53 protein-coding genes, 6 tRNA genes, 4 pseudogenes and 1 riboswitch (2 of these 64 only partly in view) are annotated in these 56110 nt (G+C 65.8%); of the genes and pseudogenes, 24 read left to right on the plus strand and 39 right to left on the minus strand.

Annotated elements, in window-relative coordinates:
* On the plus strand, positions 1-421 hold the 3' portion of the coding sequence (locus QFZ40_RS11570; RefSeq protein ID WP_306906902.1) for a TIGR03085 family metal-binding protein. The gene continues 224 nt to the left of window position 1, outside the view; only the last 421 of its 645 coding nucleotides appear in the window; its start codon lies off the left edge, out of view; it ends in the stop codon at positions 419-421.
* Between the two features lie 70 nt (positions 422-491).
* Here QFZ40_RS11570 and hisF read toward each other — a convergent pair whose 3' ends face one another.
* From hisF to QFZ40_RS11640, 14 genes are all read right to left on the minus strand, one after another.
* On the minus strand, positions 492-1268 hold the full coding sequence (gene hisF / locus QFZ40_RS11575; RefSeq protein ID WP_306904512.1) for an imidazole glycerol phosphate synthase subunit HisF: 777 nt from the start codon (positions 1266-1268) through the stop codon (positions 492-494).
* A 50-nt stretch (positions 1269-1318) separates the two neighbouring features.
* Positions 1319-2179: an ATP phosphoribosyltransferase gene (gene hisG, locus QFZ40_RS11580; RefSeq protein ID WP_306904513.1), complete on the minus strand. Its 861-nt coding sequence runs from the start codon at positions 2177-2179 to the stop codon at positions 1319-1321.
* A 94-nt stretch (positions 2180-2273) separates the two neighbouring features.
* A complete protein-coding gene (locus QFZ40_RS11585; protein WP_028270786.1) occupies positions 2274-2537 on the minus strand; it encodes a phosphoribosyl-ATP diphosphatase in 264 nt (87 codons plus the stop codon).
* A 105-nt stretch (positions 2538-2642) separates the two neighbouring features.
* The gene (gene ribH, locus QFZ40_RS11590) at positions 2643-3131 is read right to left on the minus strand and encodes a 6,7-dimethyl-8-ribityllumazine synthase (protein ID WP_306904515.1); all 489 of its coding nucleotides are present in this window, start codon (positions 3129-3131) and stop codon (positions 2643-2645) included.
* Positions 3132-3149: 18 nt separating this feature from the next.
* On the minus strand, positions 3150-3962 hold the full coding sequence (gene ribA, locus QFZ40_RS11595) for a GTP cyclohydrolase II (protein ID WP_306904516.1): 813 nt from the start codon (positions 3960-3962) through the stop codon (positions 3150-3152).
* Positions 3959-4690, minus strand: a complete 732-nt coding sequence (gene ribB, locus QFZ40_RS11600) for a 3,4-dihydroxy-2-butanone-4-phosphate synthase (RefSeq protein WP_306904517.1) — start codon at positions 4688-4690, stop codon at positions 3959-3961. The genes ribA and ribB overlap by 4 nt, the downstream gene beginning before the upstream one ends.
* Positions 4687-5346 carry a riboflavin synthase gene (locus QFZ40_RS11605; protein ID WP_306904518.1) on the minus strand — a complete coding sequence of 220 codons (660 nt, stop codon included), beginning with the start codon at positions 5344-5346 and terminating at the stop codon, positions 4687-4689. Before QFZ40_RS11605 ends, ribB begins: the two co-directional genes overlap by 4 nt.
* Positions 5346-6458 (minus strand): bifunctional diaminohydroxyphosphoribosylaminopyrimidine deaminase/5-amino-6-(5-phosphoribosylamino)uracil reductase RibD, encoded by a 1113-nt coding sequence (gene ribD / locus QFZ40_RS11610; RefSeq protein ID WP_306904519.1) that lies wholly within the window; start codon positions 6456-6458, stop codon positions 5346-5348. Before ribD ends, QFZ40_RS11605 begins: the two co-directional genes overlap by 1 nt.
* A 175-nt stretch (positions 6459-6633) precedes the next feature.
* A riboswitch (FMN riboswitch) is annotated at positions 6634-6790 on the minus strand.
* A gap of 40 nt (positions 6791-6830) precedes the next feature.
* Positions 6831-7511 carry a ribulose-phosphate 3-epimerase gene (gene rpe / locus QFZ40_RS11615; RefSeq protein WP_306904520.1) on the minus strand — a complete coding sequence of 227 codons (681 nt, stop codon included), beginning with the start codon at positions 7509-7511 and terminating at the stop codon, positions 6831-6833.
* An 84-nt stretch (positions 7512-7595) separates the two neighbouring features.
* The gene (locus tag QFZ40_RS11620; protein ID WP_306904521.1) at positions 7596-9182 is read right to left on the minus strand and encodes an RsmB/NOP family class I SAM-dependent RNA methyltransferase; all 1587 of its coding nucleotides are present in this window, start codon (positions 9180-9182) and stop codon (positions 7596-7598) included.
* A complete protein-coding gene (gene fmt / locus QFZ40_RS11625) occupies positions 9179-10099 on the minus strand; it encodes a methionyl-tRNA formyltransferase (RefSeq protein WP_306904522.1) in 921 nt (306 codons plus the stop codon). Before fmt ends, QFZ40_RS11620 begins: the two co-directional genes overlap by 4 nt.
* On the minus strand, positions 10096-10680 hold the full coding sequence (def, locus tag QFZ40_RS11630) for a peptide deformylase (RefSeq protein WP_306904523.1): 585 nt from the start codon (positions 10678-10680) through the stop codon (positions 10096-10098). Before def ends, fmt begins: the two co-directional genes overlap by 4 nt.
* Before the next feature lie 78 nt (positions 10681-10758).
* Positions 10759-11619, minus strand: coding sequence for a cytochrome (locus QFZ40_RS11635; RefSeq protein WP_306904524.1), 861 nt, complete (start codon positions 11617-11619; stop codon positions 10759-10761).
* Between the two features lie 94 nt (positions 11620-11713).
* Positions 11714-11785 (minus strand) — tRNA-Val (locus QFZ40_RS11640).
* Positions 11786-12011: 226 nt separating this feature from the next.
* Here QFZ40_RS11640 and QFZ40_RS11645 point away from each other — a divergent pair.
* The 7 genes and pseudogenes from QFZ40_RS11645 to QFZ40_RS11675 form a co-directional block, all read left to right on the plus strand.
* Positions 12012-12084 (plus strand) — tRNA-Gly (locus QFZ40_RS11645).
* A 47-nt stretch (positions 12085-12131) separates the two neighbouring features.
* Positions 12132-12202 (plus strand) — tRNA-Cys (locus QFZ40_RS11650).
* Between the two features lie 39 nt (positions 12203-12241).
* Positions 12242-12316: transfer RNA gene (locus tag QFZ40_RS11655), tRNA-Val, on the plus strand.
* A gap of 56 nt (positions 12317-12372) precedes the next feature.
* Positions 12373-12445: transfer RNA gene (locus tag QFZ40_RS11660), tRNA-Gly, on the plus strand.
* A 36-nt stretch (positions 12446-12481) separates the two neighbouring features.
* A tRNA-Val gene (locus tag QFZ40_RS11665) sits at positions 12482-12553 on the plus strand.
* Between the two features lie 186 nt (positions 12554-12739).
* Positions 12740-12997: an antitoxin gene (locus QFZ40_RS11670; RefSeq protein WP_306904525.1), complete on the plus strand. Its 258-nt coding sequence runs from the start codon at positions 12740-12742 to the stop codon at positions 12995-12997.
* A gap of 110 nt (positions 12998-13107) precedes the next feature.
* Positions 13108-13410: pseudogene (locus tag QFZ40_RS11675) on the plus strand (benzoate/H(+) symporter BenE family transporter); the annotation flags it as partial.
* Between the two features lie 111 nt (positions 13411-13521).
* On the opposite strand, the gene zapE reads toward QFZ40_RS11675, so the two are convergent.
* Complete coding sequence (gene zapE, locus QFZ40_RS11680) at positions 13522-14559, minus strand: cell division protein ZapE (RefSeq protein WP_306904526.1); 1038 nt, start codon at positions 14557-14559, stop codon at positions 13522-13524.
* Positions 14560-14780: 221 nt separating this feature from the next.
* Here zapE and QFZ40_RS11685 point away from each other — a divergent pair, with 221 nt between their 5' ends.
* From QFZ40_RS11685 to ybaK, 3 genes are read left to right on the plus strand one after another with little or no spacing between them, the layout of a single operon-like run.
* Positions 14781-15698: a sulfurtransferase gene (locus tag QFZ40_RS11685; RefSeq protein ID WP_306904527.1), complete on the plus strand. Its 918-nt coding sequence runs from the start codon at positions 14781-14783 to the stop codon at positions 15696-15698.
* A 51-nt stretch (positions 15699-15749) separates the two neighbouring features.
* Positions 15750-16226, plus strand: coding sequence for a SufE family protein (locus QFZ40_RS11690; protein ID WP_306904528.1), 477 nt, complete (start codon positions 15750-15752; stop codon positions 16224-16226).
* A 10-nt stretch (positions 16227-16236) separates the two neighbouring features.
* Entirely contained in the window at positions 16237-16731 is a 495-nt protein-coding gene (gene ybaK / locus QFZ40_RS11695) for a Cys-tRNA(Pro) deacylase (protein WP_306904529.1), read from the plus strand.
* Here ybaK and QFZ40_RS11700 read toward each other — a convergent pair.
* Positions 16724-18007: an alpha/beta hydrolase family protein gene (locus QFZ40_RS11700; protein ID WP_306904531.1), complete on the minus strand. Its 1284-nt coding sequence runs from the start codon at positions 18005-18007 to the stop codon at positions 16724-16726. The genes ybaK and QFZ40_RS11700 overlap by 8 nt on opposite strands.
* Positions 18008-18110: 103 nt before the next feature.
* Between QFZ40_RS11700 and QFZ40_RS11705 the strand changes: the two genes are divergently transcribed.
* The 9 genes from QFZ40_RS11705 (at position 18111) to QFZ40_RS11745 (ending at position 28218) form a co-directional block, all read left to right on the plus strand.
* The gene (locus QFZ40_RS11705; protein WP_306904533.1) at positions 18111-18602 is read left to right on the plus strand and encodes a hypothetical protein; all 492 of its coding nucleotides are present in this window, start codon (positions 18111-18113) and stop codon (positions 18600-18602) included.
* 13 nt (positions 18603-18615) lie between these two features.
* Entirely contained in the window at positions 18616-19122 is a 507-nt protein-coding gene (gene msrB / locus QFZ40_RS11710) for a peptide-methionine (R)-S-oxide reductase MsrB (RefSeq protein WP_306904534.1), read from the plus strand.
* Between the two features lie 150 nt (positions 19123-19272).
* Positions 19273-20640, plus strand: coding sequence for a DUF6421 family protein (locus tag QFZ40_RS11715; RefSeq protein WP_306904535.1), 1368 nt, complete (start codon positions 19273-19275; stop codon positions 20638-20640).
* Positions 20641-20668: 28 nt separating this feature from the next.
* Positions 20669-21373, plus strand: a complete 705-nt coding sequence (locus QFZ40_RS11720) for an SDR family NAD(P)-dependent oxidoreductase (protein ID WP_306906903.1) — start codon at positions 20669-20671, stop codon at positions 21371-21373.
* A gap of 30 nt (positions 21374-21403) precedes the next feature.
* Positions 21404-22522, plus strand: coding sequence for a threonine aldolase family protein (locus tag QFZ40_RS11725; protein WP_306906904.1), 1119 nt, complete (start codon positions 21404-21406; stop codon positions 22520-22522).
* A 61-nt stretch (positions 22523-22583) separates the two neighbouring features.
* A complete protein-coding gene (locus QFZ40_RS11730; RefSeq protein WP_306904536.1) occupies positions 22584-23231 on the plus strand; it encodes a DUF3000 domain-containing protein in 648 nt (215 codons plus the stop codon).
* Between the two features lie 40 nt (positions 23232-23271).
* Entirely contained in the window at positions 23272-24615 is a 1344-nt protein-coding gene (locus tag QFZ40_RS11735; protein ID WP_306904538.1) for an HRDC domain-containing protein, read from the plus strand.
* A gap of 160 nt (positions 24616-24775) precedes the next feature.
* The gene (locus QFZ40_RS11740) at positions 24776-26065 is read left to right on the plus strand and encodes a thiolase family protein (protein WP_306904539.1); all 1290 of its coding nucleotides are present in this window, start codon (positions 24776-24778) and stop codon (positions 26063-26065) included.
* On the plus strand, positions 26062-28218 hold the full coding sequence (locus QFZ40_RS11745) for a 3-hydroxyacyl-CoA dehydrogenase NAD-binding domain-containing protein (RefSeq protein ID WP_306904541.1): 2157 nt from the start codon (positions 26062-26064) through the stop codon (positions 28216-28218). The genes QFZ40_RS11740 and QFZ40_RS11745 overlap by 4 nt, the downstream gene beginning before the upstream one ends.
* Positions 28219-28245: 27 nt before the next feature.
* On the opposite strand, the gene QFZ40_RS11750 is transcribed toward QFZ40_RS11745, so the two are convergent.
* From QFZ40_RS11750 to QFZ40_RS11825, 16 genes and pseudogenes are all read right to left on the minus strand, one after another.
* Positions 28246-28815 carry a hypothetical protein gene (locus tag QFZ40_RS11750; protein WP_306904542.1) on the minus strand — a complete coding sequence of 190 codons (570 nt, stop codon included), beginning with the start codon at positions 28813-28815 and terminating at the stop codon, positions 28246-28248.
* Positions 28816-28825: 10 nt separating this feature from the next.
* The gene (locus QFZ40_RS11755; protein WP_306904543.1) at positions 28826-30070 is read right to left on the minus strand and encodes an ABC transporter permease; all 1245 of its coding nucleotides are present in this window, start codon (positions 30068-30070) and stop codon (positions 28826-28828) included.
* Positions 30067-30786, minus strand: a complete 720-nt coding sequence (locus QFZ40_RS11760) for an ABC transporter ATP-binding protein (RefSeq protein ID WP_306904544.1) — start codon at positions 30784-30786, stop codon at positions 30067-30069. The genes QFZ40_RS11755 and QFZ40_RS11760 overlap by 4 nt, the downstream gene beginning before the upstream one ends.
* Before the next feature lie 3 nt (positions 30787-30789).
* A complete protein-coding gene (locus tag QFZ40_RS11765; protein WP_306904545.1) occupies positions 30790-32322 on the minus strand; it encodes an efflux RND transporter periplasmic adaptor subunit in 1533 nt (510 codons plus the stop codon).
* Between the two features lie 141 nt (positions 32323-32463).
* Positions 32464-33180, minus strand: coding sequence for an SOS response-associated peptidase (locus QFZ40_RS11770; protein ID WP_306904548.1), 717 nt, complete (start codon positions 33178-33180; stop codon positions 32464-32466).
* A 178-nt stretch (positions 33181-33358) separates the two neighbouring features.
* Positions 33359-34873, minus strand: a complete 1515-nt coding sequence (locus tag QFZ40_RS11775; RefSeq protein ID WP_306904551.1) for an ABC transporter ATP-binding protein — start codon at positions 34871-34873, stop codon at positions 33359-33361.
* Positions 34870-35625 carry an energy-coupling factor transporter transmembrane component T gene (locus QFZ40_RS11780; protein WP_306904553.1) on the minus strand — a complete coding sequence of 252 codons (756 nt, stop codon included), beginning with the start codon at positions 35623-35625 and terminating at the stop codon, positions 34870-34872. Before QFZ40_RS11780 ends, QFZ40_RS11775 begins: the two co-directional genes overlap by 4 nt.
* 9 nt (positions 35626-35634) lie before the next feature.
* Positions 35635-36456, minus strand: coding sequence for an ECF transporter S component (locus QFZ40_RS11785; protein ID WP_306904554.1), 822 nt, complete (start codon positions 36454-36456; stop codon positions 35635-35637).
* Positions 36457-36578: 122 nt separating this feature from the next.
* A pseudogene (locus QFZ40_RS11790) lies at positions 36579-37635 on the minus strand (nucleoside hydrolase).
* Positions 37636-37647: 12 nt separating this feature from the next.
* A complete protein-coding gene (locus tag QFZ40_RS11795) occupies positions 37648-38625 on the minus strand; it encodes an aldo/keto reductase (protein WP_306904555.1) in 978 nt (325 codons plus the stop codon).
* A gap of 9 nt (positions 38626-38634) precedes the next feature.
* Positions 38635-39195 carry a hypothetical protein gene (locus QFZ40_RS11800; protein ID WP_306904557.1) on the minus strand — a complete coding sequence of 187 codons (561 nt, stop codon included), beginning with the start codon at positions 39193-39195 and terminating at the stop codon, positions 38635-38637.
* Positions 39192-39767 (minus strand): DUF402 domain-containing protein, encoded by a 576-nt coding sequence (locus QFZ40_RS11805; RefSeq protein WP_373427473.1) that lies wholly within the window; start codon positions 39765-39767, stop codon positions 39192-39194. The genes QFZ40_RS11800 and QFZ40_RS11805 overlap by 4 nt, the downstream gene beginning before the upstream one ends.
* A 32-nt stretch (positions 39768-39799) precedes the next feature.
* Positions 39800-41773 (minus strand): 1-deoxy-D-xylulose-5-phosphate synthase, encoded by a 1974-nt coding sequence (dxs, locus tag QFZ40_RS11810; RefSeq protein WP_306904559.1) that lies wholly within the window; start codon positions 41771-41773, stop codon positions 39800-39802.
* 141 nt (positions 41774-41914) lie between these two features.
* Positions 41915-44740 carry an aconitate hydratase gene (locus QFZ40_RS11815; RefSeq protein WP_306904560.1) on the minus strand — a complete coding sequence of 942 codons (2826 nt, stop codon included), beginning with the start codon at positions 44738-44740 and terminating at the stop codon, positions 41915-41917.
* 163 nt (positions 44741-44903) lie between these two features.
* Positions 44904-46331, minus strand: coding sequence for a class I SAM-dependent RNA methyltransferase (locus QFZ40_RS11820; RefSeq protein ID WP_306904561.1), 1428 nt, complete (start codon positions 46329-46331; stop codon positions 44904-44906).
* On the minus strand, positions 46328-48304 hold the full coding sequence (locus QFZ40_RS11825; RefSeq protein ID WP_306904562.1) for an APC family permease: 1977 nt from the start codon (positions 48302-48304) through the stop codon (positions 46328-46330). Before QFZ40_RS11825 ends, QFZ40_RS11820 begins: the two co-directional genes overlap by 4 nt.
* A gap of 129 nt (positions 48305-48433) precedes the next feature.
* Between QFZ40_RS11825 and QFZ40_RS11830 the strand changes: the two are divergent.
* Positions 48434-49120 (plus strand): annotated as a pseudogene (locus QFZ40_RS11830) (potassium channel family protein); the annotation flags it as partial.
* Positions 49117-49864 (plus strand): annotated as a pseudogene (locus QFZ40_RS11835) (potassium channel family protein). The pseudogenes QFZ40_RS11830 and QFZ40_RS11835, both read left to right, overlap by 4 nt.
* Here the strand turns inward: QFZ40_RS11835 and QFZ40_RS11840 are convergent.
* From QFZ40_RS11840 to dut, 4 genes are all read right to left on the minus strand, one after another.
* Positions 49831-50586 carry a DUF3159 domain-containing protein gene (locus tag QFZ40_RS11840; protein WP_306904563.1) on the minus strand — a complete coding sequence of 252 codons (756 nt, stop codon included), beginning with the start codon at positions 50584-50586 and terminating at the stop codon, positions 49831-49833. The pseudogene QFZ40_RS11835 and the gene QFZ40_RS11840 overlap by 34 nt on opposite strands.
* A complete protein-coding gene (locus QFZ40_RS11845; protein WP_306904564.1) occupies positions 50583-50942 on the minus strand; it encodes a hypothetical protein in 360 nt (119 codons plus the stop codon). The genes QFZ40_RS11840 and QFZ40_RS11845 overlap by 4 nt, the downstream gene beginning before the upstream one ends.
* Positions 50935-51657 carry a DUF3710 domain-containing protein gene (locus tag QFZ40_RS11850; RefSeq protein WP_306904565.1) on the minus strand — a complete coding sequence of 241 codons (723 nt, stop codon included), beginning with the start codon at positions 51655-51657 and terminating at the stop codon, positions 50935-50937. The genes QFZ40_RS11845 and QFZ40_RS11850 overlap by 8 nt, the downstream gene beginning before the upstream one ends.
* A 99-nt stretch (positions 51658-51756) precedes the next feature.
* Entirely contained in the window at positions 51757-52299 is a 543-nt protein-coding gene (gene dut, locus QFZ40_RS11855; RefSeq protein ID WP_373427428.1) for a dUTP diphosphatase, read from the minus strand.
* Positions 52300-52394: 95 nt separating this feature from the next.
* On the opposite strand from dut, the gene QFZ40_RS11860 reads away from it, so the two are divergent.
* Positions 52395-52889, plus strand: coding sequence for a DUF3093 domain-containing protein (locus QFZ40_RS11860; protein ID WP_306904566.1), 495 nt, complete (start codon positions 52395-52397; stop codon positions 52887-52889).
* Here the strand turns inward: QFZ40_RS11860 and QFZ40_RS11865 are convergent, their stop codons facing one another.
* Complete coding sequence (locus tag QFZ40_RS11865) at positions 52890-53189, minus strand: DUF4193 domain-containing protein (protein WP_306904567.1); 300 nt, start codon at positions 53187-53189, stop codon at positions 52890-52892. It lies immediately after the preceding gene.
* Between the two features lie 284 nt (positions 53190-53473).
* Here QFZ40_RS11865 and sepH point away from each other — a divergent pair, with 284 nt between their 5' ends.
* A complete protein-coding gene (sepH, locus tag QFZ40_RS11870) occupies positions 53474-54922 on the plus strand; it encodes a septation protein SepH (protein ID WP_306904568.1) in 1449 nt (482 codons plus the stop codon).
* A gap of 2 nt (positions 54923-54924) precedes the next feature.
* On the opposite strand, the gene QFZ40_RS11875 is transcribed toward sepH, so the two are convergent.
* A complete protein-coding gene (locus QFZ40_RS11875; protein WP_306904569.1) occupies positions 54925-55644 on the minus strand; it encodes a thymidine kinase in 720 nt (239 codons plus the stop codon).
* A protein-coding gene (locus QFZ40_RS11880) for an alkaline phosphatase family protein (protein ID WP_306904570.1) crosses the window boundary here: on the minus strand, positions 55637-56110 show its final stretch. 759 nt of this gene lie beyond the right edge of the window; only the last 474 of its 1233 coding nucleotides appear in the window; its start codon lies beyond the right edge, outside the window; it ends in the stop codon at positions 55637-55639. Before QFZ40_RS11880 ends, QFZ40_RS11875 begins: the two co-directional genes overlap by 8 nt.

The raw sequence follows: 56110 nt of genomic DNA on the forward strand, positions 1-56110 counted from the left end.
TGACTACGCCAGGCTGGTCAATACTTTCCGCGCCGGCCCGCCTGCCCTGTCGCCCATGAACATCAAAGCCCTGGACGAGAGCTCCAACCTGACCGAATACTTCGTCCACACGGAGGACGTCCGGAGGGCTGTTGACCGCTGGGCGCCGCGCGCGCTGGACGAGGCCTACTCGGAAGCCCTCTGGGACGAGCTGATCAAGCGTGCGGCCATCCTCTACCGCGGAGTGGACCTGGGCATCGTGCTGGTGCGTCCTTCGGGGCCCCGGCACGTGGCGAAGCGCGCCCCTGTATCCGTGGCGATTGTCGGCGAGCCGGGCGAACTGCTGATGCACGCCCACGGACGGACCCGCCATGCGTTGGTCACCTTCGAAGGCCAGCCCGACGCCGTCGCGCTTCTCCAGTCAGCAGAAGTCGGCCTCTAACACAGCAACGCGGGGTCACTTTAGGCCCATAATCCCTCTGGGGATGGGCCTTAAGTGACCCCGCGTTGCTTCAGCGGACTTCGAAACCTGCGTCCCGGATGGCCCGCTTAACCTGGGACATCATGTCATCAGGGCCCCAGTGGAAGATGGACGCCGCGAGCACGGCGTCAGCTCCGGCGGCAACGGCCGGCGGGAAGTGGGCCGGCTCCCCTGCTCCGCCGGACGCGATGATCGGGACTTTCACGGCGGCCCTGACCAGCCGGATCAGCTCCAGGTCAAAGCCGTCCTTCGTGCCGTCGGCGTCGATGGAATTCAGGAGGATCTCACCCACGCCGCGGTCTGCGGCTTCCCTGGCCCACTCGATGGCGTCTATCCCCGTGCCGGTCCGCCCGCCGTGGGTGGTGACTTCAAAGCCCGACGGCGTGGGTTCGGATCCGGGGCGGGTGCGGCGTGCATCTACGGACAGGACCAGCACCTGCGAGCCGAAGTGCCGGGTGATCTCGTCGATGACATCCGGGCGCGCTACGGCAGCCGTGTTGATGGAGGCCTTGTCCGCTCCGAAGCGCAGAAGCTTGTCCACCTCTGCCACGCCGCGGACGCCGCCGCCCACCGTCAGGGGGATGAAGACTTCCTCGGCCGTCCGGCGGACGACGTCGAAGGTGGTTTCGCGGTTGCCGGAGGACGCCGTGACGTCAAGGAAGGTCAGTTCGTCGGCGCCGGCGTTGTCGTAGCGGTGTGCCAGTTCCACGGGATCCCCGGCGTCCCGCAGTCCCTCGAAATTGACACCCTTCACGACCCGGCCCGCGTCGACGTCGAGGCACGGAATGACACGTACAGCTACAGCCATGGGTACTCCTGAATTCTGTGTGGAAACGGCGGCGCGAGCTGAACGTCTGCTCAGATGCGGCAGGCGTGGATGCTGCTGACCAGGATGGCGCGGGCGCCCAGGTCGTAAAGCTCATCCATGATCCGGTTGGTTTCCTTCTTGGGAACCATGGACCGGACGGCCACCCAATCGGAATCGCGCAACGGCGAGACGGTGGGCGATTCCAGGCCCGGGGTCAGGCCGGCGGCCTGCTCCACGAGCTCCTTGCGGATGTCATAGTCCATCAGGACATACTGGCGTGCAACCAGCACACCCTGCAGCCGGCGGATGAGCACTTCAATCTCTTTGACCGTGCCGTTCGCGGCACCGCCCTCCCCCGTGCGGCGGATCAGGACCGCCTCGGACTTCAGGATGGGGTCGCCGAAGATTTCCATGCCTGCGGCTTTGAGCGTGCTGCCGGTCTCCACCACATCGGCGATGGCGTCCGCGACGCCGAGCCGTACAGATGATTCAACGGCGCCGTCGAGGCGGACAACCTTGGCGTTGATCCCCCGCTCGGCCAGGTAGCCGCGAAGGAGGCCGTCATAGCTGGTGGCCAGCCGTTTGCCTTCAAGTTCCTCCACCTTGGCAAAGTCGCCTACCGGTCCGGCGAAGCGGAACGTTGACGCGGCGAACCCGAGCGGAAGCAGTTCTTCCGCTTCCACCTCGGCGTCCAGCAGCAGGTCACGGCCGGTGATGCCGACGTCGAGCGTTCCCTGCCCGACGTAGACGGCGATGTCGCGCGGACGGAGGAAGAAGAACTCAATATCGTTGTCCGGGTCCACCATGACCAGCTCGCGGGTGTCGCGGCGCTGGCGGTAGCCGGCTTCGGACAGCATTTCGGAGGCGGCTTCGGACAGGGAGCCCTTGTTGGGTACGGCTACTCGGAGCATGAGGGTCTTTCTTGGTTGGGAGGTCTTTTGATCAGGCAAACGGGCCACACGGGGCACCGGCAGAGTTGTCTGTCCGCCCGGGGTGCCGCAGTGGCTACAGATGCTTGTAGACGTCTTCCAGGGTCAGCCCTTTGGCGAGCATCAGGACCTGCAGGTGGTAGAGCAACTGGGAGATCTCCTCGGCCGCGGCCTCGTCCGATTCATACTCGGCGGCCATCCATACTTCGGCTGCTTCCTCCACGACTTTCTTGCCGATGCCGTGGACTCCGGACTCCAATTCAGCGACGGTGCGGGAGCCTGCCGGACGGGTGGCTGCCTTCTCACTCAGCTCAGCGAACAGCGTCTCGAAATTCTTCACGCCCTCCAGCCTACTTGCTGCGGGCCCGGGGGCGCCTGTTCGCCCGTTTCCATGACGGGCGCGGTGTGAGGCAACACACACCGCGCCCCGGCAGCTTGCCGCAACCTACCTGCCGTACTGCTTCAGCACCACGGCGGTGGCGAGTGCGGCCGTGACAGCCTCGTGGCCCTTGTCTTCGCTGGACCCCGGCAGACCGGCCCGGTCCAGGCCCTGCTGTTCGGTATCGCACGTGAGGACTCCGAAGCCAACCGGGACCCCGGTGGAGACGCTGACGTCGGTCAGGCCCGACGTCGCTGCCTGGCAGACGTACTCGAAGTGCGGCGTTCCGCCGCGGATGACGACGCCGAGGGCCACTACCGCGTCAAAGTGCGGCGCAAGCCGCGCGGCGGCGACAGGAAGCTCGAAGCTTCCGGGCACCCGAAGGACTGTGGGTTCGCTGATTCCGGCATCCTTCGCGGCGCGCAGGGCGCCGTCCAGGAGGCCGTCCATGATCTGGGTGTGCCAGCTGGCGGCAACAATGGCCAGCCTGAGCTGCGACGTTTCAGCCGGGTTGAGGGTGGTGAGGTCGATATCTGGTGCGCCGTGTCCGCTCATGCGTAAATCGTGATCCGTTCAGTCTTGTTCGTGGTCGAAATTGTCGGCAGCGGCACCGGCCACTGTGACGATGTGGGTGTCCAGCGTCAGCCGGTGCTCCATGCGGTCCTTCTTGGTCTGCAGGTAGCGGATGTTCTGGTCGCGGGAGGGCACCTCGGTGGGAACCATCTCCACAACCTTCACGCCGGCCTTGGCCAGCCTGTTCTGCTTGTCGGGGTTGTTGCTCAGCAGCCGCACCTCATGCAGCCCCATCTCGGCGAGGATCTGGGCGGCAGCCTTGTAGCAGCGGGCATCTACCGGGAGTCCCAACTGCTCGTTCGCTTCAACGGTGTCGAAGCCTGCCTCCTGGAGGGCGTATGCCTTGATCTTGTTGGCCAGCCCGATCCCCCGGCCCTCCTGCCCGCGCAGGTACAGCAGGGTTCCCCCGTACTCTTCGATCATCTCCAGGGCGAAGGCCAGCTGTTCGCCGCAGTCGCAGCGGTACGAACCGAAGACATCGCCGGTGAGGCATTCGGAGTGCAACCGGACCAGCGGGGCCTTTCCGTCCCTGGGCGGGTTGGGTGAACTCACGGCGAGGTGCTCGGCGCCGGTCTCCAGATCGGTCCAGGCCTGCGCCACGAAGTCACCGAATGCTGTGGGCAGCTGCACAATGGGACCGCCGCTGACGGGATGCGGGACCTTGCCGTTGGCCGACTGCCCGGGCCGGTGGCCGTTGCCGGAATGCCCATGGTCCTGGCCGTTGCCGGAATGTCCGGGCCGATGGCCGTTGCCGGACTGCCGGTGGTCATGGCCGTTCTGGTGACTGTCGCCGGGTCCTCCGGTTGCCGTCATCGTTTCTCCTCTTCTCCGCCCGGGCGTAGTGCCTGGGTTCCACTCTCCGCGGTAGCCGCAGGCCCTGCTTCAAGGTAGGCCACCAGATCTTCGATCGAGATCAGTGGGCACCCGTGTTCGGCAGCAAAAGTCCGCAGCCCGTCCAGGCGCATCATTTCACCGTCGTCGTACACAACCTCCGCGATCACGCCCACGGGCTCAAGGCCGGCGAGCCGGCAGAGGTCCACTGCGGCCTCGGTATGGCCGGGGCGTTCCCGCACTCCCCCCTTAACGGCCCGCAGCGGGAAAATATGCCCGGGCCGGGTTACGGACGCCGGCCCGGCCCCGGGATCTGCAAGGACGCGGGCGGTCAGCGCCCGGTCCGTGGCTGAGATGCCGGTGCTCACGCCGACGGCGGCGTCGCAGGAAACGGTATAGGCGGTGCCCTTGGCGTCCTGGTTGACGGCCACCATGGGGGGCAGCGCCAGGGCGTCCGCACGGTCAGCGGACAGCGGGACGCAGATGACGCCGGAGCTGTATCGGATGGTCCAACCCATCAGGGCCGGAGTGGCGTGCTGCGCCGCGAAGATGATGTCGCCTTCGTTTTCGCGGTCCTCGTTGTCCACCACCAGCACCGGCCTTCCCTGCGCCATGGCTCGTACCGCCTCCTCGACGGGATCAAGCCGCAGCACAGGATCAAGCTTCAACTCGGCCCCGGGGGCCGGTTCGAGCCTGGTTACGCCGCTCATTGGATGCCTCCGGCAGCGGCGGCACCTGCATCCACGCTGCCCCGAAGGGTGCTGAACGAGAGAAGGCGCTCGGTGTATTTGGCAAGGACATCGACTTCGAGGTTGACCCGGGCGCCGGTGGATTTCGCGCCCAGGCCTGTTTCGGCCAGCGTGGTGGGAATGAGGCCCACTTCGAACCACGGCTCCGCTTCCGCGGCCGGGCTGACTGCCGTCACGGTCAGCGAGACGCCGTCGATCGCGATTGACCCTTTCTCCGCGACGTAGCGGGCCAGGTTGTTCGGCAAGCCGAAGCGGAGCCGTTCCCAGTTGCCTGAGGCCTCACGTTCCAGGAGCCGGCCCACGCCGTCGACGTGTCCCTGGACAACGTGCCCATCCAGCCGTCCGCCGGCCGGGACGCACCGCTCAAGGTTGACGGAGTCGCCGGCGGCGAGTTCGCCGATGGTGCTGCGGACCAGGGTTTCACCCATCACGTCCACGCTGAAGTCCTTACCGTCGATTTCAGTGGCAGTCAGGCACACGCCGTTCACCGCGATCGATCCGCCCAGGGCCAGGCCCTCGCTGGTGCCTGGCGCGTGCAGCCTGACGGTGGCGCTGATATCGCCATCCCGTTCAACAGACAGCACCTGTCCCTGTTCGGCAATAATTCCGGTAAACATCAGTAGCCTCCCATGGCTGTTTCCGCGCCGGAGCGGGAAGGTTGTGGTTCCAAAGGTTGAGTTGTCTGGGGGCGCAGGTGGAGTTTCAGGTCCCGGCCCAGGGTCCTGACCGAACCGCCGTCGGACTGGTCCCACTCCCACTGCTGGGCGTCCGCCAAGGTGGTGATCCCCAGTCCGTCAAGGGCGGGGGTACCGGAACCCAGCAGGGTGGGAGCCAGGTACACGATGAGTTCATCCACAAGCCGCGCGGCGAGGAAGGCGCTGAGGATGCGCGATCCGCCTTCCACCATGAGGTGGCGGACGCCTGCCGCGTACAGCAGCGTGAGCGCTTCGCGCGGGTCACGGGTGGGCAGATGAAGCACCCGCCCGTCCTCGCCCCGGACTGCTGCGTCCGGCGGAATGTCCCGCAGCCCCATGACTGCCCGCAGCGGCTGCCTGCCTGCCGTGGCCCCGGATGCGTCGCGGGCGGTGAGCCGCGGGTTGTCTACCAGGACTGTCTGGGTGCCCACGAGGATGGCATCGATCCGTGCCCTGAGCCCGTGGTTATCCGCGAGGGATTCCGGGCTGGAAATCCATTGGCTGGTCCCGTCGTCCGCGGCGATCCGGCTGTCCAGGGTTTGCGCTATGTGCAATGTCACGAACGGCCGTTTCGCCGCTACTGCCAGGAACCAGTCACGGTTCAGCTCCAGGGCTTCGCCGGCCGCAAGTCCGCTGCGGACCTTCACGCCGGCTTCCCGAAGGGTCGCTGCGCCGCCGGCGGCAGGGTCGTGTGGATCGTCCACGGCATAGATGACGTCTGTGATTCCGGCTGCGATGATGGCCTGCGCGCACGGTCCCGTCCGGCCGACGTGGTTGCACGGTTCGAGCGTCACGAGCATGGTGGAGCCACGCAGGTCGAGCCCTGCGGCAGCGGCTTGGGCAATCGCGTCGGCTTCCGCATGGGCGGTGCCGGCGCCGCGGTGGTAACCGGTCACCAACTGCCTGCCGCTGGGATCGACGACGACGGCGCCCACCAGCGGGTTTGCTCCCCGCGGCCCGCGGAGGGCGGCTTCCAGGGCCGCATCCATCGCCGTGGTCTCTGCCCTGCTGAAAGCCGTTACGACGTTGCTCATCGGGCAGCCGCCGGCCCGGTGAAGTCTGATTCCGCTTCAGCGGCAATCCTGGCATCTAAGAGCCATCGCAAAGGGTTCATGCCTCTGAGTCGTTCCTTCCCTCTAGAACCGCGATGGCTCCGGGGGTATACGACAGCAGAAGGCCGCGGCATCATAGGACGCCGCAGATACAGCTGTACGTGCTTCTCTCATCCAGACTTTAACTGTCGGTACCGGAATTTCACCGGTTCAACCGTCCGCCGGGTCCTTCTTCCTTGTGGAGAAAGGCACCGGCTCGCGGGTCGCGGACTGTCACCGCCGGTTCGGACTTACACCGACCCCGGAGCACGTATTGTGTGTTGCTATTCTGCCACAACCCCGGGGTGCCCCTTTCTATTCCACCGACCCCGTGCGTAACTTTTGGCTGCCTGCCTTGCGCAGTCTGTCAATCGCGCCGGCAGGGTCCGCCGCCCCGTAAACGGCCGAGCCCGCAACAAAGACATTCGCCCCCGCTTCCGCTGCACGGACGATGGTCTCCTCGGTGATGCCGCCGTCAACCTGGATGGCAACGTTGATCCCCGAGCCTTCGATGGCCGCCCTGGCCCTGCGGATCTTCGGCAGCGTCAGGTCCAGGAATGACTGGCCGCCGAAGCCCGGCTCCACGGTCATGATGAGCAGCATGTCCAGCTCGGACAGCATGTCCAGGTAGGGCTCCACAGCTGTTCCCGGCCTCAGTGCCATACCCGCCTTGGATCCGCGCGCCCGCAGCTCCCTCGCCAGCTTGACGGGAGCGATGGAGGCCTCGGCATGGAAGGTCACGGAGGCCAGTCCGGCGTCGGCGAATCCTGGGGCCCAGCGGTCGGCATCGGCGATCATCAGGTGCGCATCCAGCGGCACGGGGCTGACAGCCTGGATCCGCTGGACCACGGGCAGGCCAATAGTCAGGTTGGGAACAAAATGGTTGTCCATCACGTCCACGTGCACTGCATCGGCATTGCTGATCCGCTGCAGTTCGGCTTCGAGATTAACGAAGTCGGCGGAGAGGATGCTGGGGTTAATGCAGCATTCAGTCATGGGGAACCTTTCACTGGGTCAGCGGGTACGTCCTGGTGCATCCGGACCAAACCTGAATCCGGCATTTTTCACATCGGATCCGGATCAGATTTTCTTGCGGATGAGGGCAAGGAACATGCCATCCGTTGAGTGGATATGCGGCCAGAGCTGGGCTGTGGACTCGTGGCCTGCACCCAGATTGCCCGTGAGGCTCACACTGTCCAGCGCGGCGCCGGCATCCAGCAGCTCAAGGTCGTCCCGCTTTCGGAGGACGTCAGACACCACGGCCGTTGTCTCGGCCGGGTGGGGCGAGCAGGTCACATAGGCCACCACTCCCCCGGGACGGACAGCGTCAATGGCAGACCTGAGCAGGTCGCGCTGCAGCGGCCCAAGATCCGCCAGGTCCTTGGGTGTGCGGCGCCAGCGGGACTCCGGGCGGCGCCGGAGCGCGCCGAGGCCGCTGCAGGGCACATCCACGAGGACACGGTCGAAGGACTTCGGCTGCTCGGAGCCCACGTCACGGCCGTCTCCCGTCCTGACGCGCCACACATTCCTCGGCACGGCAGACAGGGCCTGGCTGACAAGCTTCGCCCGGTGCGGTGCAGGTTCGTTGGCGAGCAGGGTTGCCCCTGAGGCGTTTGCCAGGGCGCCGAGCAAGGCTGCCTTGCCGCCTGGCCCCGCGCACAGGTCCAGCCATGCCTCTTCCGTGGTCCCGCCTCCCTGGCCGGACGCAGGGCGGGGCCCAAGATCAACTGCCGCCATCGCCCGGGCCACCAGCTGGGACCCGACGTCCTGGACGCGAGTACTGCCTTCACGCACGGACGCTAAACGGCCCAGGTCTCCGCCGCTTGATAGCGCGGACCCTTCGACGAGCTCGCCTGGGGTGGCGCCGTTTTCCAGGGCCTCGTCAAGGCTCCCGAGGCCGGGCAGCGCGACGAGGTTGACTACCGGTGCCGCGTTGTCAGCTTCCAGCAGATCGTTGATTTCAGCGGCGGAGCGCCCGTGCGCCACCAGCGACTGGCGCATGGCCCGGACTATCCATTCGGGATGGGCGTAACGGACGGAGGCAACTTTGGTCTCGTCGGTTTCCCCGGAGACCAGCAGTTCAAGCCATTCTTCAAGGCTGTGGGCTGTGACCTTGCGAAGGACTGCGTTGATGAGGGCGGAGGGGCCGGCACCAATCACGGCCCGCGCCAGGCCGACGGTCTGGTCCAGGGCCGCATGGGCCGGGACGCGCATGGCAAGCAGCTGATGCGTTCCGATGCGCAGGGCGTCGAGGATGGCCGGGTCAAGCTGGTCCAGTGGCCTGTCGACGCAGCGCGCCAGGATGGCGTCGTACGTCCCCTGGCTTCGAAGCGCCCCGTAGCTGAGTTCGGTGGCGAATCCGGCGTCGCGTTTGTCCAGCCCGTGATGACGGATCCGGGCCGGGAGCACCAGGTTGGCGTATGCATCCTCGGCGGCCACCGCACGCAGGACTTCGAAGGCTACCAGCCGGGCGGGATCCGCCCGCCGGGTGCGCTGGGAGGGTGCATTGCCGGTAAAGCTTCGCTGCGCGCTTCGGTTCCGTTCCCGGCCCTGCGCGTTGCGCTGGCTGCCGTCCCGCTTGCCCCCGCCGCCACGGCCACCGGTGCCGCCGCTTGCAGCGCCACCTCTGCCGCGGCCGCCTGGATTCCCGCCGGACGACTCGCTCATTCGAACACCACGCTTTCAAGTGAAGCCATGCCGCGCGCCCAATCAGCCGCGGCCATCATCTTTTTTCCCGACGGCTGGATCCGCGTCAGCTCTACAGCGTGGGATCCGGTGCCTACCAGGACGCTCTTGCCGTCGAGGGCCAGCGCACCCGGGCTCAGGTGGCCGATGTCCGGCCGAAGACGCACGGGTTCGAGCTTCACGCGCTGCGAATCCAGCAAAGTCCAGGCGCCGGGCTCGGGCGTGACCCCGCGGGCGCGCCGTCCAATTGCCAGCGCCGGCTGGCTCCAGTCGATCCTGCCGTCGTCGAGGGTCAGCTTCGGCGCCAGGGAAACGTCCCCCTGCTGGGGCTGTGGAACTGCCTTCCCTGCGTCCACCGCCGACAGTGTCTGGGCCAGGAGTGCTGCCCCGCTGCGGGAGAGCCGCTCGAGTAGTACGCCTGCCGTGTCATCCGGACCCACGCGCTCCGTCAGCGTCCCAAAGACGGGTCCGGTATCCAAACCTTCCTCCAGCTGGAAGGTGACGGCCCCGGTGATGTCGTCGCCGGCCATCACCGCACGCTGCACGGGCGCTGCCCCTCGCCAGGCGGGGAGGAGTGAAAAGTGCAGGTTGATCCAGCCATGCCGGGGAATTTCAAGGGCCGGACGGGGTATCAGTCCGCCGTAGGCCACGATAGCTGCGACGTCCGGATTGATGGCGGCGATCCTGGCTGTCACGGCGTCATCGACCCGGGCGGCGTGGATCACCCCGATGCCGAGTTCCTCCGCCCGCGCGGCAACGGGCGACGGCGTCAGCACCCTTTTCCGGCCGATCGGCGCATCCGGCCGGGTCAGGACGCCCACAACGTTGAAGCCTGCCTGGACAAGGGCGTCGAGCGACGGGACCGCAACGGCAGGGGTGCCGGCGAAAAGAACCCTCATGTGGCGGTTCCGCCCGGGGAACCAAAGCTCGTTCCACCAAAACTGGAGCCGACCGTTTTGGCGCGTTTCGCCGTCGTGCGTTCAGCGACGGCGTCATAGCGGCCGTTGCGGATGGACCGCAAGGCTGTCTTCCGGTCCTCACCCTCCAGCCGGTCCGTGAACAGGATGCCGTCCAGGTGGTCCGTCTCGTGCTGGAAACAGCGCGCCAGCAGCCCTTCGGCCTCCACGGACACCGGCTGGCCGTTCACGTCGACACCGGTAGCGCGCGTGGCGCGGAAGCGGCGGACCGGAAACCCGAGCCCCGGGATGGAAAGGCAGCCCTCAACCAGGTCAGGCTGGTAGTCCTCGCTGTTTTCCAGGACCGGGTTGATGATGTGGCCTTCGACGCCGCCGATCCGGTAGGTAAAGACCCGCTGGCTGACGCCAATCTGGGGGGCGGCCAGGCCGGCACCGTCCACATCCTCCATGGTTTCGGTCATGTCTGCGACGAGCTTGGCCAGCTCCGGCCCGAATTCCGTCACGGGATCGGCAACTGTGCGGAGCACAGGATCCCCGATGATGCGGATATTCAGAATGGCCATGTGCAGTCTTTCCTCACGGTGGACGGTAAAGGGAACCAATCCAGTTTAGGTGCAGGTACTTCCGAACGGGGACTGCAGCTACGCGGTCCGGACCTGCGCGGATGCCGGCGGAGCGATGGGAAGCAGGGCCGAGCCTGCGCTGATGGTGTCTGCCGAGAGTTCCCAGACCCGCCGCAGTGCACAGAATTTCCACCAGTGGTGTTTGAGGACTTCGGGGTTGGCGCGGACGGGACGGACCTCGGTCTCCCCGATGGCCACCGCCAGCAGAACCGGGCTCTCCCCGTACTTCCAGGATTCCCACTCACCCGCGACGGCGTCCACGAGGCTTTCTTCCGCCTTCATGCCGGCGACCAGTTGCATGACCACCTTGTCATCGAGCGGTTTCACGGTGCCGTCCCGGGTGGTGCCCTTGGTCTTGTAGTCGATGAGGCAGATCCGCCCGTTGATGCGCGCCACTAAATCCAGGGTCCCGGCGTAGCCAACGGACTTGTTCCAGACGGTGATCTCCGGGGCGATGGGCTCCACCCCGAACAGCTCCCACCATTCATCAAACCGGACGGCGAAGGCCTCCTCCCCGTTGGCCGCCAGGGCCTCACGGGTTTCCTTCATGGTGTGGGGGCGGCCCAGCGCGCGGAGCGCAACCTGTTCGCAGTAGTTATGGACGCGGTCGCCACGCTTGGCGGCCTCATCGCGGTACGTCTCGGCCGCCTTGGCCGCGCGGTTGACGGCCTGCCGGATCTTGGCAGGACTGCCCAGGCAGTCTGCGAGCAGGGGATCCTTTGCCAGGCTGCTGGCGCCCATGTACCCGAACCAACCGTCCAGCCCGTGCGGCTGCTGGCCGATGACGGTGGTGATCGAAGGAACGGAGAACTGCTCGGACGTGGAGCGCGCATACATGCGGCCGTACTCCGTGGCGTGGGCGAGAAGTGGATCAGTCATACCAAAGACTCTTTCACAAGGGACTGACAGAATGGCCGGGCACAAAAAAGGTCCGCTTCCGCCTGGTGTCAGCGGAAACGGACCGGTTCCTCGGTGGGCGATACTGGGTTCGAACCAGTGACCTCTTCGGTGTGAACGAAGCGCGCTACCACTGCGCCAATCGCCCCGATGCATTTGAATGCTAGCCCACGCTGCGCGGTTTCGGAAATCGGCAATTCATCCCCGAGGAATTACACCTGTGTAATTCTCAAAAATGCCTAGATTGCACGGATCCGGGGGCATCGCTTGAGCCGAACCGGCGGGGATTTGGAGAATCCTTGAACCTCCTATAGAGTTCTTACTCGTTGGAACGCGAGGAAATGCCCTGAACGGCATGGAATCCGACTCCAAATGCGGACGTAGCTCAGCTGGTAGAGCACCACCTTGCCAAGGTGGATGTCGCGAGTTCGAATCTCGTCGTCCGCTCGCAGGACACTGTCACGGCAAAAGTTCTTCGGAACCGACGCTTACACGGTGGGTTGGCCGAGAGGCGAGGCAGCGGCCTGCAAAGCCGTATACACGGGTTCGAATCCCGTACCCACCTCGGTGAAAACCATGGTTTCCGGTTAATCCGGATGGCAATGGGCGATTGGCGCAGCGGTAGCGCGCTTCCCTGACACGGAAGAGGTCACTGGTTCGATCCCAGTATCGCCCACCAAGCGAGGAAACTTGCTTCATGCAGTTCGTTCAGGCCAGGCCGGAACGCACTCATACGCGGACGTAGCTCAGCTGGTAGAGCACCACCTTGCCAAGGTGGATGTCGCGAGTTCGAATCTCGTCGTCCGCTCTCGATGACAACCCAATTGACCGGACTTCCGGTTCCGGGCGATTGGCGCAGCGGTAGCGCGCTTCCCTGACACGGAAGAGGTCACTGGTTCGATCCCAGTATCGCCCACAGCAAGCAGCCCCCGGGGCTGCTTTTTTCTTGCCCTTTTTTCTTGCGCTTTTTGCGGCGGCGGCGCTACCAATGGCCCGCAGGGCTCTTGACAGATTTTGTCAAACCATCTTGGCACGCTGCTGCCACAGGGCTAGGATCGGTTGCGGAGGAGCGAACTGGCTCCGCGATTGAAAGGAGGTGCTCGTGGGACTAATTGGCGATCTTAAGGGCAAGGCTCAGGGTCTTATCCATGGCAACGAGCAAGCCATCAAGGACGGCATCAGCAAGGCCGGCGATTTCGTCGACTCGAAGACAGGCGGCAAATACGCCGGTCACGTGGACAAAATCCAGGATGGCGCTTCCAAGTTCGTTGACCAAAACGACGGAACACCAGGTGAGGCACCTGCCAGCGAGCAGGCTCCGCCGGTCAACCCGGTACCACCTGTTGACAAGGCTCCGTAAGAAGGATTCGGCCAGGGCATTGCCCTAGCACGTCAAGGGGGTGCGGGTCCCGCCGGGAGGCGGCACCTGCACCTTTGGCGTTTAAACCCTGATAAGTGACCCTTTTTCCCGCGGCCTTTACGTCGGGCGTGGCCTACGTGTTGCTGGCACTTCTCTCGGCAGTCCTGGTAGCGGTGGTAACCGCCGCTCCCCCGGGGATGCTGGAAGCTGTTGCAGGCCTTGCCCTGATCGGAACGCTGGCGGCTTCGGCATCCTCGGCCCTGGCGGTTGCTGAGGAGAGGACCGCCGCGTCAGTGGCTTTCCTCCTCGCGGCGTCCGGGCTCAGCTTTGCCGGGATCGGTGCCGCGTTCTGGGCACTCGCAGCAGGCCTGCTGGTGCGGTGGATTTTCAAGGACCGCAAACCATCACTCTGAAGTGGGTCCCGCCGTCGTGGGGCACTTTGGATCGCCAAACCCGGGAAGCAGGCCGAGACGGCGGCGTGTCCGTGTCGAAGTGCCCGATTTGGCCGGCTTACCTGCCGGCCGCTACGAGGGTTCGTGGTTCTGGCCCTCCCGGGCCAGCGCGGTAAGCCGCGAAACTGCCCGGTAGTACTTCTTCGAGTAACCGCCGTGCATCATTTCGTCGGTGAAGAGCTGGTCGAACGGGACTCCGCTGGCCAGGATCGGAACGTCCTTGTCGTAGAGCCGGTCAGCGAGCACCACGAAACGCAGCGCCACGGCCTGTTCGGTGATTGTTTCGACGTTGCGCCACACCACACCGTCGATGCCTTCAATGAGCTTGCGATAGCGGCTGGGGTGCACGCCCGCCAGGTGGCCGATCAATGTACTGAATTCGTCCTGCGCCACCGTGTGGCCGTCGAACTCGGCCTTCATCTGGGCTGCCAGCTGGCTGTTCTTGAGCGGAGCCGGAGCGGCGGGAAGCCCGCGGTGGCGGAAGTCCTCACCGTCAATCCTGATGACGTCGAACTGGTCCGCCAGCACCTGGATCTCCCGCTGGAAATCGACGGCGGCAAAGCGTCCGTCGCCCAGCGAGCCGGGCAGGGTGTTGGACGTGGCGGCCAGCTTGACTCCGGCGTCGGCCAGTTCCCGCATGAGCCTGGACATCAGCACCGTATCGCCGGGATCATCCAGCTCAAACTCGTCAATGCATACCAGCTTGTAGTTGCTGAGGGCTTCCACTGTTTTGCGGAAGGATAACGCTCCCACCAGGTTGGTGTATTCAACAAACGTGCCGAAGGCCTTGGGGCCCGGGGCCGCGTGCCAGAGCGAGGCCAGCAGGTGGGTCTTGCCGACGCCGAACCCGCCGTCAAGGTACATGCCTGCCCGGGAGGTGTCCTTCTTGGCAAAGAGCCTCTTGAACAGGCCGGCTCCGTCACTGGCGCCCACTCCCCCGGCAAAACCCTCCAGTGCTTTCACGGCAGCCGACTGACTGGGCTGTTTAGGGTCCGGCCGGTAGCTGGCAAAGGAGACCTTGCCGAACCTCGGCGACGGGTAGAAACCCTTGAGGAGCTCGTCCACCGAAACTGCCGGAGTGCGGGCGGCAAGCTGTTCGATCTGTACCAAGGGTGGTCCGTTCTGCTGGTGAGCTGTCCACTGAAAGAATACCGGCAACCAGGCAGCTGTCCCCGGCCACAGCGCCCCTGGCCGCACGAGCGTGACCAAGGACATATTTCCCTCTATTAACAGGAGGGGCGAAATCGCTGACTGCCGTGGCTAGTGTTGGAGCAGGTTTCCAAAATCTTCTGCACGTCCGCTCTACTTTTTATCAGTGAAAGGCCATCACCATGTCCTACCCGATTGAACAGAACGAGAAATTCGCCGCCTACGCCCGCCCTGAGCGGCTGGTTTCCACCGAATGGCTCGCCGCAGCCCTTGAAAGCGGCGCGGTGGCTGACGGAAAACTCGTGGTGGTCGAGTCCGATGAGGACGTCCTGCTGTACGAGACGGGCCACATTCCCGGATCCGTCAAGATCGACTGGCACACCGACCTTAACGATGAGGTTACCCGCGATTACATTGACGGGCGCGCCTTTGCCGCCCTCGCTGCGTCCAAGGGCATTTCCCGCGACAGCACCGTGGTCATCTATGGCGACAAGTCCAACTGGTGGGCCGCCTACGCACTCTGGGTTTTCACACTTTTCGGGCACGAGGATGTCCGCCTTCTCGACGGCGGCCGGGACAAATGGATCGCCGAGGGCCGCGAACTGACCACGGAGACCTCCACCCCGGCGGCTGGCGAGTACCCGGTAGTGGAACGCAATGACACGCCCATCCGCGCCTTCAAGGAAGACGTGCTGGCCCACCTGGGCAAGCCGCTCATCGATGTCCGCTCCCCTGAGGAGTACACCGGCCAGCGCACCCACATGCCTGCCTACCCGGAAGAAGGCGCCCTCCGCGGCGGCCACATTCCGACGGCGGCTTCCATCCCCTGGGCACGCGCTGCCGCCGCGGATGGAACGTACCGCAGCCGCGAGGATCTGGAAGCCCTCTACCTTGGCGAAGCGGGCCTCACCGAAGGCGACGATGTTGTGGCTTACTGCCGTATCGGTGAGCGTTCCAGCCACACCTGGTTTGCGCTCAAGTACCTTCTGGGCTTTGACAGCGTCCGCAACTATGACGGTTCCTGGACCGAGTGGGGCAACGCCGTGCGCGTCCCCATCGTGAAGGGCGCGGAGCGCGGAACGGTCCCTTCAGCCAACTAGGCCGCCGAAGGTGCGAGGACCCCTGCCTGAAAATTGCGTAAGCTGGAGGAGATGACTACACATGCCCTGCCCGCCGCCTTGGCGGAAATCGTCGATGACTTCCAGGCCCTGACCGAACCGGAGCGGCTTCAGCTGCTGCTGGAGTTCTCGCGCGAACTGCCGGAACTGCCTGACAGGCTGAAGAACCACCCCGAGCTCCTGGAGCAGGTGGTGGAATGCCAGTCGCCGCTGTTCCTGACCATCGAGATGGAAAAGGACGAGGCCGGAGCGGCTGACACCGTACGGCTGTTTTTCAAAGCTCCCCCGGAAGCCCCCACGACCCGCGGCTTCGCGGGAGTCCTCCTCGAGGGGCTCGACGGGCTGACCGCCGAGGAGATCCTGGCGGTCCCTGATGACATGCCGGAACTGCTGGGCCTGACCCGCGCCATCACTCCTTTGCGGATGCGGGGCATGACGGCCATGCTGGGGCGGATCAAGCGTAAGGTTGCCGCCAACGCGCGGCTTCGGTCCAAAACAGCTGCACCCTAAACCTTTTCGGGTGGGACGCAAAAGCAGTTCACAGGGAACACCGGCAACAGCGGCGCTGGCCGCGGCCGGTGTTCCTTTTGTGCTGCATCCGTACGTCCATGACCCCTCCGCGGCCAGCTACGGAGCCGAAGCCGCTGAAGCCCTGGGAATTGACCCGGAAAAGGTCTTCAAGACCCTGATGGTGGAAGTGGAGGGGCGGCTGGCAGTGGGCGTGGTGCCGGTGAGTGGAAGCCTTGACCTGAAAGCATTCGCTGCTGCCTTGGGCGCCAAGAAGGCATCCATGGCCGACCCGGCAGTTGCTGAACGGCGTACCGGCTACGTCCTTGGCGGGATCTCCCCGCTGGGCCAGCGCCAAACCTCCCCCACCGTGATAGACGGCAGCGCCCTCGCGCTGGAGACCATGCTGGTTTCAGGCGGAAAGCGCGGGTTGGACATCGAGGTGGCGCCGGCAGACCTGCTGCGGCTGACCGACGGCATCACAGCCCCCATCGGGACGCCTAAGTAGCAGCCTTTCCGGGGTAGGACTGACCCGGATTGATCCGGGGTACCAGTTGTTGGCGGAGCCATGCCTTGACCAGCCGCTCCCAGCGCGCAGGATCCACATTCCATTCCTTCGTGTGCCGGGCGTGATGGAAGGTTTCGAAGGTCACCATTTCCGGGTTCCGCTCGGCGAGGGTCGCTGACGGGCCATAGGGCACATATTCGTCGTCAACGCTGTGCAGGATCAGGGTGGGGGTCCGGAGTTCCACAGCCCGAGAGACCCAGTCCATGGCTTTCAGGTCCACGGGTGCTGCCAGACCCGTGAGCCTGCGGCCCAGAGGGTGGCCCAGCATCAACTGGCCGTACCTTCCCACCAGGGACGGGATCCTGTTCAGCTCCGCGTGATGGGCCAGCACGTTCACCCAGTTGATGACGGGGGCGTCCAGGACCATGGCCCGGATCAGCTGGCGGTAGCGTGACAGGTCCGCTGTCTGCAGGCAGATGGCGCCTCCCATGGACCAGCCGAAGAGGACAATTTCCTCCGCACCGTTAGCCAGCGCATAGGTGATGGCTGCTTCCACGTCACGCCACTCGGTCGACCCGAGCCCGTAACGGCCGTCGTCCGCCGACGGTGCCAGCCCGTCGTTGCGGTAGGAGACCAGGAGGCTGGTCAGCCCGAGTTCAAGCGCCGGACCCACAGCCCTCAACGCCTCCTGGCGGCTGGCTCCGCGGCCGTGGACCATCACAGCCCAGGTTCGGGATTGTCCGCCCGCCCGTACCAGCCAGGCAGGTGCCTGGCCGCCGTCGACCTCGATCAGGACGTCCTCTGCCGGGAGGCCGACGGCGGCCGGGTCGGGGTAGACCGCGCCGCTCCACCAGCCACGGTGGGCGGTGCTGAGGTCACCGCTGTAGACGGCCTCCACTTCGCGGAGGACCGTGCGTTCGGCCGGAGCATAGGAGACGATCCGTCCGATCCTGGCGTGCCCTTTGCCGCCGTCAAAGAAGAGGCCGTAAACGCCCTCGACGGTGGTGTCCTCGTTTGCAGCCAGAATGACCTGCTGGCGGGCGCCGTCCCGGATCACGGCCAGCACTTCCTGGTTCGATATCCGCTGCCGGGCGGGAGTGATGACGCGGCGGGCAAAGTACAGGGCCAGGGCTGAGGAACCTGTGGCAAGCAGGCCGGCCAGGGCGCCACCGCCTATGACACTGCCGATGGCCCACTTCGCGCGCATCGACATCCCGGTGCCCGGAAGGGGCGGGCTTGCCGCCGGGGGCGTTGCGGTTCGCGGAAAAGATGACATGGTTCCATTCTTACCGCCGCAAGCTTCCAAGCCATATTCCGCGCGGCGTGCCGCGCCGGAGTCAATGGATGCAGGTGCCTGGGCACAGGACTAGGCTGATGCCATGAGCGACCCAATCGTCATCCTGACCGAAGAACCGCTTGGAGCGGACGACCGCCTGAACATCGAACGCCTGGTGGACGGGGCGGACACCCGCCTTGTGCTCCTCGTTCCGGCCAATACAGAGCGGCACCTGGTGGTGGATTTCCTGGAAAATCTCTCCATGCTGGATGTGGCCAAGGCTTTCCGCGAGCTGACCGCCCATACGCCGGATCCTGCTGCCGAGCGGGCGGAGGCCGCCGAGACGCTGGCTGTCTCGCTCGATGCCCTTGAGGGCCTGGGCGGCGGAGTCACCGGCGAGGTGGTGGAGGGCGGGGCCGTCAGCGGCCTGGTAGCGAAGGTCAAGGAGCTGGGCGCAGCCCAGGCAGTCGTCATCACCCGTCCCCATGCGGTAGCCGACACCTTCCACACTGACTGGGCCAACAAGGCCCAGGACCAGCTTGGCCTGCCGGTCCTCCATCTCTATGCCGGTTCGGGATTTATCGGCGACTCGTGAGCGTTGAAAGACTATGAGCATCTTTGGAAACAACATTTTCGGCAACAAGGCCGCCGGGTCCATTCCTGCAGTGGGGAACGCGGACCGTCCGGAGGCCGAAAAGCAGAAATCGGATGCCGAGTGGCGGCAGGAACTGACGCCAGAGGAATACCATGTGCTCCGCGAGGCCGGCACCGAGCGCCCCTTCACCGGCGAGTACTGGGACACCCACACGGCCGGCGTCTACCAATGCCGGGCCTGCGGCGCTGAGCTGTTCACCAGCAACGAAAAGTTCGATTCGCATTGCGGCTGGCCGTCCTTCTGGGCACCGCTCGCCGAGGGGACCGTGCGCTACATCCACGACCGGACCCTTGGAATGGAAAGAGTGGAGGTCCGGTGTGCAAATTGCGACTCGCACCTGGGCCACGTCTTTGACGGCGAAGGCTATGGAACCCCCACTGACCAGCGGTACTGCATTAACTCGGTTTCGCTCAGGCTGGTTCCCCGCGAGGTTGAGGAAGACTCCGCAACGGCTTCCTGATAGGGCGGCAGGCTCTCTGGAACTGGATCTGGAATGCCGTTCCCGGCATCCGAGACAAAGAGCTCCTTATCCTATGACCGTTTTGGAGTTAGGAGATCTTTCTGGTTGCTACGCTCGCCTTAGAGTCACAGCGAATCAGAAAGGCCTCCGATGACCGAGACCATACTTAGTGCCCCTACCAGGATTTCGGCGGAACATCCGTACTGGATCAGGCTGAAGGCTGCCGCAACAGCGCTCCAGGCCCTCCAGGTCCAGGACGGTTCCGTTCCCGGGGCCACCGACCAGGCCGAAGCCGCTGTCCAGGTCCAGGCGATCGTCGAGTCCCTCGGTGGACTGGCTCCGCTCTTCCCGCATGACGAGGTTTATCTTGCGGCAGTGGCAGGCGATTTTGCGGCGTGGGCTGAGCGCGGCTTCGGGATCCCGGATTTCCTGTCCTCGCTCGTGGCATTCCAGCCACAGCAGCAGCGCCAGGACGGGCTGCAGCATGTGGTCATTTTCCCCATGTACACCCAGAACGGCAGCAGCAGCAGGCTCGTGGAAGCTGTTCTGATCGAAGTGATCTGGCCTGATTTCATTGCCGGGCTGGAAGCCGGAGAGTATTCCAACAAACTCTTCGTGCCCATCCGCTTCTTGGATTTCACGCCGGGGTACAACACCAACTCCGCAGTGCTGTTCCCGGAAACGGTGAGCGTCAGGGAAACACCGTCCTTCACATGGGGCGCCATTTTTGCGGACCGCGAGGCGGCCCGCTTCCGCCGGGTTCTGCGTGCGGCAGCGGAGATCACCGCGCTGGAGCTTCCCGCCGGCGCCGCGGAGCTGCTGGAGAACCAGGAACTGACCGAGGCCACGTTTGTGATGTGGGACCTGATCCATGACCGGACCCACATGCGCGGCGACCTGCCGTTCGATCCGTTCATGATCAAGCAGCGGATGCCGTTCTTCCTGTATTCACTGGAGGAACTCCGCTGCGACCTCACCGCCTTCAGGGAGTCCGTCCGGATCGAAAAGGACGACGACGCCGAACCCGAGGCCCGCCGTCACGCCGGGCTGGTCCAGTACGCCATCATTTTTGACCGGATTTTCCGCTTCTCCATCACCGGCAGCCGGGTGCGCAACTACGACGGGCTGGGCGGCCAGCTGCTCTTCGCATGGCTGCACCAGCACCGCGTCCTGCACTGGACCGACAGCCGTCTCAGCATCGACTGGGAGCACGTGGCCGAGGCAGTGATCGCCCTGGGAGCGAGCATTGACGAGCTGTACTGGCGCTCCATCGACCGGCCCAAAACAGCCCACTGGCTCGCCGCCTACCAGCTGATTTCCGCTACCGTCACACCCCACCCGGCATCGGCATGGGCCAAGGGCGCTGAAGCACTGCCGCTCTCCGGTCCTCCCCGCGGCCTGACGGACCGTGTGCTGGACGACGAATTCCCCCTGTCCATGTTCTTTGAGGCTTTGGAGAAGAAAATGCGCCCGGTCATCGAATCCACCGCCGGGATCACCGGCAGGTCAGCACTGTGAGTCCGGCACTGTGAGCGAAACACGGGCCATGGACGGCATCCCGGTCCTGAACGTCCTGGTCACCGGGGGCAGCGGAGAGTCGGGAATTGCTGTGGCAGGGGCCCTCCGGGAAGCAGGGTTCCGGATCTTCACTGTGGGCTCGGACCAGTCCCGCATCGAGGCGGCGGCCGCACGGACCGGCGAGGGCGTCACTCCCCTCGTCTGCGACCTCGCCAGCCTTGCCGATGTCCGGGCCCTCAGGGACAGCCTTGCCGGCAGCGGCACCACCATCGATGCGGTCATCCACCTGGTGGGAGGCTGGCGCGGAGCAAAGGGAATCCCTGACCAGAGCGACTCCGACTGGGAGTTCCTGGAGCGGGGAGCCATCACCACCCTGCGGAACGTGTCCCGAGTGTTCTACACGGACCTTGCCGATTCCGTTTGCGGGAGATTTGCCATGGTCTCCTCGACGGCAGTGGGAAAACCCACCGCCGCGGCGGCCAGCTACGCGGCGGCGAAGGCCGCAGCCGAGGCATGGACCATGGCAATGGCTGAAGGCTTCAGCCGCACCGAGTCCAGCGCCGCCGTCGTACTCGTGGTGAAGGCGCTTGTGGATGAGACGATGCGGAAGCGGCACCCGGAACGGACTTTTCCGGGCGCCACCGACGTCCGGGACCTGGCCGCCGCCGTCGTCGGCCTGTTCAGCAGTCCGGCAGCCGGGCTGAACGGCGAGCGCCTGCTGCTGACCCCCTGACCTCCCTAGACTGAAAGCGTGAGCAAAGCAATGACAACCGCAATAAACACAGCCGGAGCACTTGCCGATCTCTCCGCGGTCCGGCTCCATGACGCAGCCGTCCGGGGGTTCGCCTCGGACAACTACTCCGGCGTCCACCCTGAGGTCCTGGCGGCACTGGCGGCAGCGAACGGGGGCCACCAGGTCTCTTACGGCGAGGACGACTACACCGCACGCCTCCAGCAACTGATGGAGGAACACTTCGGATCAGGCATCGAGTGCTTCCCGGTGTTCAACGGGACGGGCGCCAACGTCCTGTCCCTGCAGTCCCTGCTTCCGCGCTGGGGTGCCGTGGTGTGTGCGTCCACTGCCCACATCAACATGGACGAGAACGGCGCCCCCGAGCGGATCGGCGGAATCAAGCTCCTCAGCGTCCCCACGCCTGACGGCAAACTGACACCCGACCTCATTGACCGCGAGGCGTGGGGATGGGGTGATGAGCACCGCGCCCAGCCATTGGCCGTCTCGATTACCCAGACCACCGAACTGGGCACGTGCTACACGCCTGAGGAGGTGCGCGCCATTGCGGACCATGTCCATGCCAAGGGCATGAAGCTCCACATGGACGGTGCCCGGCTGGCCAATGCCGCGGCGCACCTGCAAGTGCCGCTGAGGGCTTTCACGCGCGACGCCGGTGTGGACATCCTGTCCTTCGGCGGCACCAAGAACGGACTGCTTTTCGGCGAAGTGGTTGTGGCTCTCAACCCCGAAGCGGCCTCCGGCCTGGTGTACCTGCGGAAGATGAACATGCAGCTCGCTTCCAAGATGCGGTTTCTTTCAGCCCAGTTCATCGCGCTGCTGGAGGGCGGCCTGTGGCTCCGTTCGGCGTCCCACGCCAACGCCATGGCCACCCGACTCCGCGCGGCCGTGGACACGATCGACGGCGTGGAGCCCACGCAGAAGACGGAATCCAACGGCGTGTTTGCCGTCCTCCCCAAGGGCGTGGCAGACAGGCTGCGGGAGTCCTTCCGCTTCTACGACTGGGATGAGGCGGCGCGGGAAGTCCGCTGGATGTGTTCCTTCGACACGAGTGAGGACGATATTGATGCTTTTGTTGCCGCGATCCGCCGGGAGATGGCTGCCCACCATGCAGCCAAAACGGCCAGTTAGCATGGACGCTTTGACGGCGAGCCTGCGCTCCCGCCCCGCTGCGGTTGCGTAACCTGCGAAGGTGAACGCACTCGCCCAGGTTCCCCCGGAGTTTCTGCACGCTTTGGGAACCCTCAGGAAAGCCCGGTGCCGCGGTGAACTGCACCTGGCGGAAATTCCGGCTCCGGCACGGCTGGCGCCGTACGCGGTGGCGCTCGGTGCCGAAGTCATGGCGCCCGGCCCCGGCAGTGCGCCCACTCCAGTTCACGGCCCGGCAGCCATGGCGCTTGCCGCTGCCTCCGGAACAGACGACGACGGCGACACCGAGCTGGCCACGGGCCGTTTCATCCTGCTCCATGATCCAGACGGTTCCGCCGTCTGGGACGGCGAGTTCCGCATCGTGACCTATATCCGTGCGCAGCTGGAACCGGAAATGGGCAACGACGAAATGCTCGGCACGGTGGCATGGACGTGGCTCGTGGAGGCGCTCGAGAACCACAAGGCCCCCTACCGGGCGGCGGGCGGCACGGCCACGAGGGTCCTCTCCGAGAGCTTCGGAACCCTGGCCGACAGGCCGGCGTCGATCGACATCGAACTGCGCGCCTCCTGGACGCCCGCGTCGTCGGATGTCACAGCACATCTGGAAGCGTGGTCGGACATGGTGTGTACGTTCGCCGGGCTCCCTCCGCTTCCCGACGGCGTGTCCGCCCTTCCGCGCCGCCGGAACTAAAAGCAGCCTGACACTCCGTTGTCGGTAAACTGAAGACACCATGACCCCTCACATTCCGGATAACACCACAGCCGGCGCTCCGGCTGCTGAAACCACTACCCACATCACGGTGGAGGGCTTCGACAGCCCCATCCCCCAAATCATTGACCTCGATGCACCCCGCGACGGCGTGCCTCTTGTCATCCAGACGCAGTCCGGGCTGGAGAGATGCGCAGCCGCCATCGCCGCCGGAACAGGGCCGGCCGGGGTGGACGCCGAGCGCGCCTCAGGTTTCCGCTATGGCCAGCGCGCCTTCCTGGTCCAGATCCGCCGCGAAGGCGCCGGAACCTGGCTGATCGACCCTGAGCCCTTCGAGGACCTGGCAATCATCAACGATGCGCTCAAGGGAGTGGAGTGGATCCTGCACGCGGCCAGCCAGGACCTGCCCTGCCTCTTGGAGCTGGGCATGTGGCCGGACAAACTGTTTGACACCGAATTGGCCGCCAGGCTCGCAGGCCTGCCGCGCGTCGGCCTGGCCGCCGTCATTGAACAGCTGCTGGGATTCGGCCTGGCCAAGGAACATTCAGCCGCCGACTGGTCCACCCGCCCCCTGCCGGAGCCCTGGCTGCGCTACGCCGCGCTGGACGTGGAAGTCCTGACCGAACTGCGCGAAGAACTCATCGAACTGCTGGAGGCGGACGGCAAGCTGGAGTTCGCAGAGCAGGAGTTCGCCGCCATCCTGGCAGCCGGCGTGGCCCCTCCCCGGATTGATCCCTGGCGCAAGACGTCGGGCCTCCACCAGATCCGGGACCGCCGGCAGCTGGCAGCCGTCCGCGAGATGTGGCTGGAGCGCGATTCCCTCGCCCAGAAGCGGGACGTGGCTCCGGGAAGGCTCATTCCCGATTCCTCCCTGGTGGCCGCCGCCAAAGTCATGCCGTCTACTGTGCCCCAACTGCTGGGCACCAAGGGCTTCCACGGCCGGGCGGCGCAGCGCGAGGCACCACGCTGGCTGCGCTGCATCGCCACAGCAAGGGACCTTGAGGACCTTCCTCCGCTGCACCTGCCCACCAACGCGCCTCCCCCGCCCCGCGTCTGGGCGGACCGTGATCCCGAGGCGGCCGCACGGCTCGCAACTGCCCGGCCCATCCTGCAGGAAAAGGCCGAGCAGCTGAACCTGCCCCTGGAGAACCTCCTCACCCCGGACTACTTGAGGCGGGTGGCCTGGCGACCGCCTGCAGAGATCAGCGAAGCTGCCGTGGCGGGCGACCTTCGTGCACTCGGTGCCCGTGAGTGGCAGGTCGGGATCGTCGCCCCGCTCATCACGCAGGCGTTCCTGAATCCCCAGCCGCTGCCGCCCAAGGAGCCCCGTGAGCCCAAGGCGGCAGCGGTGGTGGCTAGCGACTGAAATCGAAGCGCGGCCAGCCGGCCTTAGCACCCTCATCCCGGACAAAAACGCGAGACCTTGCACGCTAAGTTACTGACGAGTAACATTGCGTTCACTGCCGTCCGGATCATTGCTGCCCTTGGCCGCTGACCGGCGCCAACGTCTCGATGAGGAGTTACACGTGACCCAACCCCACAGCAGCGGAATACACAGCAGCGGAAACCAGCGCACTGTCCGCGACGTCGTTTTTGTCGACGGCGTCCGCACGCCGTTCGGCCGGGCCGGGGAAAAAGGCATCTACGCCGGAACCCGCGCCGATGACCTGATGGTCAAGTGCATCCGCGAACTCCTGCGCCGCAACCCGTCGTTGCCCCCCGCGCGGATCGACGAAGTAGCCGTGGCCGCCACCACCCAGACCGGCGACCAGGGCCTGACCCTGGGACGCACCGCCGCCCTGCTGGCCGGGCTCCCCCGCACCGTTCCGGGATTTGCGATCGACCGCATGTGCGCCGGAGCCATGACTGCCGTCACCACCACGGCCAGCGGAATCGGATTCGGAGCCTACGACGTCGTCATTGCCGGCGGCGTGGAACATATGGGCAACCACCCGATGGGTTCGGGAGCCGACCCCAATCCGCGCTTCATGTCCGAGCGCCTGGTAGACCCTGCCGCGCTGAACATGGGAAACACGGCCGAGAACCTGCATGACCGTTTTCCGGACATCACCAAGGAACGCGCGGACGCATACGCCGTCGCCTCGCAGGACAAACTGGCCGCGGCCTACGGCAAAGGGCAGATCCAGCCGGACCTCGTCCCGGTAGCCACCCTCAAGCCGGGGCAGGGCTGGACTCTGAATACCGTGGACGAGCCGCCCCGTCCCGGCACCAGCCTGGAGGATCTCGCCGCCCTTCGTACTCCCTTCCGTGCCCATGGCCGGGTCACTGCCGGCAACGCCGCAGGCCTGAACGACGGCGCCACGGCAGCCGTACTCGCCTCCTCTGAAGCCGCGGCCGAGCTGGGGCTTCCCGTCAAGATGCGGCTGGTCAGCTACGCGTACGCAGGCGTCGAACCCGAGGTGATGGGAATCGGCCCCGTGCCCGCCACCGAGAAGGCCCTGAAAAATGCAGGCCTGGGAATCGAGGACATCGGCCTGTTCGAAATCAACGAAGCCTTCGCCGTGCAGGTGCTGAGCTTCCTGGACCACTTCGGCATTCCCGACGACGATCCGCGCGTCAACCGGTACGGTGGCGCCATTGCCGTGGGCCACCCGCTGGCGTCCTCCGGCGTACGGCTGATGAACCAGCTGGCCCGGCAGTTCGAAGAGGATCCCTCGGTGCGGTACGGCATCACCACCATGTGCATCGGCCTCGGCATGGGGGCAACAGTCATTTGGGAAAACCCGCACCACCCCGGCTACGGCACCACCACCGGGTCCATTACTGAATCAGCCACAGAAGGAGCCGCAGCATGAGCGCCGCAGACTTCAACAAGCTCGCCGGACTCTTCCCTGACGAGACCGTGACCCACTCCTACGTCCAGGACATCCAACTCCCGGCCCCTAAGGGAAAGCCCAGTCCCGGCGTTTTCGCCCTGATCACGCTGGACAACGGCCTGGACCACTCCAAGCCCACCACTCTGGGTCCGAATACGCTGGTTGAGCTCGGCACCGTATTGGAACGCCTGAGGGAACGCGCCGCACGCGGGGAAATCGTGGGCGTGGGCGTCACCGGCAAGCCGTATTACCTGGTGGCGGGCGCGGACCTCTCAGCCGTAAAGTCGCTGGACAACCGGGAGCACGGGCTCTGGATGGCCCAACTCGGCCATGACGTATACGCCACACTGGCCAACCTCGGGGTGCCCAGCTTTGCCTTCATCAACGGCGTGGCCCTGGGCGGCGGCCTGGAGATCGCCTTGCAGTCCACCTTCCGGACTGTATCGACCGGGGCCGGCGCGCTGGGGCTGCCGGAGGCTTTCATCGGCCTGGTCCCCGGCTGGGGCGGGGTTTACATCCTGCCGCGGCTGATCGGTCCGGAGAATGCCGTCCGGGTGATGATCGAAAACCCGCTGACAAACAACCGCACCCTGACCGGACCGCAGGCATTCGACCTGGGCATTGCCGATGCCGTGTTCGAACCTGCAGACTTCGTCGAGCAGTCCCTGGCCTGGGCCGCGAAAGTCATCTCCGGCGACGTGGTGCCCGAGCGGCCCAACGCCGTCGATCCTTCCCTGCCCGCCGCCGCAGAACGCTGGGCCGGCGCAATCGCGGCCGGGCGCGCCTTCGTGGAAGCCAAGACGTCCAATGCGTCGCCGGCGCCGGCCAAGGTCCTGGACATCCTCGAAGCTAATCGCACCATGACGCAGGCTGAATCAAGGGAGCTCGAGTGCGAGACCCTCGCCGGACTGATGCAGACGGACGAATTCCGCGCCACCGTCTACGCCTTCCTGGACCTCGTGCAAAAGCGGTCCAAGCGGCCCGCCGGCGCTCCTGACCGGAAGCTTGCCCGCCCCGTGACGAAGGTGGGAGTGGTTGGCGCCGGGCTGATGGCCAGCCAACTGGCCCTCCTGTTCGCCCGGCAGCTCAAGGTGCCGGTGGTTATGACTGACATCGACCAGGCGCGCGTGGACAAGGGTGTGGGCTACGTCCAGACAGAGGTGGACAAGCTCCTGGGCAAGAAGCGGATCAGCCAGGATGCCGCCAACCGCACGAGAGCCCTGGTGACGGGTTCGGTCTCCAAGGACGCCTTCGCGGACGCCGACTTTGTGATCGAGGCGGTCTTCGAAGAGCTGAACGTCAAGAAGCAGGTGTTCGCCGAGGTTGAGGCCATCGTGTCCGCTGAATGCATCCTCGCCACCAACACCTCGTCGCTGTCCGTGACGGCCATGGCCGAGGATCTTCAGCATCCGGAACGGCTGGTGGGCTTCCACTTCTTCAACCCGGTGGCAGTCATGCCGCTGCTGGAGATCGTCCGTGCTCCGAAAACGGACGACGCCGTGCTGGCCACCGCCTTTGAGCTGGCCAAGGGACTGAAGAAGACCGGGGTGCTGGTCAAGGATGCTGCCGCCTTTGTCGTCAACAGGATCCTCCTGCGGCTCATGAGTGAAGTCACCGCAGCCTTCGATGAAGGAACCCCCGCCGAGGTCGCGGACAATGCGCTGCGCCCCATGGGCCTGCCCATGACGCCCTTCACCCTGGGCGCCATGGTCGGCCTGCCGGTGGCGCAGCACGTTCAGGAATCTTTGCACGCCGCCTTCGGCGATCGCTTCACGGTCTCCGCCAACCTGCAGAAACTGATCGATAACGGCGTCACTGCCCTGTGGGTGCCTGCCGACGACGGCTCACGGGAGATCCCGGAATCGACGTTGTCGCTCATGTCCTTCGGCACGTCCCCGTCCACCGCCGAGGAGGTGCTCCGACGCACCCAGGACGCCTTGGCCGAGGAAATCGGGCTGATGCTGGATGAAGGCGTAGTGGCGGGGCCCGAGGACATCGACCTCTGCATGATTCTGGGTGCGGGATGGCCGATGTTCCTGGGCGGCATCACGCCCTACCTGGACCGGACGGGGGCGTCCGAGCGCGTTAACGGCAAGCGGTTCCTGCCCCCCGGAGTCGCTTCCCGCGCCTGACCACGACCGTGCCGACGGCGGACGCTCCTAAGGAGTGCCCGCCGTCGGCGCAGCCGTTGCCCCTGTCCCGGCTCCTGTTGTCCCGGGGCTTCCGTTCCCCGCTCCTGTTGCTCCGGAGCTTCCGTTTCCCGCTCCTGCTGCTCCGGAGCCTCCGTTGCGGCGACCCTGGCCGGACGTCTGCGCCCCTGCGCCGCCTCCGGCGCCGCTCCCTTGGAAATTGGCAAAGTTGGACCTGGCTCCGCGGGTTCCGGCGTCGACCTGCTTTTGCATGGCCGAGCCGGCGAACACGCCGGCGGCGACCATCAGAATGCAGGCCATGATCTTGGTAGAGCGCCCCATGACGTACCTGCTTTTCGGTACGAAGGGTTCCTCCTCCGTCGGAGCCGGCAACGGATCAACCTTGAAGGATGGCTGCTCGTCGTCAAAGGCAGTGGCGGCAAAAGCGTTGCCCGTGTCGACGTCGTCGGCCTCCCCTGTTCCTGTTGTCCACTCCTGGTGCGCTGAAGGATCCGCCGTAGGCAATGCTTCGGTGTTGGCGGGTTGTCCGGCGTCGCGGCGGCCGCGGGGCGTGTGTGTGCTGCCTGGTAAGAAACTCATGAGGGAAGTCCTATTCGTAGCGGAGGGCATCGATGGGCCGCAATTTGGCGGCCTTGTTGGCTGGATAGACGCCGAAGACCAGCCCGATGAAGGCGGACACGGCCAGCGAGACCCAGACGGTCCAGGGCTGGACCTCGGGCTGGACGCCGAGGACAGGGAAGGCACTGCCGGCGAAGCCGATCACGATTCCGGCGATACCGCCAATGATTGAAATGATGAGCGACTCGATCAGGAACTGGGCGACGATGCTGCCCCGCGAAGCCCCGATGGCCTTGCGGATGCCGATTTCGCGTGTGCGCTCGGTCACTGTAACCAGCATGATGTTCATGACGCCGATGCCGCCGACGAGCAGGCTGATGGCCGCCACAGCGCCGAGCAGGATTGTCAGTGTCTGCGTGGTGTTGGTGGCGGTGGTGAGGATCTGGGCCTGGTTTCGGACCTGGTAGTCGCGGTTGCTGGCGTCCACTTTGTGGCGGGCGTCCAGGATCATCTGGACCTCGTTCTGGGCCTGGTTCATGACGTCGGCTGAGGCAGCCTGAACGGTGATCGAGGCCAGTGTCGGGGAGTACCCGGTGAACTTGTTCTGTGCCACGGCCAGCGGGACCACCACGATGTCATCAGGATCGTTCAGCCCCGATGATCCCTTGACGCTCAGGACCGCGGCAACCGTGAAGTTCTGTCCGTTCAGCTGGATGGTCTGGCCGACGGCGGATCCGGTGGCGGTCCCGAACAGGTCTGCGGCGACGGTATTGCCGATGACCGCGACCGGGTTGGCTGCCTGCTGGTCCGCATCGGTGAAGAGTTTTCCTGAGGCCGCTGTGCTGTCGCTGATGTCGAAGTAGGCGGGGGTGGTGCCCAGGAAGCTGGCAACCGAATGTGTGGCGTTGCTGAAGGTTGCCGTCACGCCCTGCGCCTGGACGATGGGGGCTGTCCGGGCCACGTCAGGTGCGAGCACGGGGTCGGTGAGCGAATGTTCGTCATCGAGCGTGAGGTTGGTGCTGCGGGTCCGGTTCGCCCCCGGCTGGGAACCGGCACCCGCACGGCCTCCTACCGATGTCGAACGGCTCACCGTCAGGACGTTGGTACCAAGCTTGCCGATCTGGGCCTTGATGTTGTTGCTGGTTCCCGCGCCGACCGCGAGCAGGATGATGACCGCTGCAATACCGATCAGGATTCCCAGGGTGGTCAGCACTGAGCGCATCTTGTTGGCTGCCACCCCGGAGAGGGCGAACCGGGCGGATTCCAGGACGTTCACTGTGCCACGGCCAGGGTCAGGCCGCCGAGCGGCTGTTGGCGTTCGTCGGAGACGATCAGGCCGTCCTGCATCCGCACGACGCGTCCCGCCCGCTCTGCTACGTCCATCTCATGGGTAATCATGATGATGGTGCGCCCGGAGTGATGGAGCCGGTCAAAGAGGTCCAGGATCTCCGCTGACGCCCGCGAATCCAGTGCCCCCGTCGGTTCATCCGCCAGCAGCAGGACCGGATTGGTGACGAGCGCCCGTGCGATGGCCACCCGCTGTTGCTGGCCTCCGGAAAGCTGGGACGGCCGGTGGTCTGCCCTGCTGGACAGGCCGACCGCATCCAGCATCTCCAGGGCCCGGGCTTGCCGCTCCTGCCGGCTTACGCCGGCATAGGCGAGCGGCATCGCCACGTTGTCCACCGCTTTGGTGCGCGAGATCAGGTTGAAGTTCTGGAAGACGAACCCGATCTTCCGGTTCCGGATCTGTGCCTGCTGATACTCGTCGAGCTCCACCGTGTTGATTCCGTCCAGCAGGTAGCTCCCCGCCGTGGGTGCGTCCAGGCAGCCGATGATGTTCATCATGGTGGACTTCCCGGAGCCGGAGGCTCCGATAATGGCCACGAAGTCGCCGCGCTCGATCGTAATGTCCACGCCGTCGAGCGCGCGGACTTCCGCCTCTCCCTTGCCGTAGACCTTGCTGACCCCGGACAGTTCGATCACCGCCGCCATGGCTTACTGACCGCCCGTCCGTGCGCCGCCGCCACGGTTGGCGCCACCGAATGCGCCGCCGCCGAAGCCGCCGCCGGCAGTGGTGCCTGTGCCGGTCTGCAGCGTGGCCGAGATGGCCGGGAGCTCGATCTGGTCTCCTTCGGAGAGGCCTGTGAGGACCTGCGTGCGTCCGTTGGCGCTGATGCCGGTGGTGACCTGTTTCGGCGTCGTGACCCCGTCCTTGACCACGTTGACGGTCTGGCGCGTCCCGCTTGTTGTCACCGCGAGGCTCGGTACCACCAGCGCGTTGTCAGCTGTGGCAGTGGTGACAGTGATGCTGGCGCTTTGGCCGAGCCGCAAAGCGGCGGGCGGGTTGTCAATTGACACGGTGACGGGGTAGGTCACGACGCCGTTGGTGGTGCTGGAGGTCTGGGCGATCGAAACCACCTTGCCCGTGACGGGCGCGGCGGCGGCGTCCGTGGTCAGGGCCGGAAAGGTGAACTGGGCCGCCTGATCGGTCTTCATGTTGGTGACGTCGGATTCGGAAAAGCCTGCGACGACCTGGAGGTGCGCCGTGTCGCTGATGGTCACCAGTCCACTGGACGACGACGAGGCGGCGGCGGAGGACGCTGCGGAACCGGGTCCGGTGGCGGAACCGCCGGACCCGGCGGTTCCGGAGCTGGCCGAGCCGGCGGACCCGGCTCCGGAAGATCCGGTCAGTGCGCCCACAGTGGCACTGACTGCTGTGATGGTTCCGGCGACCGGTGAGTTCAGGGTGCAGGCGGCCAGGTTGGTCTTGGCCGTTTCGACTGCGAGCTGGGCGCTGGTGATATTTGTTCCGCCCGCGGCCGCCCGTGCGTTCTGTGCGTTGCCGAGGGTGGTTGTGGCCGAGGAGACCTGCTGTTTGTCTTTGAGCTGGGTCGACGCCGCCTGGTTCTGCGCCTGGCTCAGGGCCGCCTGGTCCTTCGCGAGCTGGTTCTGGGCGGAAACGACCGGGTCCACCCAGTTGGCCGGCTTCGGGTCCGGAGCCGGCTGCCCCTGCGCGGCGGCCACGGCAGCGTTGTCCGCGTCCACGGCCTTCTGGGCGGCAGCGACGGCGGCAGCCTGCTGGGAGCTGTCCAGGGCCGCGGACTGCTGGGCGTTGGCCAGGCCCTGGCTCGCGGTGGACACTTGGCCGGCGGCGGAGACCTGCTGCTGATTGGCCTGGGCCGACACCGAGTCAAGCTGTGCCTGGGCCACGTTCAGGGCGTTTTGCGCGTTCGTGGGATCGATGGACAGCAATTGCTGGCCGGCCGTCACCTGCTGGCCGAGCGCGGCGCTGACCGACACGATAGGGCCGGTGCAGTTCTGGGCGTTCACCACTGTTGTCGTTGCCGGGGCAACATTCCCGGTTGCGGTAGCCACCGAGGCGATGGTTGCCTTGCTCACCGCAACAGTCCGGGAGGCCGCGGCTGGAGTGGTTGAACTTGCGGCCGAGGCGGAAAGGTAGGTGCCTGCGCCGAGGGCCAGAATGACGGCGCCCAGGCCCAGGTTGATAACAAGGGTTTTTGAGGTCATGGCTGGACCGTAGTAGCCGGACCTGAGCGCATGCCGGGAATATGGTGGGAGCACGCCCATCGGTTGCCTTTTCAGCAGATCCCCGTTGGCTGGCCGGTATGACGGTGGCGCTTTTGTTCCGATCCCCCAGCGTTTATGACTCTAGTCCGGACGCCCGCTGGCCGGCTCCACAAGCTCCGGACCGTTGTTCCGGACGCTGTTCACCCGGTCAGTGACTATCCTCGGCGTGAGCACAGGTTCGGGGACGGCCTTCAGGAGCTTTTGCACGTCGTCTTTGTTGGTGATGCCCGGATCGAGCCAGTCCGAATACATGTCCGGCGGGATGATGACAGGGCAGCGGTCGTGTACATGGCCCAGGGAATCGTGGGCCGTGGTGGTCAGGACGGTGCAGCTGAGCAGCCAGCGGCCCGGGTCATCCTCCGGCACCGACGGGTCCGGCCAGAACTCGTACAGGCCCGCGAAGGCCAGGAGGTCCTCATTCTCCGAGTACAGGTAGTTCGGGATCTTCTTGCCGTCGTCTGTCTTTTGCCACTCGTAATACCCCTCGGCCGGGATGAGGGCGCGGCGCTTCACGGCGGCCTTGCGGAAGGCGGGCTTGTCCAGGATCGACTCGCTGCGGGCATTGATCAGCTTCGAACCGATCTTCACGTCCTTGGCCCAGGACGGCACCAGGCCCCAGCGGGCGACGAGCAGGTGCCGGTCGATAGCCCCTTCATCGAGCCGCTCCGCAATAATCGGCACGTCCTGGGTGGGCGCCACGTTCCAGCTCGGCGGGGGCGGAGTCCCCTCCACCTCCTTAGCGTCAAAATGACTCAGAAGGTCCCCTGAGGCTTTGGCCATGACGTATCTGCCGCACATACCCCCATTCTGCCTGACAAGCCCGGGCAGCACCGATCACAGCAGCAACCTCACCAAATCCCTTGATGCGCCCCGGGCATCCGCGTCGGTCAGGGAAAACGACGGAACCGACCGGGAACCCGCATTGCGGCATTGATCCAAAGGAACGGGCTGTTCAGTGGGTCACCGCCTGTGTGGGCTAAACCTCCCGCAGCCGGCCGGCGTCGAACTCCAGGACCCGGTGCGCGGCTCCCCGGGCATAGCCGGCGTCGTGCGTGACGAACACGACGCCGGTCCCGCGCACCGCCGCCTGTCCGACCACCTGCCCCAGGCGCTCGACACCGTGCCGGTCCAGTCCGACGGTCGGCTCATCCAGCGCAAGTACCGCAGGATCGCGCGCCAGGACGGTGGCCAGGGCGAGGAGGCGCTGCTGTGAGGCCGGCAGGTCCGCCGGGTGGATGGAGGCAGCGACGGACAGGCCGACGTCGTCAAGAGCGGCAAGGGCCCGGGAAGTGGCGGCTTCGGGCCCGAATCGCGGACGGAGTCCGAAACGCACTTCCCGCAGCGCCGTCCGTTCAAAGAGCTGATCCCGCGGGTGCTGGAACAGGAGTCCCACCGAAGCCGCCACCCGCCCCACAGGCGCCCCGGCGATGCTGCTTCCGGCTACCCGCACCTCTCCTGACGAGGGCCGGAGCAGCCCGATCAGGAGACGCAGGAGCGTTGACTTGCCGGCCCCGTTCGGTCCGGTGATGGCCACAATCTCTCCGGCCCGGAGGCTGAAGTCCAGATCCTGCAGTACATCTCCTGGAGAGGGCCCCGGGCGCGAAGCCGCGGGGTAGCGGAATCCCACTCCCCTCAATTCCAGGATCGCCGGCCCGTTGCGGGTGGCCGGGGCAGTCCCGGCCGGACGGGCAGGGACCGCCGAAACGGCTGGATCCGAAAACCGCACCCCCGAGGCCTCCAGCTCCGCCGATCCCATGACCTGGGCCGGCCGTCCGGCGGCAGTTGCCGTGCCGCCGTCGAGGATCATCCAGTGCCCTGCCTCCAGGGCCAGCCTGTCCACCACCTGCCCCAGGACGACGACCGCGGAACCTCCGCTGACGAGGCTCCGAATGAGATCGGAAATCTGCGCGGCGCCCGCCGCGTCCAGCGAGGCCAGCGGTTCATCGAGGACCAGGACCTCCGGCGCCGTGATGACCGCGCAGCCCACGGCCAGCCGCCTCAGTTCCCCGCCGGAGAGCGTTGCCGGATCCCTGTCCAGCAGTCCTGAGAGTCCCACGCTGGCTGCTGCGCGGGCCACCGCGCCAAACATGTCCTGCCGTGGCATCCCCCGGTTTTCCAAGCCGAAGGCCAGCTCCTCCGCGACCGTGGAGCGCACTGTCGACAGCATGGCCGCCGCGTCCTGCGGGACAAACTCGACCCGCCGGGACCATTCCGCAGGGTTGATCCGCGGATCAGCGGGGGAACCCCGGAATTCCAGGTGCGTCCCGCCAAGCTCCAGGTCCCCGCGGAGCATCCCGGAGTGGCCGGGGCGCAGCCAGCCGGCCAGCAGCTTGCCCAGCGTCGACTTGCCGCTCCCGGAGCCGCCCAGGACGGCCGACAGGCTCCCCGGAGCGATCCCAAGTCCGACGCCGCGCAGCACAGGTGCCGTCCCTCCGTGATAGGTGAACTCGTCAATCCCCGCCCGCAGGACCGTACCTGTCGCTGCCGTCATGCTGACAACGCTGCCGGCCAGGAAGCCAGCAGGCGGAGGACGACAGCCGCGGCTGCCAGGATCAGGGCACCCGCGCGGAAGAGCCGCTGCCGGGGCGGATCCTCAACCTGCCGGTAGCTGGTGCGGGGTCCAGGGCCGCCGAAGCCCCGGGCGTCGAGCGCCTGGGCGCGAATGCCGGCGTCGTCGATCAGCCCCATGACCAGCGGCACCATCTGCAGCCGCAGGGCAGCGATTCGGGACAGCAGGCCGCCCCGCAACAGCAGCCCACGTGCCTCCTGGGCCTGCCGGATCCGGTCCAGTCGCGCGACGATCGCAGGGACCAGCGTCAGCGTGGAGGCCAGCACGAAGCCGAACTGCGGCGGGACGGCGCTGCGGGACGCCAGGGCGGACACCAGGTCAGGAACGCTGACGGTGAAGGAGAACAGGAGCAGGACCAGGACGCAGGCAGACGTTCTTGAACCCAGGTCCAGGGCGAACTCCAGGCCTTCGGCGGTGACCCGGGCCGGCCCCCACTCGGCCAGGACTGTCCGGCCTTCGGGAAAGAAGAGCCCGTGCAGCAGCAGGAGCGACAGGCACAGGGGAACAACTATCACCGCAGCCGCGGACAGCACCTTTCCTGCCACCCGTGCCCGCGCCGCCAGGACGGAGGCGGCGATGGCCACGGCAAGGGACAGGGGCCAGCTCGCTGCCGCCGTCGTGGTCACCGCGGTGCATGTTGCCGCTGTGAGTGCGGTGAAGGGGTGGAGGCGCACTGCAGGGAGTCAGGCGGCGGGCGTGGCCGGCGCCTTCCCTGCGAGTACCCGGAAGCGGCGCACGAAGGGGAACTGGAAGGTGGTCCGGCGCGGGAGGGCGTAAACCAGCAGCGCGGCGACCGCGAAGACGATTGCCTTGTCCATGGGGTCCGAGATCAGCGCCTGCTTGGTGATCGCCGCCAGAAGCGTGTCGCCCATGGCGCGGAAGGCGCTGACGATCGCACCCGTGCCGAGGCCGGAGGTGCCGCCGAAGACGAACGCGGCAACCGGGGCGGAGACGACGCCGGCGAGGATCCCGGTGATGAAGCCGGCGACGGGGGCAAGGTAGAAGCGGCGGAACAGGCCGCCACGGGCGGCCAGTCCAGCCAGGAAGCCGATCAGGGCGGCACCCGCCGCGAAAGGCAGGACCGTGGGATTGAAGAACGACCAGACAATGCTGCTCAGCGCGCCGGTCGCGGCGCCTGCGGCGGGTCCGGCCAGGACGGCTATCAGGACAGTACCGATAGCGTCGAAGTAGAACGGCAATCCGGTGCTGCCCATGACCTGGCCAAGGACCACGTTCAGGACCAGGGCCACCGGGATGAGGACCAGGGTGGATGTGGGCAACACGGGCAGTACGGCAAGGATCAGGAGCACTGCACCGAGCAGGAACCCGCCCAGTGCGACAAGGGCCGAAAAGCTCGCCGGACCGTTGGCAATGTCCGTTGGCTGCGTGAGGACCAGGAAGATATAGGTACCGGCGATGGCGGCAGCGCCCAGAATCTCCAGGATGCGGCGGTTTCGCGAGGCGGCCTGGCCGGCTTCGGGCAGTGTCAGGGATGAGGATGACATGATGTTTCCTTTGAAGGTTCTGGCTCCGCAGCCGGGAAGGTTCAGGGCGTGCATGCAACTGCCTATGTCACCTCGGCAGAATCCCGGGCCAGCGTTTCCGCTCCCCCGGACCGCACACCAGTTTACCGGCTGGGAGTCTGCCGGACATCCCCTTCGGCCAACCTCCGTGCCAGGCCGCCAACAGACTTCACGAGCTCATCGAATGCAGCGCCGGGGTTGTTGTCCGAGACGATCCGGGCATTGTGCGGATGGCCCCACAGGTTGCGGTAGTCAGCCACTGTGGGTCCCCGCGAGCAACGGCGATTCGGTCTCGACGTCCACGGTAGCCAGCCGGGTGGAGTACTCGAGGGTACCGGCCGCAACCCCGGCCGCGAAGTAGTCGTGGACGTGGGCCAGGTAGCCCTGGTCGTAGTGCCGGTGGAATTCGAAGTAGAACCTGAGGGCGTCCGACAGGTGCCGGATCAGCGGGTTGTCGGAGTGGCTGCGCAGGCCTTCGGGCTGCTCGGGGAGCACGAGTTCCTCCACTGCACAACCGGCCTCCGCCGCCAGCAGGCGCACATGCTCGGGCCGCAGCTCGATCCGCTCGGTCGTGTCCAGGGAACAGACGATGGGCAGGCGGTCCGCGGGCAGCCCGCGGTAGGCCGCATAGACTTCCTTCGCGGCATGCGGATCAACGTGTGTGTTCCATTCGGCGAGGGGCGTCGTGTTCCCCTGGTGATAGAAGCTGCCACCCATGATGACCACCTTGCCCAGGAGCTCAGGCAGCCGGGGTTCCCTGCGGATCGCGAGGGCAAAGTTCGTCAGCGGGGCCGTTATCAGGGCGATCAGCTCCCCCGGGCTGGCACGGGCGGCCTTCACCCACGCATCCGCGGCATTTCGCCGGGAAACGGATCCGGACGGCGCGGGAAGGACGGCGTGGCCCAGGCCCTGGGGACCGTGGGTCTCCGGAGTGGTGATCAGCGGAATTTCCAGGGGAGCTTCCGCCCCGACGGCCACCTCCACGCCACGACGCCCGCACAGCTCCAGCATGGCCAGGGTATTCCGTGCCACCTGATGGACGTCCACGTTGCCGGCGGACGCCGTCACGGCCACGAACTCGACGTCCGGCAGCGATGCCAGATAGGCCAGTGCCAGGGCATCATCGATCCCGGTGTCCACGTCCAGGAGGAGTCTTGTCATTCCCGGCCTCCGCTAGAACAGTGCGACTTTGGGGACCCTGGGAAAAATCGAATCCAGCTCCGCCAGCTCTTCCGCCTCGGGTATCCAGGACACCGCCGCCGCGTTCGTCCGGATCTGCTCAGGCCGCGTAGCGCCGGCGATCACGCTGCTGACCGACGGCTGGGCCGCCAGCCAGGAGAACGCGACCTGGATTTCGGAGAGGTTCCGCTCGGCTGCGAAGGCGCTGAACTTTTCGAGTTGGTCCCAGTCAGCATCGTGGACCAGGTTGGTCCTGGTATGGCTGAGCCGTGATCCGGCGGGGGCCGTGTCCCGCGAGTATTTCCCGGTCAGGAGCCCGTTGGCAAGCGGAAAGTAGGGCAGCAGTCCAATGCCGTAGGCCTCGGCCGCCGGGATGACCTCCAGCTCCGCCCGCCGGTCCAGGAGGTTGTAGTGGTTCTGGGCTGAAACAAACCGTGTCAGCCCAGATGCGCGCGCCACGAATTCGGCCTCGGCAATCTGCCAGCCGGCCCGGTTGGAGTGCCCGATGTAGCGGACCTTCCCGCTGCTGACCAGGTCGTCCAGCGCGGACAATGTCTCATCGATCGGGGTCTGCGGGTCCGGCGTATGGAACTGGTAGAGGTCGATCCAGTCAGTTCCCAGCCGGCGCAGCGAAGCTTCCGCGGCCCGGATAATGTAGCGGCGCGAGCCCCTGGCCCCGAAGTCGGGGCCGTTGGCGCCGCGCATGTCCATCCCGAACTTGGTGGCCACCACCGCCTCATCACGCCTTCCGGCGAGGGCTTTGCCAAGCATCGTTTCACTCAACCCGGGCTCGCGTCCGTACGAGTCCGCAACGTCGAAGAGGGTGACTCCGGCATCCAGTGCGGCGTGCACGACGGCGTCAGTTCCCTCCTGGGATTCGGTCGCCGTTTTGGGACGGCCAAGGTTGTTGCAACCCAGCCCCACCACGGAGACCGCCAGTCCGGAGTTTCCCAGTCGTCGGTATTCAGTCATGGAACCACCCTAGAGGCTGAAGCTGGAGGCAGGCTTGGCGGAGTGCTTGAGTTTGAAATTGTCAGGTTCGCTATACGGTGCGGCGCCGATGCTGAGCTTGGTGAAGTCCAGGTCCTCTCCGCGGCTGCAGACCTTGATCGCGTTGACGGCTTTGTTGACTTCGGGGCAGAGGCAGACGATGTTGAGCTTGTAGTCGCTAAACTCCGTCCGTTCCACGGTGCCCAGCCCGCGCCAGGCCAGGTGGCTGATGAGGGCGTCCTTTGCCTTCTCCTCCAGGTAGCGGTCCCGATCCGTTCCATCCTTGGTTTTGAGTGCGAACTGGGCCACCACCCAGAACTGCTCGTCGTCGGGGATCTCCGCATACCCGTCCTCAGCGCACTGGGCGGCGAAGGCATCCATGAGCCCCTCGGCTGCCTCGGCGTCGGGGACGTCCGTCTCTTCGGTTTTGCTTTGGTGCCCCACCACGCCGTAGTTCATGACGAACTGGCTGTAGTCCTCATCGAACCAGCCCTCGCGGAAGTGCAGCACTCCTTCTTCATCGCGTTTGTAAACCCTGATGATCCCGCTCATGCGCGTCCCTTCGTGAACCATTCGAGGTCGGTGCCGTCGAAGGGTGCCTGCTGTGCCTTGACGGCCTGATAAAGCTGGTCCGCGGCCGCCTGGAGGGATTGGGCCAGGCGGGCCGGGTAATTCATGGCGATGCGGTGCTCGGCGAACTCGTCTTCGTCGTCGATGAACACTCCCCGGCCGGCGGTGCGGACCACGTCCAGGTCCATGTCGATCACATGGAACTCGGTAACTGTGGGCCGGATCGCGTTCCATTCGTGGGCGACGGCCAGGTCAACGTAGATCCGGACTCCGCCGGGGTGGGCGTCGTCATAGAAGGTGGCCACCCAGTCGCCGGATCGCGGTACCAGCAGCACGGCGTCGGACTCGGTGTAGAAGGCGGCTCCGGGCCGCGAGCAGAACTCGTTGCTTCCCTGGAAAATCCACCAGCCGTGCCGGTCTTCGCCGAGGTAGCGTCCAGGCACCACCCAGTGGGCTTTTCCGTTCCACTTCCTGTTCCGCGCGACGACCAGATGCCCCGGTTCCAGGCCGGCAGGTGCCCGGTCAAGCACGGCCGCGGTCTCCTGCTCGCGCACAGTTCCCGGATATGTCAGGGGGTCCGATTCCGTCACAGGATCGGCAGACTTCCGGTGGTGGGATGTTGCTGCCCGGGCAGGGGACGCGCGAAGGGGACCTTGGTCCCCAGGACCTGCGCTACGACGTCGTGCGTTATCTGCTGCGCGGTGAGGCCGACACGTTCCAGCACCTGGCTCCGGGTGCCGTGGTCAAGGAACTCCGCAGGCAGGCCCACTTCGTTCAGGGCAGTGTCCACCCCTGCACCACGCATTTCCTGACGGATCCGCGAACCCACGCCGCCGGCGCGGACGCCGTCTTCGATGCAGACCACCAACCGGTGATGGGACGCCAGGGCAACGATGGAGCGCCGTACGGGGAGCACCCACCGCGGGTCCACCACCGTGCTGCTGATGCCTTGGGCTCCCAGCCTGTTGGCGACGTCCAGGGCGAGTTCGGACATGGCGCCCACGCTGACGATCAGGACATCGTTCTCGCTGGATCCGGACGGCCTGCGGGCGAGCACATCCACGCCGTCGCTCAACCGTTCGGTGGCCTCCACTTCGGCTCCCACGGTCCCCTTCGAATACCGCACCACGCTGGGGGCGTCCCTGATCGCCACGGCCTCGCGGAGTTCCTCACGCAACCGCGTCGCGTCCCGGGGCGCAGCGAGGTGGAGCCCCGGCACGATCTGGACCATGGACATGTCCCACATGCCGTGGTGGCTTGCGCCGTCCGGGCCGGTCACGCCGGCCCTGTCCAGCACGATGGTGACGCCGGCCCGGTGCAGCGCGACATCCATCAGCAGCTGGTCGAAGGCACGGTTCAGGAAGGTGGCGTAGACCGCAACCACCGGGTGCAGCCCGCCGAAGGCCATCCCCGCGGCCGACGTCAGGGCATGCTGCTCCGCGATGCCGACGTCGAAGACGCGGTCCGGGTGGGCGGCAGCAAATTTATGCAGGCCCACGGGAATCAGCATGGCTCCAGTGATGCCGACGATGTCTTCCCGTTCATCGGCGATCGCTGCAATCTCGTCAGCAAAGACCGAGGTCCAGGACTGGGCGCCGGCGGAACCTGTCGGTTCGCCGGTCTCGGGATCGATAATTCCGACAGCGTGGAACTGGTCTGCCTCATGGGCCCGCGCCGGCGGATACCCGTGCCCTTTTTCGGTCATGGCGTGGACAATGACGGGGCCGGCATAGTTCCTGGCGGTGGACAGGGCATGCTCCATTGCCTGGAGGTTATGGCCGTCAACAGGACCGATGTACTTCATGCCGAGGTCTTCGAACATTCCCTGCGGGGCCCACCAGTCCTTGATGCCCTTCTTCATGGCATGCAGGCTCTTGTAGGTGAACTGCCCGATCGGACCGCCATCCTGGAGCTTCCGCTTCCACCAGTCCAGGGTGCCCTCATAGGCGGGCGCGGCGCGGAAGGAGTCGATGGTAGGCCGCAGGGAGGCCAGGTAGTCCGCGAAACCGCCGACCGTGGGCGCATAGGACCGCCCGTTGTCGTTGACCACGATCACCACGCGGCGCCGCTTATCCGCGGCAATGTTGTTGATGGCCTCCCAGGCCATCCCGCCGGTCAGCGCGCCGTCCCCGACGACCGCGACGACGTGGCGGTCACCCTCGCCGGTGAGCTGCCGGGCCCTGGAGATGCCGTCCGCCCAGGACAGCGACGAGGACGCATGCGAGCTTTCCACGATGTCGTGTTCGGATTCTGCCCGGGACGGGTAGCCGGACATCCCGCCCTGCTGGCGCAGGGTGCTGAAGTCCTGGCGGCCGGTCACGAGCTTGTGGACGTAGGACTGGTGCCCGGTGTCGAAAATGATGCTGTCCCGGGGGGAATCAAAGATGCGGTGCACGGCGAGCGTCAGTTCCACGACGCCGAGGTTGGGGCCGAGGTGTCCACCCGTCTGTGAGACGTTCGTGATCAGGAAACTCCTGATCTCAACAGCCAGCTGCTCCAACTGGCTTTGTGACAACTCGTTCAGGTCCTGCGGATTCCGGATGGTGTCCAAGATTCCCAATGACCCCTCCTTCGGGTGGTGGACGTGCCTATTAACTCTAACGCCTCGGTCCGCAGGACCAGACTTACCGCACAGCCGAAGCCCCGGCTGGTCGATGACCGGCCGGGGCTTCGAAAGGGTGCTGCTGGGTTCAGAAAACCGCTAGTTCGCCGAGATCTGGCGCAGGACATACTGCAGGATGCCGCCGTTGCGGTAGTAATCCGCTTCACCCGGGGTATCGATGCGGAGCACTGCGTCGAACGACGTCGACGTGCCGTCCTCAGCCGTTGCAGTGACCTTGAGGGTCTTGGGCGTGCTGCCCGCGTTCAGGGCCGTGACGCCTTCCACCGCGAACACCTCGGTGCCGGTAAGGCCCAGGGTTGCTGCGGACTGGCCGGCCGGGTACTGCAGCGGAAGGACGCCCATGCCGATCAGATTGGAGCGGTGGATACGCTCGTAGCTTTCGGCGATGACGGCCTTCACACCCAGGAGCGCGGTGCCCTTGGCTGCCCAGTCACGTGATGACCCGGACCCGTATTCCTTGCCTGCCAGGACCACCAGCGGAGTGCCGGCTGCCTGGTAGTTCTGCGCGGCGTCGTAGACGTAGGCCTGCGGGCCGTCAGCCTGGCTGAAGTCGCGGGTGAAGCCACCCTCGACACCGTCCAGGAGCTGGTTCTTGATGCGGATGTTGGCGAAGGTGCCACGGATCATGACTTCGTGGTTGCCACGGCGGGAGCCGTAGGAGTTGAAGTCCTTGCGCTCCACTCCGTTGGCCAGGAGGTACTGGCCCGCGGGGGTGTCGGACTTGAAGGAACCGGCCGGGGAGATGTGGTCGGTGGTGACCGAATCGCCGAGCTTGAGCAGCACGCGGGCGCCCGAGATATCCTTGACCGGCTCCGGCTGGGCCTTCATGCCCTCGAAGTACGGGGGCTTGCGGACGTACGTGGAGTTCGGGTCCCAGGCGAAGGTGTCCCCGGCGGGAGTGTCGAGCGCCTTCCAGCGGTCGTCGCCGTCGAAGACGCCCTCGTAGCCGCGGGCGAACATTTCCTTGTCAATCGAGGAGTCGATGACCTGCTGGACCTCGACCGGGTTCGGCCAGATGTCCCTCAGGAACACATCATTCCCGGCCTCGTCCCGGCCGAGGGAGTCGGTCTCGAAGTCGAAGTCCATGGAGCCGGCCAGGGCGTAGGCGATGACCAGCGGCGGGGAGGCCAGGTAGTTCATCTTCACATCCGGGTTGATCCGGCCTTCGAAGTTGCGGTTACCGGAGAGCACAGCAGCGACGGAAAGGTCGTTGGCCTGGACGGCCTCGGAGATTTCGGCGTCGAGCGGGCCCGAGTTGCCGATGCAGGTGGCACAGCCATAGCCCACAATGTAGAAGCCGAGCTTCTCCAGGTACGGGGTCAGGCCGGACTTTTCGTAGTAGTCGGTGACAACCTTGGAGCCCGGAGCCACGGAGGTCTTGACCCACGGCTTGGACGTCAGGCCCTTGTCGACGGCGTTGCGGGCCAGCAGCGCGGCCGCCAGCATCACCGAGGGGTTGGACGTGTTGGTGCAGGACGTGATGGAGGCGATCGCCACCGCACCGTGGTCCAGTTCGAACTCGCGGCCGTCCTCGGTCTTGACGTTGACGGCGTTCGAAATCCGGCCGGCCGCACCGTGAGCTGCGGAGTAGATCGGCGGAATGCGGTCCGTGTCCGTCACGTGCGAGTCGGGCTGGGTGAACGACGGCGCGTCAGAGGCCGGGAAGGACTCCTCCAGCGACTCGTCCACGGTGCCGGCGTCGGCCTGGTGGGAGACGTAGTTGAGCAGGTCGTGACGGAACTCGTCTTTGGCCTCGGTGAGCACGATCCGGTCCTGGGGACGCTTCGGGCCCGAGATGGAGGGGACCACCGTGGACAGATCCAGCTCGAGGTACTCCGAGAACTTGATCTCGTGGGAAGGATCGTGCCAGAGGCCCTGTTCCTTGGCGTAAGCCTCCACGAGGGCGACGTTCTCGTCTGACCGGCCGGTGAGGCGCAGGTAATCAAGGGTGACGTCGTCGATCGGGAACATGGCGGCGGTCGAACCGAACTCCGGGCTCATGTTGCCGATGGTGGCGCGGTTGGCCAGCGGCACGGCAGCGACGCCTTCGCCGTAGAACTCCACGAACTTGCCCACGACGCCGTGCTTGCGGAGCTGTTCAGTGATGGTCAGCACCACGTCGGTGGCGGTCGCCCCGGCCGGGATGGACCCCGTCAGCTTGAAGCCCACGACCCGCGGAATCAGCATGGAGACGGGCTGGCCCAGCATGGCTGCCTCGGCTTCGATGCCGCCGACGCCCCAGCCGAGCACGCCCAGGCCGTTGACCATGGTGGTGTGGGAGTCGGTGCCGACGCAGGTGTCGGGGTAGGCACGGAGAGCGCCATCCACTTCACGGGTCATGACGGTGCGGGCCAGGTACTCGATGTTGACCTGGTGGACGATGCCGGTTCCCGGCGGGACCACCTTGAAGTCGTCAAACGCGGTCTGGCCCCAACGGAGGAACTGGTACCGCTCACCGTTGCGCTGGTATTCGATCTCCATGTTGCGCTCCAGCGCGCCGGAGTTACCGAAGGCGTCGATCTGCACGGAGTGGTCAATGACCATTTCCGCCGGCGCAAGGGGGTTGACCCGCTTGGGGTCTCCGCCCAGTTCCTTGACCGCTTCACGCATCGTCGCCAGGTCAACCACGCAGGGTACGCCGGTGAAGTCCTGCATGATCACGCGTGCAGGTGTGAACTGGATTTCTGTATCGGGCTGGGCGTTGGGGTCCCAGCCTGCCAAGGCGCGGACGTGATCGGCGGTGATATTTGCGCCGTCCTCGGTCCTCAACAGGTTTTCTAGCAATACCTTGAGGCTGAACGGAAGGTTTTCTGCACCTTCAACGGAGTTCAACCGGAAAATCTCGTATTCGGTTCCGGCTACATTAAGTTTGCCTTTTGAACCGAAGCTGTCCACAGTGCTCATCGCAGGACTCCTCTCGCAACAGTTTCATCTTTGTCGCGCGGTAGACCGCTTGCTAGTTAGGAAGTCCTAATTAGTGCAGGCCCGAAGAATTGCAGGTGGCCGCCGTGAATACGGAGCGCGACGTGGGACTACTACCGCCATACTAGTGCAAATAGTCACAGCATCACCGGCGGGGTGTCAGCAATGCGACGGCCTCCAGATGGTGGGTGTGCGGATACAGATCAAACGCCCGCAGGCCGGCCAGGGACCATCCTTCCTGCTGAAAGTAACCAACGTCACGTGCAAATGACGCCGGATCGCACGACACGTAGGCGATGGCGCGGGGATGCGCAGAGACGAGCTGGCTAACCACGGCCTTTCCCGCACCTGCCCGGGGCGGGTCCAGTACCAGTGCGTCAAAATTCCGCGGTTTCTGGCGGAGTACCCGCTCAACCCGGCCCTGGACGATCTCCACTTGCGGTGCGCCGTGCAGGTTCTTGCGGGCGTCCCGGCTGGTTCCCGGTGCGCCTTCCACCGACAGGACAGAGCCGGTTTCCCCCACCGCGTCGGCCAGCGGCGCGGTGAACAGGCCGGCCCCGGCGTAGAGGTCCGCTACGACGGAGCCTGGCCCGAGGAAGCCTCCGTCATGGAGGAATTCTGTGACGGCCCCCACAAGCGTTCCGGGCGCGTCGCGGTGGATCTGCCAGAAGCCGGCGCCGGTGATGCGGTAGTCATGTCCTGCGGCGGACTCCTGGACCCAGGTCCGGCCGCGCAGCGGCAGGGTCGCGTCCTTGAGCGGGTCGAAGCTGGCAACGGAGACGTCATCCGGGAGCTGCGCGACGATGGCGGCCAGCCGTTTGGCCTTGGTGCCCGGCGCCGGCGCGAGGAGCACGAGGGGACGCGTACCGTTGGCGGGCGCCGCCACCTCCACCCGGTCGATGCCCTGCAGGTCCATATCCCACAGGCGCAGCCGGTTGATCCCGTCCACGGCAAGGGGCATGTCCCGGACGGGGATGATGTGGTCGGAGCGGTGGGCGTGCATGCCCACCTTGCCGCCCGGGGTGACCGAGAAGCTGGCGCGCGTCCGCCACCGCAGCCCGCGTTCGGCGTCGTGCTTTCCCTCTGTGCCCTGCGGATCCTCACCCACCGCCTCCACGAGGCCCGCCGCGCCCTCCGACTGGTATTCCCCCATGTTTTCCGACCCGGGAAAGAGTTCGACGCCGGCGAGCCGCTTAAGCTGTTCTGCCAGCACCGCTGCTTTGAGGGCGCGCTGCCGCGCAAGCCTGATGTGGCCGAATTCCGCTCCACCGACCGGCGGGTGGCCGTGCGACCATGCGCGCGCCGAGTCGGCAAGGTGCCAGAAGTGCTCAACCCGGTCCGGCGAGGCATCCAGCACCTCCACCACATCGGCACGCCAGAACTTGGCGGTCTCCCCCGCCTCCGTCAGCCTGGCGCGGACTTTCTCGCCGGGAATGCCATGCCGGATGAAGATCACCCTGCCTTCGTGACGGGCCACGCAGTGGCCGCCGTGGGCCACCGGACCGACGTCGAGCACCAGTTCTTTGGCGGCCTCAGCGGCCGGGCGGGGAGCAGCCTGGGTCTTGGGGTTCATGAAATATCCTGCAGGTTCTTCGCTTCTTCGGACGACTTGAGCTGCCACGGGACGCTGGCCACCATCACGCCGGGTTCGAAGTGCAGCCGGGTCTTGATGCGCAGCGCGGTCTGGTTGTGGACCAGCTGTTCCCACCATTTGCCCACCACGTACTCCGGGATATAGACCACGATGAGGTCGCGGGGAGAATCACGCCGCATGTTCTTCACGTATTCCATGATGGGGGTGACCGTCTCCCGGTACGGGCTCGCCAGGACGGTGAGCGGTACGGGAATCTCCAGCTTCTCCCAGTCCGCCACCGTGTGAGCGGTCTCCTCTGCGTTGATGTCCACCGTGACGGCGTCCAGCCGTGACGGCCGCGAGGCCCGGGCGTAAGCCAACGCGCGGAGGACGGGCTTGCGGACGTGGGAGACCAGGAGGACGGCGTGCACCCTGGACGGCAGTGCACGCGGCGAGGAGTCCTCATCCACGGCCAGCTCCTTGGCCACGTTGTCGTAGTGTGCCCGGATGCTCCACATGATCAGGAACAGCACGAACATGGCCAGCAGGGCGATCCAGGCTCCCTGCTCGAATTTGGTGATCAGGACGATGACCAGCACAAGGCCGGTCATGCCGAAGCCTATGCTGTTGATGGTCCGGGACTTGGCCATCCTGAGCCGGACCGACGTGTCCTTGGCCAGCTTTAGCTGCCTGCCCCAGTGCCTGACCATGCCGAGCTGGCTCATGGTGAAGGAGATGAAGACGCCCACGATGTACAGCTGGATCAGCTTCGTGACGTCGGCGTTGAATGCGATGATGAGCACCAGGGCACCGGCGGCGAGGGCCAGTACGCCGTTGCTGTACGCCAGCCTGTCCCCCCTGGTGCGCAGCTGGCGGGGAAGGTAGCCGTCCTGCGCCAGGATGGAGCCGAGCACCGGGAAGCCGTTGAAGGCCGTGTTGGAGGCAAACACCAGGATCACGCCGGTAGCCGCAACCACGATGTAGAACGGGATGGACCCCGGTCCGAAGATGGTCTGCGCGATCTGGCTGATGGCCGGATTCTGGATGTAGTCCTCCGGAAGCGGCTTGCCGTCCAGGAGGAACTCCTTGGCCGGGTCCAGCACAATGTGGACCTTGGTGGCGTTGGCCAAATAGATGATGCCTGCCAGCATGGCGGCACCGATGACGCCCAGGAGCAGCAGAGTGGTGGCGGCGTTCTTGCTCTTGGGCACCTTGAAGTTGGGCACACCGTTGCTGATGGCCTCCACGCCGGTGAGGGCCGCGGCGCCCGACGAGAACGCCCGAAGCAGCAGGAACGCGCCCGCCAGCCCCACCAGCCCCTGGTCGAAGCCAGGCGCCGGAACGATCGTAAACCCGGCCGACGGCGCCTCCCCCAGTTGCCCCGTGGCCGCCTGGTAGACGCCCACGGCCGTCATGCCCAGGATCGAGGCCATGAAGATGTAGGTGGGGACGGCGAAAACGCTGCCGGCTTCCTTGATGCCCCGAAGGTTGACCAGGGCCAGGACTACGACGCCGATAGTGGCGATGGTGGCCTGCTTGCCATGCAGGGAAGGCACGGCAGTGGTCAGGTACGCCGCGGCCGAGGACATCGATACAGCCACCGTGAGGACGTAGTCCACCAGGAGCGCCGCCGCGACTGTCAGTCCGGCGAACTTGCCCAGATTCACGTTGGCGATCTCATAGTCGCCTCCGCCCGAAGGATACGCATGCACGTTCTGCCGGTATGACGCGACCACGGTTAGGAGCACCACCATCACGGCGAGCCCCACCCAGGGGGAGAGCGCCACGGCACTGACCCCGGCAAGGGCAAGCGTCAGGAGGATTTCATCCGGAGCGTAGGCCACCGAGGACAGTGCGTCCGAGGCGAAAACGGGCAGGGCGATGCGCTTCGGAAGCAGCGTATGGGCCAGCCGGTCGTTCCTGAAGGGCCTGCCCACCAGCACCCGCTTCACGGCATTCAGTATTGTCAACACCCCACAAAGCTAGTCTGAATCGCTGGCTATGTCATGACGGAAGGCGGGCTATGTCATGACGGGGGGCCGGCCGCTCTAAGCGCCGCAGTGCCGGTAGAGTTCTAACAGCAGCAACGGGCTGGGAAAGTTGAGGAGATACGGGTGGCGCATTTCGTGATCATGGGATGTGGCAGGGTGGGGGCGACACTGGCACACACACTGGAGGACGCCGGCCATTCCGTAGCCATCATCGACCAGGACGACCGTGCGTTCCGCCGGCTGCGCCAGGGGTTCACCGGCCGGAAAGTGACCGGGGTGGGCTTTGACCGGGACACCCTGATGCAGGCCGGAGTTGCCGATGCCTACGCCTTCGCCGCCGTTTCCAGTGGTGACAACTCCAATATCCTGGCCACCCGCGTGGCACGCGAGACCTTCCACGTCCCGCATGTCGTTGCCAGGATCTATGATCCCGGCCGGGCCGAGATCTACCAGCGGCTGGGCATCCCCACCGTCGCCGCGGTCCGCTGGAGCGCCGACCAGGTCCTGCGCCGTATCCTTCCGGAACAGCACCTTGCCGGTGATTTCCGTGAACCTTCCGGCCGCCTGGTGCTCGCCGAACTGGACCTCGACGCCGGCTGGATCGGCCGCCGGATCGGCGAGATCGAAAAGGCCGCAGACGTCCGGGTGGCGTACCTCACGCGTTTCGGTGAAGGCATGCTTCCCGACGCCGGGACCGCCTATCAGGACGGCGATACCGTGCACGCCATGCTGCCGGTGGACCGCAGTTCCCAGGTCAGCCAGGTCCTGGCCAAAGCACCCGTCAAGGAGTCGCAGTGAAAGTTGTTATCGTCGGCGCCGGCAGCGTCGGGTCATCGATCGCCAGGGAGCTGCTGTCCCACAAACATGAAATCCTGCTCATCGATCTTAAACCCGAAGTCATCGGCCGCAGCGGGCTCCGCGGGGCTCACTGGCTGGTGGGCGATGCCTGCGAACTCAGCACCCTGCAGGGGGCCAAGGTGGAGGACGCCGACGTCGTAGTCTCAGCCACCGGCGACGACAAAGTGAACCTGGTGGTCTCCCTCCTGGCCAAAACCGAATTCGGCGTGGGCCGCACCGTGGGCCGTGTCAACAATCCCAAGAACGACTGGATGTTCAACGACTCCTGGGGCGTGGACGTAGCCGTCAACACCCCGCAGCTCATGACCGCCCTGGTGGAGGAGGCTGTGGAGATCGGCGACCTGGTGCGGCTGCTCACGCTTCAGACCGGGGTGTCCTCCATCGTGGAGTTCACCGTCCCCCATGACTCCCATGCCATCGGCCTGACGGTGGGTGAGATCCAGTGGCCCGAGGACTCCACCCTGGTGGCGATCCTGCGCGACCACGCGCCCATTACACCCAGCCGGGATGACGTGATCGACGGCGGCGACGAGCTGTTCTTCGTCACTACCATCGCAGCGGGAGGATGAACTCCGCAGCCTCCTGTCGCCGGAGCAGGTAGAAGCCGCGGACCAGGCCGGACACCCCGAGGGGCTCCAGTCTGTTGACGCTCAGGTGGCCGAGGGTGACGGATTCGACGGCTGATCTGCGTCTGCGGCCGGAGCAGGCCGCGTGACAAGCCAGGCAATCCAGATGCCAAGGATGTACAGCGGGGCTCCCATAATGAGCCGCATAGTGGCCAGAGCCGCCAGCCCGTCCGTGCCCATCAGGTACAGGGGGACCTGGACCACGAGCCGGAGGCCCAGGACGGCGACGATGATCCAGGTGCCGAGGCGGTAAGCCTTCACACGCACAGGATCCTTGCGCCATTCAATGCCTTCGTTGCGGATGAAGCCGAACAGCAGCCCGGCCACCGGCCATTTGACGGCGATCGAAATGACCATGGCAAGGATATAGGCTGCGTTGGTGATGAACCCGGGCAGGTAGAAATCCTCGGCTTTTCCCGTGGTGTTCGCCAGCCACGCAGAGATCCCCACACCCACTACGCCGGCGAGAGCCTGGGTCAGCGGGCGCCGCTGCACCAACCGGACCACCGTAAACACGGCAGCCGAAGCCAGGGCAGCCACTAGTGACGGCGTCAGGTCCTGCGTGAGCGTGAAAGCGATCAGGAAAACCAGGCCGGGAAGGACGCTCTCCGCAATGCCCTGGATGCCGCCGGCGCTCCGGAGCACGTCGACCCGGCCGTCATGGGTCCGGTGAAGCCCCGCCTTCGCCGCGTAACCCTCCGCGAGTCCGGCCATGGTGGAAGGCTCCGGCTCGTGCCGGGGAGTCCCGGAGGCCGGCTCGGGCTGCTGGGGCGAGGTCATAGGTTCTCCTGGCGGGACAGTATCTCGTAGCGTGGATTGAACATCGTGGGCATACCGTGGCTTTGGGTGACCATACCCTCAAGCCGGATTTCGCTCCCGGCGTCGATGCCTGGAACCCGTCGGCGCCCCAGCCAGACAACCCGCAGCCTGCTGCGCCGTCCGGAGGCTGCCCGGGGGGCGGCCCGCTCGCTTTCGAGATCGGTCACCATGGCGGAAAACGCTGCCGTCTGGTCTGCCGGCATGTACGTGACCGATTCGATCTGCCCGTGGCACAGGGCGCGGCCCTTTTCCGGCAGCAGGCTGACCGGCACGCCGTGGTTGCCGGAAGGGCCCGGCCCGTACGGGGAATCAGCCAATCTGGGTGATCTCCGGGCCTCGTTCGGGCTCCTGGAAGTCAGGGGCGCCGGGCGGCGGAGTGACGGTGGCGTCCTTGGGAAGGCGAAGCTGCAGCAGGTCCCGGGGCGGCATCGGGCTGTCTCCCCGGATCACCACGATCTGGCGGAAAAGGGCCTCCAGTGGAGCTGCGGCCTCACGGTCCATTGCTGCGGCGCCGCCCAGGACCCCGCGCAGGAACCAGCGCGGGCCATCCACTCCGATGAAGCGGGCGACGCGGTAGCCCTGGCTTCCGTCGGAGGCGCCGGCGGGCAGCTTGGCGATGAGCTCGGGTCCGTACACGCCCTGGACTTCTTCGACCTGGCCGCCCTGGCTGCCCACGGACTGTCCGATCTGCTCCCTGATCTCATCCCACAGGCCCTCGGACTTGGGTGCGGCGAAGGCCTGCAGCTGCAGGCTTGAGCCGTCCAGATCCATCGTCACGGCCACCACACGCTGGGTGGCTTCCTCCACTTCAAGCCTCAACTGGAGTCCCTCGCTGGGGGCAACCAGCAGTGCGCCAAGATCAACGTAGCCGTCACGGCTGGAGATTTCGGAGACATCGAATGGCCCTGAAGCCCGGGGGCCGGCAATTGTTGCCGTGCCCTGCCCGGAATCTGTCAGATCCTCCAGTGCCCCGGAATCTTCCGCTCCGGCAACTTGATCCTTCTTGGCTTTCCTGCCGAGCCCAAAAACCATGGGGGGTCGTCTCCTTAGTTGTAAATATGCCTGGCCGGCCCGGAGGTCCCGCCACACGTCGTCGTCACCGAAGCCGGTAATGGCCCGCCGCGGGCGGGTTCAGGGGTTCGGGGCAGCGAATCCGCCGGTGGAGCCGAATCCCCCAGCACCGCGCACCGACCCGCTCAATTCGTTGACGGGGACAAACCGGGCGTACTCCACCCGCTGGATCACCATCTGTGCAATTCTATCGCCGCGCCGCAGCTCGATGGCATGGCGGGCGTCGGTATTCAGCAGGGTCACCGAAATCTCCCCACGATATCCCGCGTCCACTGTCCCGGGTGCATTGACAATGGTCAGCCCCTGCTTGGTGGCAAGTCCTGAACGCGGGTGGATCAGCGCTACATAGCCGTCCGGCAATGCAATGGCAACACCGGTGGGTACGAGCTTCCGCTCTCCGGGCTGCAGCACCACATCCTCACGGGCCCGCAGGTCCGCGCCCGCGTCGCCCGGGTGGGCGTAGGACGGAGCCTCCAGCCCCGGATCAAGCATCTTCAGCTGGACCTGCAGGGTCGGTGCCCCATAGGCTTCCTCGTTGCCGGACACAGTGGCCGGCGGTGCCCCGTCCGGAGCAGTTTCAACAGTGGCAAGTTCATCAGTCACAGTCACTCACTCTAACGCCCGCGAACAAATTCAGCCCAGACCGGCCTCCCCCGACCCAAGATGAAATAGCCACGGAAAGGTGGAAAGCTGGGGGCATGCCCGAATCAAGCTCCACCGCGCCTGTTCCCGAGACTCCTTCCGCCGCTGCCACCGTGATTTTCAGGGAAAAGCTGTGGCCCACCGTGGGAGTCTGGGTTATTGCAGCCGGCATCGCCGGCGCCGGGATCCTGGTGTTCGCACCGATCAGCATGCCCGCGGGATACACCGCGGCCGGAGTGCTCTTCGCGGTCATGGCTGTTCTGCTGGTGCTCTCCACGCCCGCCATCACTGTCACCGGGGATTCGCTCACGGTGGGCCGCGCCACCATCGAACGGAGGTTCGTCGGAACCGTCCAGCAGTTCCGTGGCAGGGAGGCAACCGCGGAACGCGGTACCCGCCTGAACGGGCTGGCCTACCTCTGCATCAGGGGATGGATAGATCCTGTCGTCAAGATAGAGATCACTGACCCGTCCGACCGCACTCCCTATTGGCTGGCTTCCTCCAGGCGCCCTGACGAGCTCACGGCTGCCCTGTCCTCCGACCGGGCCTGATCAGCCTTCGCATTCCTTGCAATAGAACCGTCCGTCCTTTTCGCGAGCGATCTGGGAACGGTGCCTGACCAGGAAGCAGGACGAACACGTGAATTCATCAGCCTGCGGCGGGACAACCAGGACGAGGAGTTCCTCACCTGACAGATCTGCTCCCGGAAGCTCGAAGCCTGCAGCCAGATCGCTTTCGTCCTCTTCCACCACAGCGGTGGGCTTATCCGACCGCCGCGACTTCAGCTCCTCCAGCGAATCCTCGTTGAGGTCTTCTTCGGACTTTCTCGGCGCATCGTAGTCGGTGGCCATTTCCCCTTAACCCCACTCCTGTCCATTCCCGGGTGCATCACCCTTGATAACGCCCGGCACCTCGCGTTTGTGCCCGCGTGGGGCACATCATTCCGCAAGCAGAAGCCAAAATCCAGAGCCAAACGCTGGCCTTCTCCGCCGTGGCCGGGCAATTCGCTCCAGGGCCCGGGCCCAAGGCCCGAAAGGGCCCCGGAATATCGCGGCGCGCCCTTGCTCCTAACCCAAAAACGTCTCGCCGGGTGGCAGAGTTTCGATTGATAGTAATGCCAGGGTGGAGGATTTGTATGCAGGATCTACGGCTTGTAGGCGTGCACGACGACGGAGCGCATCTCCTGTTGAGCGGTGCCGGCGGCGAGATGTTCCGGCTGCCGATCGATGAAGCACTGCGGGCGGCCAGCCGGCCTCCGGTTAAAGGAGCGGCGGCGGCCGCTCCCGTTCCCATGTCCCCGCGGGACATCCAGTCGAGGATCCGCAGCGGCGCCACCGCCGCGGATGTGGCTGAGCTTTCCGGGCTGCCCCTGGCAAAGGTCGAACGCTACGAGGGCCCGGTCCTTGCCGAACGGGAGTACGTTGCCCAGCAGGCGCGGAAATTGGAGGTGGCTTCACCGTCGCCCGGCCACGACACCTACCGCTCGGTCTTTGGTGACAATCCTGCGTCACTGAATGACATGGTGGCCCACCGGCTTTCGGCGTACGGCATTGAACCCTCTTCGGTGGAATGGGATTCCTGGCGGCGTCCGGATGGCAGCTGGACAGTTGCCGCGCGTTTCGAAGCGAAGTCCGGGGGCACATCCGGCATCGGTGAGGAACCGCCTGCACTCTGGACGTTCAGCCCCGCACGCAAGTCCTTGCAGAATGCCAACCGCTGGGCCCAGCAGCTCAGTGAGTTGGAGCCGCTGGACGGGCCGGTGCCGGCGCGCCGCCTTGCGGCCGTATCGGACCGGCCCTTCGACTTTGAAACGGATGCGGACGCGGCAGCAGCCCGCCACTCATCCGGACCCGCCTCACCGCACCCGGGCAAGGATGCCGACGGGCTCCTGGACATGCTCCGAGCCCGTCGCGGCCAGCGCCTCGGCGTTGACGAGGACGCTGACGATGCTCTTGCCCTTCTGTTGACCCACGGCGTCCCGGCGGCGCATCCCAGGCCATCGGAAGTCCCCGCCGAACCGGAACACCGCGAGACTGCACCGGCAGGCGCGGCCGGTACCGGCCAGGAAACGCCGGCCGCCCCGGCGGATCCGCTCACCCGCAGGCGCGAGGGCAGGCCATCGATGCTGTCACGGCTGAGCCTCATCCCGCCGCACAGGGAATTCCCGGATGACACGCTTAAACTGCACGACGGCGTCAGTACCGATACACGGGAGATCACCATTGTGGCGTCCCCGCTCCGCCCGGCCTCCCCCACTGCCACTTCACATGACACTGCCTCTTCGAATGCCAAAGCCCCTCCGAATGACACTGCAACACAGGGTGACATTGCCCCCGGGAAAGACGTGGCCCCTGGAAAGGACCCGGCCCGCCCGGAGACAGGAAACACGCCGCCGAGTGTTGGCCTTGACGAGCTGCTGGGCGGCGGCCAGAGGCGCACGGCCCGGCCGCCGGCCGCTGACGACAATGCCTCCGGCGCACGCAATGAGCGCGATGCCGACGTGCCGGAACGGCAGCCGGCCAGGCCCAAGCGCTCGAGCATTCCCACCTGGGATGAAATCGTGTTCGGGACCAGGGGCGACTGACCCTAGCCCGTGGTCCCGCCGGAGCCACGCCACAGGCAGGCATCCACCTCAAAAGGCAGGAGCTGGTCCTGCTGCGCCATCAGGTTGGCACCGTGTGCGGTCACACGCCGCATGTAGTGGCGGCGGCAGAGGGTTTCGTAGCCCACCACCGGCTCATGCCCCTCGCCCCCGGCGGCGGTCTGGTCGACGGCCATGTCCACGTCTCCGACCACCACCTGGGCACCTTCGATGACCATCACGCCATCGACCGTACGGGCGTTCTGTGTGGCCCGGCGCCCGCACCAGCACAGCGCTTCAACCTGGAGCACCTGGACCCGGTCGGCAAGTTCGATCAGCCGCTGCGAGCCGGGAAAAAGCCGCGTCCGGAAGTCCGCGGTGATTCCGAAAGCGAAAACGTCGACGTCGATCTCATCCACCACCCTGGCCAGCTGCTCCACCTGTTCCGGGGAATAGAACTGTGCCTCATCACAGATCAGGTAGTCCACCCGCTGGCCCCGCGTGCGCCGGTTGACCACCTCATCCCAGAAATCCATGCCGTCCACAACTTCCACGGCATCAGTTTCCAGGCCCAGCCGGCTCGATATCCTGGAACCGCCGGCGCGGTCGTTGCGGCTGAACCGTACGCCGCCCCGTCCCCTGGCACGGTGGTTGTAGTCCATCTGCAATGCCAGCGTGGACTTTCCGCAGTCCATGGTTCCCGAGAAGAACACCAGCTCAGCCACGTCCGGTCTTCCTGCCTTCCGCCCTGAAGCACAGCAGCGGGACTTCGCGTTCGGCCTTGGTCAGTGATCCGTGCTGGCCCACTACCTCCATCGCCGTCGGCCGCACGCGGCGGGTGTCATACAGGGCCAGGGTGTCCCTCGCCGCGATCATCACGTCGCCGATGCGGGGCCCGACGGCGGGGCGCAGCGGCCCGAAAAGCCCTCCGGCCAGGGCCTCCTCCCGGGTAAAGGCCCAGACCCTCTCGCCAAAGCGGGCCCGCCAGGCGTCCAGCAGGCGCTCACGGCCGGCGGCATCCGTTGCGTCTTCAAGGTAGAGGTGGACCATCCGGGGCTCCCCCGCCGTGTGCCGCACCCCGTCGATGAGCGCCGGATCCTCCGCGAAATCAATCCTCTGCTGCTCAGGAACATCAAGCATGCCGTGGTCCGCGGTGAGCAGCACCACTGTTCCGGCCGGAAGCGAGGCGTT

Origin of the sequence: Arthrobacter pascens, assembly GCF_030816475.1 — a bacterium.
GTDB classification, from domain to species: domain Bacteria; phylum Actinomycetota; class Actinomycetes; order Actinomycetales; family Micrococcaceae; genus Arthrobacter; species Arthrobacter pascens_B.

Bases quoted from the DNA above. Each gene is read 5' to 3' on its own strand.
- hisF (WP_306904512.1), bottom strand. From the start codon at position 1,268: ATGGCTGTAGCTGTACGTGTCATTCCGTGCCTCGACGTCGACGCGGGC.
- hisG (WP_306904513.1), bottom strand. From the start codon at position 2,179: ATGCTCCGAGTAGCCGTACCCAACAAGGGCTCCCTGTCCGAAGCCGCC.
- ribH (WP_306904515.1), bottom strand. From the start codon at position 3,131: ATGAGCGGACACGGCGCACCAGATATCGACCTCACCACCCTCAACCCG.
- ribA (WP_306904516.1), bottom strand. From the start codon at position 3,962: ATGACGGCAACCGGAGGACCCGGCGACAGTCACCAGAACGGCCATGAC.
- ribB (WP_306904517.1), bottom strand. From the start codon at position 4,690: ATGAGCGGCGTAACCAGGCTCGAACCGGCCCCCGGGGCCGAGTTGAAG.
- QFZ40_RS11605 (WP_306904518.1), bottom strand. From the start codon at position 5,346: ATGTTTACCGGAATTATTGCCGAACAGGGACAGGTGCTGTCTGTTGAA.
- ribD (WP_306904519.1), bottom strand. From the start codon at position 6,458: ATGAGCAACGTCGTAACGGCTTTCAGCAGGGCAGAGACCACGGCGATG.
- rpe (WP_306904520.1), bottom strand. From the start codon at position 7,511: ATGACTGAATGCTGCATTAACCCCAGCATCCTCTCCGCCGACTTCGTT.
- QFZ40_RS11620 (WP_306904521.1), bottom strand. From the start codon at position 9,182: ATGAGCGAGTCGTCCGGCGGGAATCCAGGCGGCCGCGGCAGAGGTGGC.
- fmt (WP_306904522.1), bottom strand. From the start codon at position 10,099: ATGAGGGTTCTTTTCGCCGGCACCCCTGCCGTTGCGGTCCCGTCGCTC.
- def (WP_306904523.1), bottom strand. From the start codon at position 10,680: ATGGCCATTCTGAATATCCGCATCATCGGGGATCCTGTGCTCCGCACA.
- QFZ40_RS11635 (WP_306904524.1), bottom strand. From the start codon at position 11,619: ATGACTGATCCACTTCTCGCCCACGCCACGGAGTACGGCCGCATGTAT.
- QFZ40_RS11685 (WP_306904527.1), top strand. From the start codon at position 14,781: ATGTCCTACCCGATTGAACAGAACGAGAAATTCGCCGCCTACGCCCGC.
- QFZ40_RS11690 (WP_306904528.1), top strand. From the start codon at position 15,750: ATGACTACACATGCCCTGCCCGCCGCCTTGGCGGAAATCGTCGATGAC.
- QFZ40_RS11700 (WP_306904531.1), bottom strand. From the start codon at position 18,007: ATGTCATCTTTTCCGCGAACCGCAACGCCCCCGGCGGCAAGCCCGCCC.
- QFZ40_RS11705 (WP_306904533.1), top strand. From the start codon at position 18,111: ATGAGCGACCCAATCGTCATCCTGACCGAAGAACCGCTTGGAGCGGAC.
- msrB (WP_306904534.1), top strand. From the start codon at position 18,616: ATGAGCATCTTTGGAAACAACATTTTCGGCAACAAGGCCGCCGGGTCC.
- QFZ40_RS11715 (WP_306904535.1), top strand. From the start codon at position 19,273: ATGACCGAGACCATACTTAGTGCCCCTACCAGGATTTCGGCGGAACAT.
- QFZ40_RS11720 (WP_306906903.1), top strand. From the start codon at position 20,669: ATGGACGGCATCCCGGTCCTGAACGTCCTGGTCACCGGGGGCAGCGGA.
- QFZ40_RS11725 (WP_306906904.1), top strand. From the start codon at position 21,404: ATGACAACCGCAATAAACACAGCCGGAGCACTTGCCGATCTCTCCGCG.
- QFZ40_RS11735 (WP_306904538.1), top strand. From the start codon at position 23,272: ATGACCCCTCACATTCCGGATAACACCACAGCCGGCGCTCCGGCTGCT.
- QFZ40_RS11745 (WP_306904541.1), top strand. From the start codon at position 26,062: ATGAGCGCCGCAGACTTCAACAAGCTCGCCGGACTCTTCCCTGACGAG.
- QFZ40_RS11750 (WP_306904542.1), bottom strand. From the start codon at position 28,815: ATGAGTTTCTTACCAGGCAGCACACACACGCCCCGCGGCCGCCGCGAC.
- QFZ40_RS11760 (WP_306904544.1), bottom strand. From the start codon at position 30,786: ATGGCGGCGGTGATCGAACTGTCCGGGGTCAGCAAGGTCTACGGCAAG.
- QFZ40_RS11765 (WP_306904545.1), bottom strand. From the start codon at position 32,322: ATGACCTCAAAAACCCTTGTTATCAACCTGGGCCTGGGCGCCGTCATT.
- QFZ40_RS11770 (WP_306904548.1), bottom strand. From the start codon at position 33,180: ATGTGCGGCAGATACGTCATGGCCAAAGCCTCAGGGGACCTTCTGAGT.
- QFZ40_RS11775 (WP_306904551.1), bottom strand. From the start codon at position 34,873: ATGACGGCAGCGACAGGTACGGTCCTGCGGGCGGGGATTGACGAGTTC.
- QFZ40_RS11785 (WP_306904554.1), bottom strand. From the start codon at position 36,456: ATGTCATCCTCATCCCTGACACTGCCCGAAGCCGGCCAGGCCGCCTCG.
- QFZ40_RS11795 (WP_306904555.1), bottom strand. From the start codon at position 38,625: ATGACTGAATACCGACGACTGGGAAACTCCGGACTGGCGGTCTCCGTG.
- QFZ40_RS11800 (WP_306904557.1), bottom strand. From the start codon at position 39,195: ATGAGCGGGATCATCAGGGTTTACAAACGCGATGAAGAAGGAGTGCTG.
- QFZ40_RS11815 (WP_306904560.1), bottom strand. From the start codon at position 44,740: ATGAGCACTGTGGACAGCTTCGGTTCAAAAGGCAAACTTAATGTAGCC.
- QFZ40_RS11820 (WP_306904561.1), bottom strand. From the start codon at position 46,331: ATGAACCCCAAGACCCAGGCTGCTCCCCGCCCGGCCGCTGAGGCCGCC.
- QFZ40_RS11840 (WP_306904563.1), bottom strand. From the start codon at position 50,586: ATGACCTCGCCCCAGCAGCCCGAGCCGGCCTCCGGGACTCCCCGGCAC.
- QFZ40_RS11850 (WP_306904565.1), bottom strand. From the start codon at position 51,657: ATGGTTTTTGGGCTCGGCAGGAAAGCCAAGAAGGATCAAGTTGCCGGA.
- QFZ40_RS11860 (WP_306904566.1), top strand. From the start codon at position 52,395: ATGCCCGAATCAAGCTCCACCGCGCCTGTTCCCGAGACTCCTTCCGCC.
- QFZ40_RS11865 (WP_306904567.1), bottom strand. From the start codon at position 53,189: ATGGCCACCGACTACGATGCGCCGAGAAAGTCCGAAGAAGACCTCAAC.
- sepH (WP_306904568.1), top strand. From the start codon at position 53,474: ATGCAGGATCTACGGCTTGTAGGCGTGCACGACGACGGAGCGCATCTC.